Origin of the sequence: Streptomyces sp. NPDC048191, assembly GCF_040652655.1 — a bacterium.
In the GTDB taxonomy this organism is placed as follows: domain Bacteria; phylum Actinomycetota; class Actinomycetes; order Streptomycetales; family Streptomycetaceae; genus Streptomyces.
This window is the reverse complement of the sequence record NZ_JBEZMO010000009.1, coordinates 57,672-114,700: the sequence shown is the minus strand read 5'-3', so window position 1 is coordinate 114,700 and position 57,029 is coordinate 57,672. Positions and strand designations below refer to the sequence as shown.

The 57,029-nt window shown below is 72.0% G+C and carries 46 protein-coding genes (2 of these 46 cut by a window edge); 17 read left to right on the top strand and 29 right to left on the bottom strand.

Annotated elements, in window-relative coordinates; translation table 11 throughout:
• A protein-coding gene (locus AB0D93_RS17450) for a PucR family transcriptional regulator ligand-binding domain-containing protein (protein ID WP_362120072.1) crosses the window boundary here: on the bottom strand, positions 1-1,416 show its 5' portion. It extends 258 nt beyond the left edge of the window; only the first 1,416 of its 1,674 coding nucleotides appear in the window; it begins with the start codon at positions 1,414-1,416; its stop codon lies off the left edge, out of view.
• 341 nt (positions 1,417-1,757) lie between these two features.
• Between AB0D93_RS17450 and AB0D93_RS17445 the strand changes: the two genes are divergently transcribed.
• The 5 genes from AB0D93_RS17445 (at position 1,758) to AB0D93_RS17425 (ending at position 8,530) form a co-directional block, all read left to right on the top strand.
• Positions 1,758-2,651 (top strand): xanthine dehydrogenase family protein subunit M, encoded by an 894-nt coding sequence (locus AB0D93_RS17445; protein ID WP_362120070.1) that lies wholly within the window; start codon positions 1,758-1,760, stop codon positions 2,649-2,651.
• The gene (locus AB0D93_RS17440; protein WP_362120068.1) at positions 2,651-3,268 is read left to right on the top strand and encodes a (2Fe-2S)-binding protein; all 618 of its coding nucleotides are present in this window, start codon (positions 2,651-2,653) and stop codon (positions 3,266-3,268) included. Before AB0D93_RS17445 ends, AB0D93_RS17440 begins: the two co-directional genes overlap by 1 nt.
• A gap of 5 nt (positions 3,269-3,273) precedes the next feature.
• Entirely contained in the window at positions 3,274-5,658 is a 2,385-nt protein-coding gene (locus AB0D93_RS17435) for a molybdopterin cofactor-binding domain-containing protein (protein ID WP_362120066.1), read from the top strand.
• 210 nt (positions 5,659-5,868) lie between these two features.
• On the top strand, positions 5,869-7,335 hold the full coding sequence (locus tag AB0D93_RS17430; protein WP_362120065.1) for an NCS2 family permease: 1,467 nt from the start codon (positions 5,869-5,871) through the stop codon (positions 7,333-7,335).
• Positions 7,336-7,381: 46 nt separating this feature from the next.
• A complete protein-coding gene (locus tag AB0D93_RS17425) occupies positions 7,382-8,530 on the top strand; it encodes an XdhC/CoxI family protein (protein WP_362120064.1) in 1,149 nt (382 codons plus the stop codon).
• A 106-nt stretch (positions 8,531-8,636) separates the two neighbouring features.
• Here the strand turns inward: AB0D93_RS17425 and AB0D93_RS17420 are convergent, their stop codons facing one another.
• Both AB0D93_RS17420 and AB0D93_RS17415 read right to left on the bottom strand, forming a co-directional pair.
• Entirely contained in the window at positions 8,637-9,077 is a 441-nt protein-coding gene (locus tag AB0D93_RS17420) for an SRPBCC family protein (RefSeq protein WP_362120062.1), read from the bottom strand.
• An 82-nt stretch (positions 9,078-9,159) separates the two neighbouring features.
• Positions 9,160-9,927, bottom strand: coding sequence for a polysaccharide deacetylase family protein (locus AB0D93_RS17415; protein ID WP_362120380.1), 768 nt, complete (start codon positions 9,925-9,927; stop codon positions 9,160-9,162).
• 157 nt (positions 9,928-10,084) lie between these two features.
• On the opposite strand from AB0D93_RS17415, the gene AB0D93_RS17410 reads away from it, so the two are divergent.
• Complete coding sequence (locus tag AB0D93_RS17410) at positions 10,085-10,723, top strand: phosphoribosyltransferase family protein (RefSeq protein WP_362120060.1); 639 nt, start codon at positions 10,085-10,087, stop codon at positions 10,721-10,723.
• A 266-nt stretch (positions 10,724-10,989) separates the two neighbouring features.
• On the opposite strand, the gene AB0D93_RS17405 is transcribed toward AB0D93_RS17410, so the two are convergent.
• A complete protein-coding gene (locus tag AB0D93_RS17405; RefSeq protein ID WP_362120058.1) occupies positions 10,990-11,838 on the bottom strand; it encodes a patatin-like phospholipase family protein in 849 nt (282 codons plus the stop codon).
• 181 nt (positions 11,839-12,019) lie between these two features.
• Here AB0D93_RS17405 and AB0D93_RS17400 point away from each other — a divergent pair, with 181 nt between their 5' ends.
• The 3 genes from AB0D93_RS17400 (at position 12,020) to AB0D93_RS17390 (ending at position 15,823) form a co-directional block, all read left to right on the top strand.
• Positions 12,020-13,558: a hypothetical protein gene (locus AB0D93_RS17400; protein ID WP_362120056.1), complete on the top strand. Its 1,539-nt coding sequence runs from the start codon at positions 12,020-12,022 to the stop codon at positions 13,556-13,558.
• A gap of 96 nt (positions 13,559-13,654) precedes the next feature.
• The gene (locus AB0D93_RS17395; RefSeq protein ID WP_153543900.1) at positions 13,655-13,834 is read left to right on the top strand and encodes a hypothetical protein; all 180 of its coding nucleotides are present in this window, start codon (positions 13,655-13,657) and stop codon (positions 13,832-13,834) included.
• Positions 13,835-13,870: 36 nt separating this feature from the next.
• Positions 13,871-15,823, top strand: coding sequence for an HEXXH motif domain-containing protein (locus AB0D93_RS17390; protein WP_362120053.1), 1,953 nt, complete (start codon positions 13,871-13,873; stop codon positions 15,821-15,823).
• A gap of 48 nt (positions 15,824-15,871) precedes the next feature.
• Here the strand turns inward: AB0D93_RS17390 and fxsT are convergent, their stop codons facing one another.
• From fxsT to AB0D93_RS17375, 3 genes are read right to left on the bottom strand one after another with little or no spacing between them, the layout of a single operon-like run.
• On the bottom strand, positions 15,872-20,332 hold the full coding sequence (gene fxsT / locus AB0D93_RS17385) for an FxSxx-COOH system tetratricopeptide repeat protein (RefSeq protein ID WP_362120051.1): 4,461 nt from the start codon (positions 20,330-20,332) through the stop codon (positions 15,872-15,874).
• Positions 20,325-21,449, bottom strand: a complete 1,125-nt coding sequence (locus AB0D93_RS17380) for a MoxR family ATPase (RefSeq protein ID WP_362120049.1) — start codon at positions 21,447-21,449, stop codon at positions 20,325-20,327. The genes fxsT and AB0D93_RS17380 overlap by 8 nt, the downstream gene beginning before the upstream one ends.
• A complete protein-coding gene (locus AB0D93_RS17375; protein WP_362120047.1) occupies positions 21,446-23,062 on the bottom strand; it encodes a hypothetical protein in 1,617 nt (538 codons plus the stop codon). The genes AB0D93_RS17380 and AB0D93_RS17375 overlap by 4 nt, the downstream gene beginning before the upstream one ends.
• 188 nt (positions 23,063-23,250) lie before the next feature.
• Here AB0D93_RS17375 and AB0D93_RS17370 point away from each other — a divergent pair, with 188 nt between their 5' ends.
• The gene (locus AB0D93_RS17370) at positions 23,251-24,159 is read left to right on the top strand and encodes an S-4TM family putative pore-forming effector (RefSeq protein WP_362120045.1); all 909 of its coding nucleotides are present in this window, start codon (positions 23,251-23,253) and stop codon (positions 24,157-24,159) included.
• Positions 24,160-24,188: 29 nt separating this feature from the next.
• Here the strand turns inward: AB0D93_RS17370 and AB0D93_RS17365 are convergent, their stop codons facing one another.
• Positions 24,189-25,331 carry a magnesium and cobalt transport protein CorA gene (locus AB0D93_RS17365; RefSeq protein WP_362120043.1) on the bottom strand — a complete coding sequence of 381 codons (1,143 nt, stop codon included), beginning with the start codon at positions 25,329-25,331 and terminating at the stop codon, positions 24,189-24,191.
• 184 nt (positions 25,332-25,515) lie between these two features.
• Between AB0D93_RS17365 and AB0D93_RS17360 the strand changes: the two genes are divergently transcribed.
• Genes AB0D93_RS17360 through dmpI form a run of 3 tightly spaced genes read left to right on the top strand, consistent with a single transcriptional unit; the run spans position 25,516 to position 27,818 of the window.
• The gene (locus AB0D93_RS17360; RefSeq protein WP_362120041.1) at positions 25,516-26,643 is read left to right on the top strand and encodes a winged helix DNA-binding domain-containing protein; all 1,128 of its coding nucleotides are present in this window, start codon (positions 25,516-25,518) and stop codon (positions 26,641-26,643) included.
• 33 nt (positions 26,644-26,676) lie between these two features.
• A complete protein-coding gene (locus AB0D93_RS17355; RefSeq protein ID WP_362120039.1) occupies positions 26,677-27,543 on the top strand; it encodes a LysR substrate-binding domain-containing protein in 867 nt (288 codons plus the stop codon).
• Between the two features lie 50 nt (positions 27,544-27,593).
• A complete protein-coding gene (gene dmpI / locus AB0D93_RS17350; protein WP_362120377.1) occupies positions 27,594-27,818 on the top strand; it encodes a 4-oxalocrotonate tautomerase DmpI in 225 nt (74 codons plus the stop codon).
• Positions 27,819-27,933: 115 nt separating this feature from the next.
• Here the strand turns inward: dmpI and AB0D93_RS17345 are convergent, their stop codons facing one another.
• From AB0D93_RS17345 to AB0D93_RS17335, 3 genes are all read right to left on the bottom strand, one after another.
• A complete protein-coding gene (locus AB0D93_RS17345) occupies positions 27,934-28,722 on the bottom strand; it encodes a serine protease (protein WP_362120037.1) in 789 nt (262 codons plus the stop codon).
• A gap of 205 nt (positions 28,723-28,927) precedes the next feature.
• Positions 28,928-31,753 (bottom strand): LuxR family transcriptional regulator, encoded by a 2,826-nt coding sequence (locus AB0D93_RS17340; RefSeq protein WP_362120035.1) that lies wholly within the window; start codon positions 31,751-31,753, stop codon positions 28,928-28,930.
• A 163-nt stretch (positions 31,754-31,916) separates the two neighbouring features.
• Complete coding sequence (locus AB0D93_RS17335; protein WP_362120033.1) at positions 31,917-32,747, bottom strand: helix-turn-helix transcriptional regulator; 831 nt, start codon at positions 32,745-32,747, stop codon at positions 31,917-31,919.
• A gap of 114 nt (positions 32,748-32,861) precedes the next feature.
• Between AB0D93_RS17335 and AB0D93_RS17330 the strand changes: the two genes are divergently transcribed.
• Both AB0D93_RS17330 and AB0D93_RS17325 read left to right on the top strand, forming a co-directional pair.
• The gene (locus tag AB0D93_RS17330; RefSeq protein ID WP_362120031.1) at positions 32,862-34,535 is read left to right on the top strand and encodes an AMP-binding protein; all 1,674 of its coding nucleotides are present in this window, start codon (positions 32,862-32,864) and stop codon (positions 34,533-34,535) included.
• Entirely contained in the window at positions 34,532-36,145 is a 1,614-nt protein-coding gene (locus AB0D93_RS17325) for an AMP-binding protein (protein ID WP_362120029.1), read from the top strand. Before AB0D93_RS17330 ends, AB0D93_RS17325 begins: the two co-directional genes overlap by 4 nt.
• Positions 36,146-36,172: 27 nt before the next feature.
• Here AB0D93_RS17325 and AB0D93_RS17320 read toward each other — a convergent pair whose 3' ends face one another.
• The gene (locus AB0D93_RS17320) at positions 36,173-36,931 is read right to left on the bottom strand and encodes a hypothetical protein (RefSeq protein WP_362120027.1); all 759 of its coding nucleotides are present in this window, start codon (positions 36,929-36,931) and stop codon (positions 36,173-36,175) included.
• Positions 36,932-37,195: 264 nt separating this feature from the next.
• Here AB0D93_RS17320 and gcl point away from each other — a divergent pair, with 264 nt between their 5' ends.
• Positions 37,196-38,983, top strand: a complete 1,788-nt coding sequence (gcl, locus tag AB0D93_RS17315; RefSeq protein ID WP_362120025.1) for a glyoxylate carboligase — start codon at positions 37,196-37,198, stop codon at positions 38,981-38,983.
• A gap of 246 nt (positions 38,984-39,229) precedes the next feature.
• On the opposite strand, the gene AB0D93_RS17310 is transcribed toward gcl, so the two are convergent.
• The 17 genes from AB0D93_RS17310 to AB0D93_RS17230 form a co-directional block, all read right to left on the bottom strand.
• The gene (locus tag AB0D93_RS17310) at positions 39,230-39,460 is read right to left on the bottom strand and encodes a hypothetical protein (protein ID WP_208898006.1); all 231 of its coding nucleotides are present in this window, start codon (positions 39,458-39,460) and stop codon (positions 39,230-39,232) included.
• Positions 39,461-39,903: 443 nt separating this feature from the next.
• Positions 39,904-41,361: a catalase gene (locus AB0D93_RS17305; protein WP_362120022.1), complete on the bottom strand. Its 1,458-nt coding sequence runs from the start codon at positions 41,359-41,361 to the stop codon at positions 39,904-39,906.
• A 184-nt stretch (positions 41,362-41,545) separates the two neighbouring features.
• The gene (locus AB0D93_RS17300; RefSeq protein WP_362120020.1) at positions 41,546-42,436 is read right to left on the bottom strand and encodes a 2-hydroxy-3-oxopropionate reductase; all 891 of its coding nucleotides are present in this window, start codon (positions 42,434-42,436) and stop codon (positions 41,546-41,548) included.
• A gap of 42 nt (positions 42,437-42,478) precedes the next feature.
• On the bottom strand, positions 42,479-43,318 hold the full coding sequence (locus tag AB0D93_RS17295) for a TIM barrel protein (protein ID WP_362120018.1): 840 nt from the start codon (positions 43,316-43,318) through the stop codon (positions 42,479-42,481).
• Positions 43,319-43,481: 163 nt separating this feature from the next.
• Positions 43,482-44,231: a hypothetical protein gene (locus AB0D93_RS17290; RefSeq protein ID WP_362120016.1), complete on the bottom strand. Its 750-nt coding sequence runs from the start codon at positions 44,229-44,231 to the stop codon at positions 43,482-43,484.
• Between the two features lie 49 nt (positions 44,232-44,280).
• Entirely contained in the window at positions 44,281-44,793 is a 513-nt protein-coding gene (locus AB0D93_RS17285; protein ID WP_362120014.1) for a hypothetical protein, read from the bottom strand.
• Positions 44,766-46,040, bottom strand: coding sequence for an MlaD family protein (locus tag AB0D93_RS17280; protein ID WP_362120012.1), 1,275 nt, complete (start codon positions 46,038-46,040; stop codon positions 44,766-44,768). The genes AB0D93_RS17285 and AB0D93_RS17280 overlap by 28 nt, the downstream gene beginning before the upstream one ends.
• Positions 46,037-47,311, bottom strand: coding sequence for an MCE family protein (locus tag AB0D93_RS17275; RefSeq protein ID WP_362120010.1), 1,275 nt, complete (start codon positions 47,309-47,311; stop codon positions 46,037-46,039). Before AB0D93_RS17275 ends, AB0D93_RS17280 begins: the two co-directional genes overlap by 4 nt.
• A complete protein-coding gene (locus tag AB0D93_RS17270) occupies positions 47,308-48,417 on the bottom strand; it encodes an MCE family protein (RefSeq protein ID WP_362120008.1) in 1,110 nt (369 codons plus the stop codon). Before AB0D93_RS17270 ends, AB0D93_RS17275 begins: the two co-directional genes overlap by 4 nt.
• Positions 48,414-49,394, bottom strand: a complete 981-nt coding sequence (locus tag AB0D93_RS17265; protein WP_362120375.1) for an MCE family protein — start codon at positions 49,392-49,394, stop codon at positions 48,414-48,416. Before AB0D93_RS17265 ends, AB0D93_RS17270 begins: the two co-directional genes overlap by 4 nt.
• Before the next feature lie 266 nt (positions 49,395-49,660).
• Positions 49,661-50,701, bottom strand: coding sequence for an MCE family protein (locus AB0D93_RS17260; RefSeq protein ID WP_362120006.1), 1,041 nt, complete (start codon positions 50,699-50,701; stop codon positions 49,661-49,663).
• On the bottom strand, positions 50,698-51,945 hold the full coding sequence (locus tag AB0D93_RS17255) for an MCE family protein (protein ID WP_362120004.1): 1,248 nt from the start codon (positions 51,943-51,945) through the stop codon (positions 50,698-50,700). The genes AB0D93_RS17260 and AB0D93_RS17255 overlap by 4 nt, the downstream gene beginning before the upstream one ends.
• Positions 51,946-51,950: 5 nt before the next feature.
• Positions 51,951-52,766, bottom strand: a complete 816-nt coding sequence (locus tag AB0D93_RS17250; RefSeq protein ID WP_362120002.1) for an ABC transporter permease — start codon at positions 52,764-52,766, stop codon at positions 51,951-51,953.
• A 3-nt stretch (positions 52,767-52,769) separates the two neighbouring features.
• Positions 52,770-53,540, bottom strand: coding sequence for an ABC transporter permease (locus tag AB0D93_RS17245; RefSeq protein ID WP_362120000.1), 771 nt, complete (start codon positions 53,538-53,540; stop codon positions 52,770-52,772).
• Positions 53,537-54,466, bottom strand: a complete 930-nt coding sequence (locus AB0D93_RS17240) for an ABC transporter ATP-binding protein (RefSeq protein ID WP_362119998.1) — start codon at positions 54,464-54,466, stop codon at positions 53,537-53,539. Before AB0D93_RS17240 ends, AB0D93_RS17245 begins: the two co-directional genes overlap by 4 nt.
• A 128-nt stretch (positions 54,467-54,594) precedes the next feature.
• On the bottom strand, positions 54,595-55,584 hold the full coding sequence (locus tag AB0D93_RS17235) for a sigma-70 family RNA polymerase sigma factor (RefSeq protein WP_362119996.1): 990 nt from the start codon (positions 55,582-55,584) through the stop codon (positions 54,595-54,597).
• 100 nt (positions 55,585-55,684) lie between these two features.
• Positions 55,685-56,734: a lytic transglycosylase domain-containing protein gene (locus AB0D93_RS17230; RefSeq protein ID WP_362119994.1), complete on the bottom strand. Its 1,050-nt coding sequence runs from the start codon at positions 56,732-56,734 to the stop codon at positions 55,685-55,687.
• Between the two features lie 153 nt (positions 56,735-56,887).
• Between AB0D93_RS17230 and AB0D93_RS17225 the strand changes: the two genes are divergently transcribed.
• A protein-coding gene (locus AB0D93_RS17225) for a hypothetical protein (RefSeq protein ID WP_362119992.1) crosses the window boundary here: on the top strand, positions 56,888-57,029 show its 5' portion. The gene runs 110 nt beyond the window's last position; 142 of the gene's 252 nt are visible here — the first part of the coding sequence; the start codon lies at positions 56,888-56,890; its stop codon lies beyond the right edge, outside the window.

Sequence of the window (57,029 nt, the reverse complement as noted above, 5' to 3'; positions counted from 1 at the left end):
CGGCACGAAGGGCAGGAGCAGGACGTGCGACGCCAGCTCCTGGTGCCCCGCCGCGCAGACCCGGCCCGGGCGGGCGGCCGCCACCCGGCGGGCGTGCCGGGCCTCCTCCAGGGCGCCGCGCAGGCCCTCCGCGGAGTGCACGGCCGCGCTGACGCCGAGGGTGAGCCGCCCGTCGTCGTTCAGGCCCGCCGACAGCGTCTCCCGCACCGACTGGAGCAGGGAGTCGGCCAGCAGCCCGGTCTCCGAGCCCTCGTGCTCGGAGGAGACCGCGGGCAGCGGGACCAGGGCGATGGCCTCGTCGCCGGTGTGCGCGACCGCGATCCGGTCGGACGGCTCCGGGCCGGTCGCCAGCGGGTCGACCAGCACTTCCTCCAAGAGCGACTGGGCGACCGGGCCGCCCTCCACCTCGCCGCCCTCCCACTCCACGCGGGCCACCACGACCTGCCAGTGCGGGGCCGTGCCGAGCCCGGGCAGCAGCACCGGGGCGGCCACCCTGAGACGGGCCGCGATCTCGGCCGGCGCGGCACCCGTCTGGACCAGCTCCAGCACCTCCTGCGCCAGCCGGCGCCGCACCGTGCGCGCCGCGTCCCGGCGGTCCCGCTCGACCGCGATCAGCTGGGTCACGCCCTGCAGCAGGTCCAGGCGTTCCTCGGGCCAGTCACCGGCGTCCGCCTCGACGGCCATCAGCCAGTCCGACAGCACCGTCTCGCGCACGTCGCGGGCGGCCTGCGGGGAGCGGCCGGAGGAGCGGATGGGGAACAGCGAGTACGTCGAACCGCCCAGCAGGATCCGGTACGGGCCGCGCCGGCCGGTGCGGGCGGCGGCCAGATGCTCGGCGGCGAGCTTCGCGCAGGTCTCCGCGGGCAGCGCCGGGCCCGCCTCCTTGGAGCCGGCGATCAGCCGGCCGGTGGGGGAGAGCACCCAGGCGCGCAGGTCCAGGTCGGTGCCGAGCAGGTCCAGGACCACGTCCGGGCCGCCGCCCGCCGGTCCCGAGGTCATCATCCGCCGGTGCCGGTCCACGACGGCCGCCAGGTCCCCGGCGCGCTCGCCGGAGACCTGCCGGACCACGTATTCGGTGATCGTGGCGAAGGCCACCGACTCGTGCACCGCGAACAGCGGCAGCCGGTGCTTGACGCAGGCCAGGACCAGGTCGTCCGGCACGTCGCCGAGCTCCGCCTCACCGGCCGCGAGCGCCGCCACGCCGGCCTGCACCAGGATCCGTACGAACGGCTCGGAGTCGGCGGCGTCCCGGCGCCAGGCCAGCCCGGTCAGCACCAGCTCGCCCCCGGACAGGTAGCGGCTCGGGTCGCGCAGGTCGGTGGTCATGACCCCGCGGACCGACCGGTCCAGCTCCTCCTCGCCGCCGAGCAGCCGCAGGCCCAGCGCATCGGTGTCCAGAAGTGCGCGCAGCCGCATCTCTTTGCCGCCGTTCTTTGTCTCGAAACCTACGATGGATCTTGGAGGGTGACCGGGGAGTCACCCGGAATCGCACGCCTGGGGCGTTCTCCGGCGTCTCCGCGCTGTTCCCTGCGTTTCTCCAGGAAAACGGAGAGGTTACCGATGACCTCCGTTCATACGAATCTACAAGATGCCCGCCGTGGCCAGCCAACTCCTTCATGGTTTCGGTGACTGACCCAGCCGGACGCGGGGCGGTGTACTGAGTCCACTCCGCGTTAACAGGACATGAACGAGCCGGGCCCGCCGCACACGGATTGGCTCAATCTGTACGACTCACGAGACGAAGAAGAGAGCCGGTCATGGACTTCCTTCGCCCCGCCAGCTGGGAGGAGGCGCTCGCCGCGAAGGCCGAGCACCCCACCGCTGTGCCGATTGCGGGTGGCACCGATGTGATGGTCGAGATCAACTTCGACCACCGCCGGCCCGAGTACCTGCTCGACCTCAACCGCATCGGCGACCTCTACGAGTGGGAGGTCGGCGAGGAGAGCGTACGGCTGGGCGCGTCCGTCCCGTACACGAGGATCATGCAGAACCTCCGTGCCGAGCTGCCGGGCCTCGCGCTCGCCTCGCACACGGTCGCCTCCCCGCAGATCCGCAACCGCGGCGGCGTCGGCGGCAACCTCGGCACGGCCTCGCCCGCCGGTGACGCCCACCCCGCCCTGCTCGCCGCCGGCGCCGAGGTCGAGGCGGAGTCCGCGGCCCGCGGCACCCGCCGCATCCCGATCGACGAGTTCTACACGGGCGTCAAGCGCAACGCGCTCCAGCCCGACGAACTGATCCGCGCCGTGCACGTGAAGAAGGCCGACGGCCCGCAGCAGTACTCGAAGGTCGGCACCCGCAACGCCATGGTCATCGCCGTGTGCGCGTTCGGCCTGGCGCTGCACCCCGAGACCCGCACCGTGCGCACCGGCATCGGCTCCGCCGCGCCCACGCCCGTGCGGGCCAAGGCGGCCGAGGAGTTCCTGAACGCGGCGCTCGACGAGGGCGGCTTCTGGGACAACGGAAAGATCATCACCCCTTCGGTCGCCAAGCAGTTCGCGGAGCTGTGCTCCGGCGCCTGCAACCCGATCGACGACGTCCGGGGCACCGCGAGCTACCGCCGCCACGCGGTCGGCGTGATGGCCCGCCGGACGCTCACCTGGACCTGGGAGTCGTACCGCGGCGCCCGCCGCACCACTGAGGGAGCTGCGTAATGCGCGTCAACTTCACCGTCAACGGACGTCCGCAGGAGGCCGACGACGTCTGGGAGGGCGAGTCCCTGCTGTACGTCCTGCGCGAGCGCCTGGGCCTGCCGGGTTCCAAGAACGCCTGCGAGCAGGGCGAGTGCGGCTCCTGCACCGTGCGCCTGGACGGCGTGCCGGTCTGTTCCTGCCTGGTCGCGGCCGGCCAGGTCGAGGGCCGCGAGGTCGTGACCGTCGAGGGCCTGGCGGACTTCGCCAAGCAGCGCGCCGAGGGCGGCTGCGCCACCGGCGCCTGCGGCTCGAACGGCACCGCCCTCGACGAGGCCAAGCTGGGGGTCCCCCCGGGCGAAGCCTGGGGGAGGAAGGCCAAGGGCACCGACTCGCAGACCGGCGAGGGCGGCGAACTCTCCCCGATCCAGCAGGCGTTCATCGACGCCGGCGCCGTCCAGTGCGGCTTCTGCACGCCGGGTCTGCTCGTCGCCTCCGACGAACTGCTGGAGCACAACCCGAACCCGACCGACGCGGACATCCGTGAGGCGCTGTCGGGCAACCTGTGCCGCTGCACGGGCTACGAGAAGATCATGGACGCGGTCCGCCTGGCGGCCGCCCGCCAGTCCGAGGGGGTCTGACACACATGCCGACCAACGGCGCTCCTACGAAGATCACGCAGGGCTCCCAGACCAAGGGCGGCATCGGCGAGTCCACGCTCCGCCCGGACGGCACCCTCAAGGTCACCGGCGAGTTCGCGTACTCGTCCGACATGTGGCACGAGGACATGCTGTGGGGCCAGATCCTGCGCTCCACGGTCGCGCACGCCGAGATCGTCTCGATCGACACGGGTGAGGCCCTGGCCACGCCCGGCGTCTACGCGGTCCTGACCTACGACGACCTGCCCACCGAGGTGAAGAACTACGGCCTGGAGATCCAGGACACCCCGGTCCTCGCCCACGGCAAGGTACGCCACCACGGCGAGCCGGTCGCGATCGTCGCCGCCGACCACCCGGAGACGGCCCGCCGCGCCGCCGCGAAGATCAAGGTCGAGTACAGGGAACTCCCGGTCATCACCGACGAGGCCTCCGCGACCGCGCCGGACGCGGTCCTCGTCCACGAGAACCGCGACGACCACCACTCCGGCCACGTCCCGCACCCCAACATCGTGCACCGGCAGCCGATCGTCCGCGGCGACGCCGACGAGGCCGCGAAGCGCGCCGACGTGATCGTCAGGGGCGAGTACACCTTCGGCATGCAGGACCAGGCCTTCCTCGGCCCCGAGTCCGGCCTCGCCGTGCCGGAGGAGGACGGCGGCGTCCACCTCTACATCGCCACCCAGTGGCTCCACTCCGACCTGCGCCAGATCGCGCCCGTCCTCGGCCTCCCCGAGGACAAGGTGCGCATGACGCTGGCCGGCGTCGGCGGCGCGTTCGGCGGCCGCGAGGACCTGTCGATGCAGATCCACGCCTGCCTGCTGGCGCTGCGCACGGGCAAGCCGGTGAAGATCGTCTACAACCGTTTCGAGTCCTTCTTCGGTCACGTCCACCGGCACCCCGCGAAGCTCTACTACGAGCACGGTGCCACCAGGGACGGCAAGCTCACGCACATGAAGTGCAAGATCGTCCTGGACGGCGGCGCCTACGCCTCCGCCTCCCCGGCGGTCGTAGGAAACGCTTCCTCCCTGTCGGTCGGCCCCTACGTGATCGACGACGTCGACATCGAGGCCATCGCCCTCTACACCAACAACCCGCCCTGCGGCGCGATGCGCGGTTTCGGCGCGGTCCAGGCGTGCTTCGCCTACGAGGCGCAGATGGACAAGCTGGCCGCGCGGCTCGGCATGGACCCGGTGGAGTTCCGGCAGCTCAACGCCATGGAGCAGGGGACCATCATGCCGACCGGGCAGCCGGTCGACTCCCCGGCGCCGGTCGCCGAACTGCTGCGCCGCATCAAGGCGATGCCCCTGCCGCCGGAGCGCCAGTGGGAGTCCAGCGAGGGAGCCGACGTCCGGCAGCTGCCGGGCGGTCTGTCCAACACCACGCACGGCGAGGGCGTCGTCCGCGGAATCGGTTACGCGGTCGGCATCAAGAACGTCGGCTTCTCCGAGGGCTTCGACGACTACTCCACCGCCAGGGTGCGCATGGAGGTCGTGGGCGGCGAGCCGGTCGCGACCGTGCACACCGCGATGGCGGAGGTCGGCCAGGGCGGTGTCACCGTCCACGCGCAGATCGCCCGCACCGAACTCGGGGTCACCCAGGTGACCATCCACCCGGCCGACACCCAGGTCGGCTCGGCGGGTTCGACCTCGGCCTCCCGGCAGACGTACGTCACCGGCGGCGCCGTGAAGAACGCCTGCGAGCTGGTCCGCGAGAAGGTCCTGGAGATCGGCCGGCGCAAGTTCGGCTCCTACCACCCGGCCTGGGCGACCGCCGAACTCCTGCTGGAGGGCGGCAAGGTCGTCACCGACGGCGGCGAGGTCCTCGGCGACCTGGCCGACGTACTGGAGGACGAGGTCGTGGAGGTCGAGGAGGAGTGGCGGCACCGGCCCACCGAGGCCTTCGACCTGCGCACCGGCCAGGGCAACGGACACGTCCAGTACTCCTTCGCCGCCCACCGCGCGGTCGTCGAGGTCGACACCGAACTCGGCCTGGTCAAGGTCATCGAACTGGCCTGCGCCCAGGACGTCGGCAAGGCGCTCAACCCGCTCTCCGTCATCGGTCAGATCCAGGGCGGTACGACCCAGGGCCTGGGCGTGGCGGTGATGGAGGAGATCATCGTCGACCCGAAGACCGCCAAGGTCAGGAACCCCTCCTTCACGGACTACCTGATCCCCACGATTCTCGACACGCCGACCATCCCGGTCGACGTGCTCGAACTCGCCGACGACCACGCCCCGTACGGGCTGCGCGGTATCGGCGAGGCCCCGACCCTGTCGTCCACCCCGGCCGTCCTCGCGGCGATCCGGAACGCGACCGGGCTGGAGCTGAACCGGACGCCGGTGCGGCCGGAACACCTCACGGGCACCGCGTAACCCACAACCCCACAGCTCTCCGGGCGGCGCAGGGAACGTCACACACTCCGCCGTGCCGCCCGGAGGAACCCCCTTCGAGTTCCGCACCGCTCGCGGTCCTCGAAGCCCCCCTTGTTCGTCTCGGGCCGTCCCCCGGGTCGTCCATTCCCAAATCCCGTGACCGTCAGGGCGGTTGTACGGGTGCCCCTTTGAACCTTGGGAGATGGCCCCATGACCCAGCAGTCAGTGGAGCCCACGAACACCGCCGAAGACGCGGGCGCGGGTTCGCGTCCGCCGGCCGGCAGGTCGTGGCTCGACCGGTACTTCCACATATCCGACAGAGGATCCACCATCGCGACCGAGGTCCGCGGTGGCATCACCACCTTCATGGCGATGGCGTACATCCTCCTGCTCAACCCGGTGATCCTCAGCGGCGCGGACAAGTCCGGCGACTCGCTGAGCCAGAAGGCCCTCATCACGGCCACCGCGCTCGGCGCCGCGGCCACCACTCTCCTCATGGGCTGGTTCGGCAAGGTGCCGCTCGCCATGGCCGCCGGACTCTCCGTCTCCGGTGTGCTGGCCGGTCTGGTCATGGGGACCAAGGACCTGACGTGGGCTCAGGGCCTGGGCATGTGCGTCGCCTACGGCGTCGTGATCATGCTCCTGGTGGTCACCGGCCTCCGTGAGATGATCATGAACGCGATCCCGCTGCCGCTCAAGCACGGCATCACGATCGGCATCGGTCTGTTCATCGCGTTCATCGGTCTGGTCAAGGCCGGGTTCGTACACGCCGGTACGGCGACCCCGGTCACGCTGGGCAACGCGGGTGAGCTCGCGGGCTGGCCCGTCCTGCTCTTCGCCGTCACGCTGCTGCTCATCTTCGCGCTGCAGTCCCGCAACGTGCCGGGCGCCATCCTCATCGGCATCGTCACCGGAACCGTTCTCGCGGTCGTCGTCAACGCGGCCGGCCTCGTCGACGACAAGGGCTGGGCCAACGGCGAGGGTCCCGCACTGCACGGCAGCGCCGTGTCCATGCCGGACTTCTCGCTCATCGGCAAGGTGTCCTTCGGCGGCCTGGGCGACGTCGGCTACATGACGGTCACCTTCATCGTCTTCACGCTGGTGCTCGCCGGCTTCTTCGACGCCATGGCCACCATTATCGGCATCGGCACCGAGGCCAACCTCGCCGACTCCCAGGGGCGGATGCCGGGCCTGTCCAAGGCGCTGTTCATCGACGGTGCCGGCGGCGCGCTCGGCGGTGTCGTGGGCGGTTCCGGGCAGACCGTGTTCGTGGAGTCCGCGACCGGTGTCGGTGAGGGCGCCCGTACCGGCCTGGCCTCGGTGGTCACCGGTGGCTTCTTCGCCCTCTGCCTCTTCTTCACGCCGATCACGGCGATCGTGCCGCGCGAGGTGGCCTCGGCCGCCCTCGTCACCATCGGCGCGATGATGATGATGAACGCCCGCCATGTGGACTGGGGCGACCGCGCCGTCGCGATCCCGGTCTTCCTGACCGTCGTGATCATGCCGTTCACGTACTCGATCACCCCCGGTGTCGCCGCCGGTGTGATCTCCTACGTCGTCATCAAGCTCGCCCAGGGCAAGTGGCGGGAGATCGGCCCCTTCATGTGGGGTCTGACCGTGCTCTTCCTCGTCTACTTCTCACTGCATCCGATCCGGGCGGCGCTGGGCGTGCACTGACGCCCGGACCCGCCACGCATCCCATGACCCGATCAGGAGGCCGAACATGCTGGACATCGCCGACGAGCTGAACCGGTGGGTCGAGCAGGGACGTGACTTCGCCGTCGCCACCGTGGTGGCCGTCGGCGGGAGCGCGCCCCGGCAACCCGGTGCCGCGCTCGCCGTCGACAGCGAGGGCACGGCCATCGGTTCGGTCTCCGGAGGATGCGTGGAAGGGGCCGTGTACGAGCTGTGCCGGCAGGCACTCGAGGACGGCGAGACCGTCCTGGAGCGCTTCGGGTACAGCGACGAGGATGCCTTCGCCGTCGGCCTGACCTGTGGCGGCGTCATCGACATCCTCGTCACGCCGGTCCGGGCGGACGGTCCCGCCCGGCCGGTGGTCGCCTCCGCGGTGGCCGCCGCCGCCCGTGGGGAGGCGGCAGCGGTCGCGCGGATCGTGGAGGGACCGGCAGCGCTGCGGGGCCGGGCCCTCCTCGTCCGCCCGGGCGGTTCCTACGACGGCGGTTTCGGGGGTCACCCCGAGCTGGATCGCACCGCGGCCGAGGAGGCCCTCGCGATGCTGGACGCCGGCCGGACCGGCACCGTGGGGATCGGTGAGACCGGCGCGCGCTGCGGCGAACCCCTCACCCTCCTCGTCGAGTCCTCCGTCCCCGCCCCCCGCATGATCGTCTTCGGCGCCATCGACTTCGCGTCCGCGCTGGTCCGCATGGGCAAGTTCCTCAACTACCACGTGACCGTGTGCGACGCGCGCCCCGTCTTCGCCACGAAGACCCGTTTCCCCGAGGCCGACGAGATCGTCGTCGAGTGGCCCCACAAGTACCTGGAGCGCACCGGCGTCGACGGACGCACCGTGCTGTGCGTCCTCACCCACGACGCCAAGTTCGACGTCCCCCTGCTCCAGCTGGCGCTTCGCCTCCCGGTCGCCTACGTCGGCGCGATGGGCTCCCGCCGTACCCACCTCGACCGCAACGAGCGGCTGCGCCAGGTCGGCGTCACCGAGCTCGAACTGGCCCGTCTGCGTTCCCCGATCGGCCTCGACCTCGGCGCCCGTACGCCGGAGGAGACGGCGCTGTCCATCGCCTCGGAGATCGTGGCCGACCGGCGGGGAGGCTCGGGTGTGTCGCTGACCGGGGCGCACACGCCGATCCACCGTGAGGCGGCGGCACCGGTCGGCCGCATCGGCTCGGTGGCCTGAATCCCCCGGACCGCTCCCGGCCCGGCACCTCACGGCACCTCACGGCACCTCACAGCGCCAGCCGACGCGGGCGCGCCGCCCGTCCGTACGGCGGCACGCGCCGGGCTCACGCGCGCCTGAGCAACCGGTTCACCGCGCGTCCGAACGTCGCGCGGGCCGTGCGCACCAGTACGCCGTCGAAGGCGCGGGGCAGGAACCGCACCCGCAACTCCTCCCGCCACACCACCCGGCTACGGCCGCCGGGCCCCGGGCGCACCTCGATCTCCGCCCAGCCGAGGACCACCCGGCCGCGCTTCTCCAGGCGGCACAGGCCGCCCTCGCCGTCGGCGGGCGGACGCCAGACCGTCACCTCCATGACGTCGTCGAAGGTCAGGGGGCCGAGGCCGGAGCGGGCCACGAGGCGCGTCCCCACACCGGTCGGCTCCGGCGTGAGCACCTCGATCCGGGTGAGCGGTACCGCGTCGGCGTGGCGGGGCCACTCGGTGAGCCGGCGCCACGCCTCGTCGAGGGGGAGCGGGGCCGTGCGGGCGAAGGAGAAGGTCGGCACGGCACGATCGTAGGCAATGGGCGCGGGCCGGCCGTCCGTTCGGCCCCCGCTCCACCCGGCTGCGACCGCGGTGTTGACGGTGTCAGGGCCGGTACACCTTGCCCGGTTCCGCCTTGCCGGGTGCCAGCAGCTGAGGCACCGTCACGAAAGCGTATCCGCGTGCTTTCAGCGCGTCGATGATGCCGGGCACGGCGGGCACCGTGCCCGGGTAGAGGTCGTGCAGCAGGATGATCCCGTCCCGGGACGCCTGGTCGAGGACGCGCTTGGTGATGAGGTCGGAGTCGCTGGTGGCGTAGTCCTTGGCGGTCACGCTCCACAGCACCTCCGCCAGGCCCTGCTCCTTGGCGATGCGGTGCACGTCGGTGTCCGTACGGCCCTGGGGCGGGCGCATCAGCGTGGGCCTGCGTCCGGTGAGCCGCTCGATCGCGTCGTCCGGCCGTTTCAGCTCCTCGCGTATCGCGGCGTCCGATATCCGCGTGAGGATCTTGTGGTCCCACGTGTGGCTCGCGACCTCGTGGCCCTCGGCGGCCATCCGCTTGACCAGCTGCGGGTACTTCTCGATGTGGTTCTTGCCGAGCAGGAAGAAGGTGGCCGGGACCTTCTTCTGCTTCAGGATGTCCAGCAGCCGCGCCGAGTGCTCGCTGGGCCCCGCGTCGAAGGTGAGCGCGATGCACTTGGCCTCGCGGCAGTCGACGGTGCCGAACCTCGCCGGTGCCCCGTGCGCCGCGGCGGCCCGCACGGTGCTCGGTGCGGTCGTGTCGACCTGGGCACAGCCGGACAGCGTGAGCGCCAGGCCGAGGGCGGCCGAGGCGAGCGCGGCCGGACGCAACCTTCGGGCGGTTCCGCGCATCTCTCTTGTCGCGTGCTTCGGCGTCGGGATCTTGTCGGTCGAAAGAGGCATGCGGAGACTATACACTCAGTGTATAGTTCACAAGTTCGAATTCCTCGCGCGGTGGGTGCCGACCGGGAGCACCATGGAAGGAGAGGCTCCGCGGAGGAGGACGGCCATGCGCTTCCGGGACCGTGCCGAAGCCGGGCGGGAACTCGCCGGGCTGCTGAGCGACCTGCGCGATCAGGGCATCCTCGCCGATCCCCTCGTGCTCGCCCTGCCGCGCGGCGGCATCGCGGTGGCCGAGCCCGTCGCCCGCGCCCTCGGCGCCCCGCTCGACGTACTGATCGTCCGCAAGATCGGCGCCCCCCACCACCAGGAGTTCGCGGTCGGCGCGCTCGTCGGTGACGACCCGCCCCTGTTCAACGCCGGGACCCTGGACCGGCTCGGCCTCACCGAGGAGGCCCTCGCACCGGTGGTCGAACGCGAACGGCAGGAACTGCGGCGCCGCGAGCAGCGCTACCGCGGCGAACGACCGGCGCCGGATCCCGCGGGCCGTACGGTGATCGTCGTCGACGACGGGCTGGCCACCGGCGCCACCGCCCGCGCGGCCCTGCGCCACGTACGGCGCCACCGGCCGGCCCGTCTCGTCCTGGCGGTCCCCGTCGGCGCCCCGGACTCCGTGAGCCGGCTCGCCGCCGAGGCCGACACCATCGTGTGCCCGCACCAGCCGGCCGGCTTCACCGCGGTGGGCCAGTGGTACGACGACTTCGAGCAGTTGACGGACGCGGAGGTACTGGAGGCCCTGGGGCGTTGACGGGCTGTGCGGCCGGGTGTCCCGTTGTTGGCCGGTCCGGGTCGGCCGTGGTTCTGGAACCGGTGGGTCGGTTCGGCCGGGGCGCTGAACGGGGCGTTGGGAGCGTTCAGTGCGTGGGGGCGGCCCCGTGGCAGCTTCACTGTCCGGCCCTGGGGCGTTGACGGGCTGTGCGGCCGGGTGTCCGGTTGTTGCCGGTCCGGGTCGGCCGTGGTTCTCGAACCGGTGGGTCGGTTCGGCCGGGGCGCTGAACGGGGCGTTGGGAGCGTTCAGTTCGTGGGGCGGCTCCACGGCAGCTTCACCGTGCGGCCCTGGGCGCGGCCCGCCTCGGCGGCCGGGACGCGGGTGGCGGGGTCCAGCGGGTTGTCGCCGATCGCGGACGCCGACGCCTCGTCGGGAGCGAGGACCACCACCTCGGCGCCCCGCGCGCGCAGCTCCTCCACCGACCGCTCCAGCGGCTGCTCGCTGGGGAACGGCTCGGTGGCGCCGAGCGGCACGATCACCAGCACCCGGTCCGCGCCGGCGGCGAGGTCGACGTTGGCGATGGAGCGTACCCCGCCGTCCACGTACCGGCGTTCGCCGATCGTCACCGGCGGCCACACGCCCGGCACGGCGCAGCTCGCCGCGACCGCGTCCACCAGCGGGACGCCCGAGCCGCGTTCGAAGACGACCGGCTCACCGCTCCGCGCGTCCACCGCGACGACCTTCAGCGCGCGCTCCGGCCAGCCGTGCGACGGCAGCCGTGACTCGATCACCGCGCGCCTGGCCTCCTCGGACACGGTCCGCGACCCGAGCGCGACCTCACCGACCTTGCGCCGCAACTCCGGTACGGAGGCGGCCGAGCCCGTCGCCGCGCCGATCTGCGCCGCGAACGTCTCCAGATCCATCTCGGCCATGATCTCGGCGGCCTGCAACGCCGGGTCCACCTGCCGGGCGTACAGCTCCCGCAGGCCCAGTCCGCTGCCCAGCTGGGCGGCCACGGTCGACCCGGCGGAGGTCCCCACCAGCAGATCGGCCCCGCTGACGTCCTGCCCGGCGTCCGCGAGCCCCACGAGCAGCCCGGTGATCCAGGCGATCCCGCCCACGCCACCGCCACCCAGTACCAGTGCCTCGGTCATCTCCACTCCTCCACAGTCGGTGATCGACGGTAAGGACACCGCTCGCCGCGCGGCCATTCCCGCAGCCGGCCGGCCCCTCGGGGACTCTGGCCGGTCCGCGGGGGGCCGTGGAACACTGACTGTGCGTACGCCGCGAGCCGTGCGGCACCGTGCGCCCACCCGGCGGCCCAAGGAGGCGTACGTGTCCCCGGTCCCCGATCCCGCGGAACTCGCCGACCGGTTGGGTCACGACACGGCTCAAGCCCTGCTCGACTGGGCCGAGTTGAACGCCCAGACCGTGCACCTGATCCAGCCGTCCTGGCTGCCGCCGGGCAAGGGGCACACCGGAGCCGTGCTGGCGGCGCTGGCGTTGGCCCCACCGCCCAGGATCGCCGTCCTGAAAGTGCTGCCCGAAGGGCCGCACCGGACGGAACCCGCGCGGCACGCCCGGGCCTTGCGGGCCTCACCCCGCGCCTTCGCGGCGGACCACCTCGTGGAGCAGGTCTTCGGGCCCTTCCCCCTCAAGAGCGGGGGAGCCCTGATGTTCCAGTCCGTCGCCGGCGACGGACTGCGCGACGCCCTGCCGCTCGGCGCCCTGGAGGGCGAGACGTTCACCCGCACCTGCGCGCACGTCGTGCGGGGCCTGCTCACCGAGTGGAACACGACCGAGGTGACGCCGCGTCGGATGCCGGCCTCCGCCTTCGTACGCGGGGAGGCCGATCCCGAGGGAGGCGCACTGCGCTCGCTCAGGGCAGCGCGGCGCGACGCCGGGCCGGCGGGCTCCGCCGAGCCCTGGTTCGACGCCGGCGGCCGCCGGCTGCCCAACCCCTTCCTGCTGGTCTTCGGAGGGCACCCGGAGCTGCCCGACCCCGAGGTGCCGGTCCTCACCGGGCTCACCCACGGGGACCTGCACGTGGACAACGTCATCGTCCCGGTGCGGCGCGGTGCCCCCCTGGAGCAGGCGTACCGGCTGATCGACCTCGGGAGCTTCCGGGCCGACGGGGCACTCACGTGCGACATCGTCATGCTGCTGCTGTCGGCGCTCGCGCCGTTCGTCGCGGGGGCGTTGCCGGCCCGGCAGGAACAGGCGCTGCTCGACTACGTCGTCGCACCGCGCCACGAGCACGCCGACCGCCTTCCCGCCGAGGTGGTACGGCGCGTCGACTGCGTACGGGACACCGCCGACGAGGTGATGGCCCGGTGGCGGGAGCCGTGGACCGACCAGTACCTGCTGTCCGTCGTCGCCGGCGCCCTCACCTGCACGACGTTCTCCGGCCTCGGCGCCCGCGCCCGGAACTGGTACCTGCTGCTGGCCGCTCACGCCTACGAGGCCGTCCTGGAGCCCCGCCCGGCCACCCCGGCCACCCCGGCCGCGCCCGCCCGGCCGCCTGCCGCACCGGCGCGGTACGGCCGCCCGGACGAGGAGCGGACGGACCGGCGGGAGGCGCTGGTGGACGCCCTCGAGGCGCTGCCCGTGATGGCCGACAAGGACTCCCGCGAGGCCGTCCTGCGTGAGCTGCCCAGGAAACTGACGGTGAGCATCCCGAGATCCAACATCCTGCGGGTGGAAGTCCTGGGCCTGGTCGACACCTGCGCCGGGTTCCCGAACGGCCTGCGCCAACTCCGCGACGCCATACGGAAAGTGGACGCCGGAAGCACGCAACGCGGCGTGGTTTTCGGCCTGTTGGAGGCGATGCCGGAGTTCGGTCCCCCGGCGCACGACGGACCGGGCGGGGGCTGATTTTCCGGCTCGGGGTTTCCGGGCAGGGGTCGCGGGGACATCATGAAATGACAGAGGATAGGGCCGAACGCCGGGGGACGGGGAGGGCCACAGAGGATGGACCAGGCTGGGGCGATCATCGAGTCGGAGCTGCCCGATCTCTCACAGCTCGCGTTGGAGGACGTACCGGCGTACCGGAACGGCCGCGAGTGGCAGACGGCGGAGCGACGGCTTCTGACGGAGTTCGGCAACCCTTCCGTCTTCGCCGGCGATCCCAAGAGCAGTTTCACGGTCTGATGTCGAGGCCCCGACGGCGACCACGGAGGCTCATCGGTGGGTGGCTCCTCTCTGTCCCCGGGGTGGTCGGCACCAGGACTCCCGCGGCACGGGCTCCCTCCCAGGCACTTCGACCTCCTGGCCGGCGGCGGGGGCGGGCACGCGGTCATCGCCCACCTGTGGGACTCCGAACGCAGCCACCGGCTGGTGCTGCTGGGGATGCTGACCGGCACCGCGAGCGGGCGAGCCGACGCGACGGGGCCGCTGTCCGGCATCGAGGAGGCCTGGGAGCTCCTCATCGCCTCCGAACGGCAGAGCGCCGCGATAGCCGACGACATCCTGCTGCTGCCCGAGACCGGGCGCTGGCTGCGCCACTGTCTGCAGCGATTACAAAGCCCCGGCCACGGGCGTGAGCCGGGCGAACCTCCGCTCTGGGCGGACGTGGGCCATCTGCACCTGCTCGCCGCCGTGGCTGCGGTGCGCACCGGGCTCCCGTTCCGGCTGAGGGTGCCCGTCCGGGCCGGACGGGTCTGGTTCCCCACCCTCGGATGCGCGGTCCTCCCGGGCCCGTCCCCGGCATGGCAAGCGGCCGAGGCCACGTTCACGTCCCACACGCTCACCGTGGCGCGGAGCGGCCCGGAGGCCGGCGACCGGGACGCCGTGCGGATCGAGCGGCCCTTCTCGCAGCCGTCCGCCCACTGGCAGGTCCCCCGTCTGCTCTCCCTGGACCTGCCCGACGGCCCCCGGCAGGTCCTGCTGCACGAGCTGGGTCCCTACCGGATGCGGGGAAAGGCCTGGGACAGCCCGGAGGGGGCCACCGGCCCGGCCGCGACGGAGGCCGTGCTGCGCTGGACCGACCTGCTGCAGCGGGCCTGGCCGCTGCTGGCCCGGGTGGACCCCAGCGGCGCCGAGGACGTCAGCGCCTGCCTGCGGTCCATCGAGCCGCTGCCCGCCGCACTGCCGTTCCGCTGGCACAGCGCCACCATGGAGGACGGCATGGGCGGCATGGCGGCGTCCGAACCGGCCGGCACCGAACCCGCCGCCGCGGCCCAGTTCGCCGCCGTGCTCACCCACGAGGCGCAGCACAGCAAGCTCAGCGCCCTGCTGCACATGTACTCGCTGCACACGCCCGACGTCACGCGGCGCTTCCACGTCCCGTGGCGGGACGACCCTCGCCCGTTGCGGGGAGTACTGCACGGGGTCTACGCCTTCACGGGCGTGGCGCGTTTCTGGCGCGGCCACCTCCTCAACGGATGCCCCGCCGAGGAGGAACCGCTGGCGGCGTTCGAGTTCGCGTTGCGCCGCCGCCAGCTCCTGCGGGTGCTGCCCGCGCTGGAGCCGGAGCCCGAACTGACCGCCCTGGGGCGCAGACTGGTCGGCCGGCTGCTGGAGACCGTGCGGGAGTGGCAGGAGGAACCGGTGCTGCCGAAGCCGCTCGCCTGGGCGGAGCTGGCCGTCGACGACCACGCCCTGAGCTGGCGCGCCCACCACCTGGTGCCCGATCCGGACCTGGTGGCCGACCTGGTGCAGGAGTGGGGCGACGGCCGGGCCGGTGCCGCGGCGCCCGAGCGGGCCTGGCACTGTCCGGACCCGCGCCTCGTACCGGACCCGGCGGCGCGTCACCTGGACGCCCGCGCCGTACTCATGCGGATGCGGCTGATCCCGGCCACGGCAGACCGGGTACGGGTCACGGACGCCCTCGGCGACGTCGTGCTGGGTGCGCGGCCGGCGGACGTCCACCTGCTCGACGGCCGGCTGACGGCCGCGGAGCAGCTGTACGCCGCCGAGATCAGGTCCCACAGCGACGCCGGCCCGGCCCCGGGCACCGCGTGGGCCGGACTGGCGTGGACGCTGCGGGGGCGGCGGGAGAGCACCCGGGCGGCCCACGCCCTCACCGTCTGTCCGGAACTGGTCCGGCACGTCTACGCGTCCGTCAAGCTCAAGAGCGCGTCCGCGCCGGACCCCGTCGCCGTGGCCGAGTGGCTCGGCCGCACGGTGGCCCTGCCCTGACCGCGTCCCGCGGTGCCGCCGAGGTGCTGTGCCGTGTGCCCCGGGGGCTCAGGGCATGGGGTCGGCGTCGCAGTTGGAGCGGCGCCAGGCCTCGGCGTCCGTGCAGGCCGGGTGGGTGGCCCCGAGCTTGCCGCTCAGGCCCTCCACGGCGGCCGCGTGCATGGCCTCGGCCTCCTCCGTACGGCGCAGCGCCCGCAGATCACTGGAGATGTTGTTCATCAGGGCGTACGCGGTGGGGTGCTGTTCGCCCAGGGTGGCCTTCACCCGCTCCAGGGTCCGCTGGTCCAGCTCCAGGGCGCCGGCGGCGTCTCCCTGCGCGTACCTGTCGCTGGCCAGGTTGGCCGCGCACACGAGTACGGTCGGGTGATCCTCGCCCAGGGCCCGCACCGCGCGTTCCAGGGCGTTCTCGTTGAGGGCGCGGGCGTCCTCCACCTGGTTGACCAGACGGAGGGTGATGGCGAGGTCGATGTCCGCCGCGACCGTGTCGGGGTGCTGCGAGCCGAAGACCTCGGCGTACAGATCACGGGTCCGCTCACCGAGTTTGAGCGCGTCGTCGAGGTTGTTGAGCTGCCTGAGGTCGATCGACAGACTGAGCGAGGCCACCAGGGAGTCCGGGCTGCGTTCGCCGTAGCGGTCGGTGAGCGCCTTGCTGGCCTGCAGACTGAGGTCGTAGGCCGCCTGGTGGTCGCCGGCCTTGCGCCGCGAGACGGCCAGCCGGGCCAGCGCACGCAGTGAGTGCGGGTTCATCTCGCCGAACACGCTGCGGTACTTCTCGACGATCTCCTCGAACATCCGGGCGCCGAGCGCGTAGTCGCCCGCCTCCCGGCGGTCCAGCGCCAGACCCATCTCGGACAGGAGGGTGTCGTACGCCTCCTCGCCGTAGATGAGGACGTTCCGGCGCCAGGTCTCCTCGTCCAGTTCGAGCGCCTCGCGGTAGTGACCGCAGGCGCGCAGGGCCACGGCGAGGTTGTGCGTGTGGTCGAGGGTGAGGGGGTCCTCCTCGCCATAGGCGCGTACGGCCCTCTCGTGCACCTCACGGGCCATGTCCAGGGCGCCGAGGAAGTCGCCGTGCGAGCGGCGGTCGACCGCGACCTGGCCCATCGTGGACAGCAGCTCCTCCTCCGCGTCGGAGCCCAGGGCCTGTACGGCGGTCAGCATGCGCCGGCTCAGTTCGGCGGCCTCCCCGTACCGGCCCATCCGCCACAGGACGTACCAGAGGCTGCGGCCCAGCAGCAGGGTCTGCTGGTCGCCCTCCCCGTACTTCTCCCGCCACCGCTCGTACGCCTTCTGGCCGAACTCGCGGGCGCTCTCGTGGTCGCCCCAGTAGTAGAGGTAGTCGGCCGTGTTGATGACGAGCTGCCGGACGTTGCCGACCTCCGACTCGATCGCGCCGGACTCCACCACGTGCGGGTACAGGTCGCCGAAGCGGCCCCAGTGGTCCGGGTCCCGGGGATCGCGGGGCGCGTTGGCCGCGAGGAGCAGATGGGCGCCGTGCCGCATGCGCTGCTGCTGTTCCTCCGTCATCCGGGCGATGAGCACCGCCTGCACCAGACGGTGCATCTGGATGCTGTTGTTGCGGTGGTCGATCTTGGCGAGCGAGTACCGGTTGATCTCCCGGATGGCCCGCGCCAGGCGCAGCGGGTCGGTCAGCGCCCGGTCCAGGTCGGGGGCGATCGGCTGGACCGGTGCCCCGGAGAACAGCGACCGCGCGATGGGCTCGGGAGCGAAGTACGCACAGATCTGGAGCAGTTGCAGGGCGGCCGGGTTCTTGCTCGCCAGATGGTCCAGCGAGACGTTCCAGGCCGTCGCGACGGTCTGCTCGTAGTGCGTGGGACGGGAAACTGTCATGAGTTCTGCACGTTTCTCTGCGAAAAGACGCAGGTACTCGGCGGCGGGCATACCGGTTTCGGCTCGCCAGGCCGACGCCTGCTCGACCGCGAGCGGCAGATCGCCCAGGACATGGGCGAGCTGGTCGGCCTCGTCGTCGGACAGGTCGGGATTACGACGCTGGAGCAGCTGAATGCTCTCCACGCGTTCGAAGACGTCGACTTCCAGCGGACGGGCCAGGGTGTTCCACTGCGGATTGCGTGACGTAATGATGATGGAGCCGCCGGAACTGTTCTCCGAACTGCTCGGGAAGAATTCCTGGACCGCTTCCGGGCTTTCGGCATTGTCGAAGACCAGAAGCCACTTGCTGTAGGGGTTTCCGGTACGCAGGGCCTCCAGCACGGCCGGCACCGCGGTGATCGCCTCGCTGCTGACCGGCAGATGCAGCCGGTGGGCCAGTTCGACCAGCGCCTGGGCGATCTGCGTGGGACGTTCGGCCGGAATCCACCAGACAATGTCGTACTGGCTCGCCTGGCGGTACACGTATTCCTGGGCGAGTTGGGATTTCCCGACTCCGCCGAGGCCGTGCAGGGCATGCGGAAGCACGGCGGTGGGGCCGCCCTGCAATTCCCTTTCCAGCCTCAGCAGCAGGTCTTCCCGTCCGGTGAAGACGAGATTGCGGGGTGGCATGTTTCCCCACACCTGAGGGCGCACTGCGGCAAGAGGCGCGGGGCGGTTCAGTGTGATTCCCTGCCGCGACCCAGTGTCGGGGTAAGCCGTGACCATGGTGGCGTCTCCTGGGGAGGTGCCAGTATCAGCGTGGCCGAGCTGCTCGGCCAGCACCGGTGCCTCGGAGGTGTTCGGTTCAGTCACTATGTCATAGCTTTCCGTGTGTGGCGCGATGGGTCGCTCGCCGCGTGTCGATTCGCTCATCTGCTGTGTTGATTCCTCGTGCGCCCGAATGAGTTGCCCGATTACTCGGGCCCGGCGCGCGTGCGCACCGGAGAGCGATCGGAGAACCGCGCACTCGATCTCGCGAAGACGCCGGTTTTCTTCGGTGACCTTCGGTTTGGAGGCGGTTGCTCCATCCAGGTAAGCCAGCATCTCCCGCGCGGCGGCACTGTGCGGGGCGAGTAACTCCGCCACCACTTTCGTGGCCGTCTCGGTGGCGTGCCGGTTGCTCGCCGCCAGCACTTCCTCGCGGACACCCGGGTGAAAGGAGAAGAACCCGTCGTCGGCCGGGTCCGACGTGACCAGATCGCTCATCAGGAACTCGGCCAGGTGTTCCGGCCCGGTGCGCGGCAGGGTGCGCCGTTGCAGGGCCGTCATGAGCGGCAGGTCCAGGGGAGCGGTGGCGAGGCGGGTGGCCAGCTGGAAGGCGTCCGGAGAGGCCCAGACACGGAACAGGGCGACGCGTTCCGCCGCGGACTTCTCATGGGGTCGGCGCACGGCCGGGGACGCGGGGGGCCGGCGTGCCGTCCGGGGCAGGACCAGGGCCGCCACCTCGGTCCAGCGCGGCCCCACCCCGGTCAGGAACGTGGTCCAGGGCAGCAGCCACTCCTCGGCCAGCTCCAGGACGGGGACGACGGTGTCCGTGCGGTGTGCGGGCTTTCGTACCGACGGCTCGGCGTGCTCCCAGGACCCGGGGCCCGGCCGGTCGCCGGACGTGTGCAGCCGTACGCGTTCCAGCCGGTGCAGCGCGGTGCGGTACCACAGGTGCTGGGGCAGCACGTTCAGCACGGCGGTCGGCTGCCCGCGGCCCCAGGACGCCAGCTGTGCCTGGACGGCACCGGACTGCCAGGCCGGGGCCAGACCGTCGGTGAGGACGAGGACGAGCGTGCGTCCGGTCGGGTCGACCAGCCGTCCGGGCGAGAGGGCGTGGGTCGTGCCCGGCCAGTGGACGGACACCGTCTCGGGCCGGCTGGTGTCGAGGTGGAGCACCCGGAAGTCGCCGAAGCCGCCGTACTGCCGGAACAGGCGTGCGGTGTGTTCGGTGAGGTCGCGCCACACGGCCATGCGCGGCGCGACGTCCAGGAGCAGCACCGCGTGCCAGCGGGGCCCGGGTCCCGGGCGCATGGCGGGAGGCAGTCCCGGGTCCACCGCCAGGCGTTCGGCCGTGGCGTCCGTGTCGACCTGCGGCGCCCGGGGCGTCGGGGCGGGCCGGCGCAGCGGCCGCAGGGCGCACGCGAGATGGGGGAGCGGGGGGTCGGGGGGCGGCCGCAGGGGGCGCACCGGCTGGACGGTGCCCGGGGCGCCGGGCGCGCAGAGGTCGTCCGTGAGGGCGAGGAGCGAGAGCGGATCCGCCTCGGCGTGCCGGCGGTCGCCGTTGGCGCGGCCGTGCAGGAGGTCCTCCGCGCGCGTCTTCCGGTCCCCGGGCGGGGCGAGGGCCTCCCGGTCCGCGGGCCACGGCGGGAACCGGCGGGGGGCCGCTTGCTCCTCGGCAGGGTCCGCGGGGGGCGTCTGCGGCGGCCGTCCGGCCGGGGGCGCGTGCGCGGGCAGGTCGGCGTGGCCGTCCCCTTCGGCCGCGATCTCCGGGTGGTACGCCGCGAGCCACACGGCGTCCGCGATCTCCCGTGGGTGCAGTTCACCGATGGGCACAGCGGAGGCAGCCGCGGCGGCGGACGCTCGACTCGGTCCGCCGGCCGCCGCGCGACCGTTGATCTTCGGCGGTTGGTCAGACACCCCAGTCCGCTCCGTCTCCGTTCAGCGGGTGCCAGATTGCTTCGAGGACGGCCTGCCACTCGGCGTGGTCTCCCTCACCGTAGGAGTAGGCGCCTGAAGTGACCAGGTGTGCTGCGTTGAGCAATTGGTCGGACGCCAGTCCGTCGACCTGAGCGCTGCGTGTCATGAACTCCTGGACGAGCCTTTCTTGCACGTCTCCCAACCCGCCCCCGAAGTGTGCGGCTACCAACTCGCCCAGCGTCTCCGGTGTGGGGTCCGGTATATCAAGTCGCAGGCATCGGCGCATAAACGCCTCAGGAAACTCTCGTTCACCGTTGGACGTCATGATGACGATCGGGAATGATCGAGTTTTGACAATCCCGTCGTTAATTGTTGCCGTCCTGCCCGGGTCTGCTGTGTAAACGGTGACACTGCCCATCTGACGCTTCACCCGAACGAGAGGCTGAACCGGGAACCAGCCGTCCTCGAACAGGGACAGAAGGTCATTGGGAAGGTCGGCGTCCCCCTTGTCCAGTTCGTCGATCAACAGGACGCGCGGGAGACGGTGGGGCAGGAGGGCGGTGCCCAGTGGACCGAGTTGGATGAAGTCGCCGATGTCCAGCGCGGACGCCGCTGAACCGTCGTCGGCGGCCTCCTGCCCGGACCCCCGCTCCTGGGCGGCGAACCACGCCTGTCCCGCCTGGGCCCGCCCCAGGACGTCGTACTCGAAGAGCCCCGAGGCCAGCGTCGTCCGGCTCGTGACCGGCCACTGGAGCACTCGTCCCAGGCCCAGTTCACGGGCGATGCGGAAGGCGAGCGCGGACTTGCCGACGCCGGGCCGGCCCGTCACCAGCAGCGGACGCCTGAGCAGGATGGCGGCGTTGACCAGCCGCACCTCGTCCGCCGGCGGGCGCCGGGTCGCCGCGGCCGGTCCGAGGCGCCGGTCCGCCTCGCCGTCCGTGGGGGGCGCGGGCTGCAGCGGCCCTCCGTCGAACGTGCGCCAGCGCGGGCCCGGCGGCCACGCACGCTCCTCGTACGGAGTCTCGTCCGTGAACGCGGCACCGGTTCCCGTGTACGGCAGCCGGCCCGGCGGCCGGCTGTCCGGTGCCGGTAAGCCCGCCTGAGGTGATGCACTCATTCAATCCCCCCTATGAACGCGGCAGGCGCGCCGGCACCACCGTCCAGCAACTGCTCGGGGTCGTCCCAGACGACGCAGAGGTGCTGGGCCGAGGCCTGTGTCCGGCCGTCCGTACGCGTTGCGGAATCGCTCTTCCACTGTCGGGCATGGAGCGGAAGGCCTGCCAGACCGCCTTCGGTCAGGCCGTCCCGCACCATGCCATGGAACTGCTCGGACGTCGCTTCACGGTGGTGTATGAAAACAGGGATGCCCAGATCGATGGCCACGCGAACTTCTCCGAGGCCGACCGCCCGGCCGGCGGCCGGCGGCTCGCTGAGCACCATGGCGACGACGTCCTTCTTGGCACCGATCGCGGTGTCCAGGCGCCCGAGATACTCCTTCACCGGATGGCCGGTCTGCTCGCACCAGTGGACGGACTCCTCGTTCTCCGGCGCGTCCTTCCACCGTGCCCAGCGCAGCCGCCAGACCTGGTGGGCGTCCCGCCGGTGAAGGCGCTCCAGGCTGTGCAGAATGATCTCGGGATACTTGCTGAACAGCGGGTTGGGATAGCCGAGTGAGGGATCCCGGTCCCACCATTCGACCGGCTCGTTCAGCAGCTCGGTGGGCAGGAAGAACTCCAGTACCACCTCCTGGGCCCGGGTGTGCCACAGGGAGGCCATGCGGGTCAGCAGACGCGCCACCGTGGCCGGCACCTGCGCGCGGGAGACCGCCTGCTGGGCCTCGCCCTCCTTCGCGTGGTGCAACTGCGGTGACTCCGCGTACTTCACGCGGGCGGACACCCAGTAGCGGCGCCCCCTGCGCGCCTGCCGCCGGCCCGCGCCGGGCAGCGGCGTGAGATCCGGTACGAGCTTGATGTACAGCCTGATCACCGGCCGTTCCGGCAGGGCGGCCGGGTCCGCCGGAACGGTGGCCGGGGCATCGGGCTCCACGACGGCCTGGTCCACCGGGGGCGAGGGCCCGTCGAGGAGGCGGGCCCGCAGCGCCGCGAGGCCGTCCTCGCCGTCGGCCAGCTTCCACGACGCGGCGAAGTGGTCGTTCCAGCCGTGCAACTCGCCGACGTGCGAGGCGAGATCGGTGTGGAGCGCCAGGTGTTCCAGCAGCACCATCCCGGGCGGCAGCACCGTGTCCGGCGTGGTCGCGAGGCCGGAGAGATGCAGGAACGCCTCCCAGGCCGTCGTGCAGTACGCGGGCAGACGCACCCGGCCGCCGGTGATCCGCGCGACCGTCGCGTCGAGTTCCGGCAGGTCGACGTCCAGGGCCTCGCGCAGCGCCGTCCAGTCCCTGTCCTCGTAGAACCGCAGTGCCTGGAACTCCTCCATGAGCGGCCGCAGGCGGTGCTCCAGCGCGGGGGCGACGAGACAGGTCGCGTCCACCAGCACCGCCAGGCCGTCCGGCAGTGCCTCGCACACCCGCACCGCCTCGACGAACTCCTGCTGCGCGGTGGGGTATTCCGCCAGCGCCTGACCGTGACCGCCCAGGAGCCGGGTCAGTTCACGGCGCCACTGGTGCCGGCCGCGCGTGTCCGTCAGAGCCGGCGAATCCGCCAGAACGGCCACGACCCCGTGAATGATCCGGCGGTGCTGTTCGGTCTGGGCAGCCAGTCCCCACGGCATGAGCGTCTCTCCCCCGTACGCAGCCCTACCTGGCGCCTCGGCCTCAACACCCGATCAGGGTAGGGGGATTGGGCGCCCAGCTAAACACGTTCGACGAGATTCACGGTAGGAACATGGTTTGGGGCGCCTCGCCGCGGTGTACGCCCGCATAGGGTGCTGCCCGTCCAGGGGTGAGCAGGGGGGATCACGTGAGTCAACCAGTGCCGGCTCCGATCGTGCGGCGGCAGAACGACGAGGACATGCTGGCCGTCCTGCGGGCGGGGGAGTCCTCGCACGCCCGCGCCCGCAGGCTCGCCTCCGCCCACGTCGTGGTGTCCGTGGTCCTGGCCGCCGGAGCGGTTCTCGCGGTCGTGGTTCCGGCCCTGCAGACGGTGCTCACGACAGCCGGCTTCCTGTGGGCGCTCGTGTACGCCGTCGGGGCCGGTTCGTGGACGCAGAGCGAGTTCCGTACGGCCGCGCTGCTGCAGGAGACGTTCGACACCCGGCTGTACGCCATCCCGTGGAACGAGACGCTGGCCGGCGACGCCCCGTCCGCCGACGAGATAAGCCGCCTGGCACGGCGCTACAAGGGGTCGGTGGAGCGGCTGCGGGACTACTACGAGATCCGCGAACTGCCGCGCCCCCTGGACGTACTGTCCTGCATCCTGCAGAACCTCGCCTGGGGCGCGCGCATTCGCCGGCGCTACGCCACCGCGGTCCAGGCCGGTGTCGTCGGGTGGGTCGCCATCGGGGTGGCCGTGGGCGTGGTCACCCGGATGACCCTCGCCTCCCTGCTCACGACGTGGTTCATTCCCTCGCTCGGGCTGCTGCTGCTCGGTGTCGACATCGTGCGCGCCCAGCGCGACACCGCCGCGGCACGCGAACACGCCCGGCAGGTGGTCCTGCGGGAGATGAGGGAACACGCCCGCTCGGGGATGCCCGCGGACCGCGTCCCGGACCTGCTGGTGCTGGCCCGGCAGGCCCAGGACGTGCTGCTGCGCACCCGCCTGGCGCACGCCCGGGTGCCCAACTGGTTCTTCAGGCGGTTCCTGGACAGCGACCGGGCGGACTTCGCCGCCGCCATGGACGAGGTCGGCAGCTGGCTGCCGCAGACCTGAGGGCGGCCGCCGGGCAGGGGTCTCAGATCTCAGAGCCAGTCCCGGCGCTTGAACACCACGTACAGCGTCAGACACACCACACCCATCAGCCCGATCGCGAACGGGTAGCCGAACAGCCAGTGCAGCTCCGGCATGTGGTCGAAGTTCATGCCGTAGATCGTGCCGACGAGGGTGGGCGCGAAGAGGATCGCCGCCCACGACGAGATCTTCTTGACCTCCTCGTTCTGCTCGAACCCCGCCTCCGCCAGCGCCCGCATCTCCGCGTTCTGCTGCTGGGTGACCAAGGTGGCGTTCACCGTGAGGATCTCGGCGAGGGCCTGGCGGAAGCCGTCGACGCGTTCGCTGATGTGGGTCACGTGGTCGGCGACGTCCCGCAGGTAGCGCTGGAGTTCGTCGTCGGTCTCGTACTTGGCGAAGCCGGCCATCAGCCCGTGCAGCATGCCGACGAGCGGACGGGTGGCCCGCTGGAACTCCACCGTCTCGCGGGAGAGTTCGTAGATGCGGCGGGAGACCTCGGGGTCGCCGCGGAAGACCTCGGTCTCGATCTCGTCGATGTCGTTCTGCACCCCCGAGACCACCGGGGCGTAGCCGTCGACGACCGCGTCGAGTATCGCGTACAGCACCGCTTCCGGGCCGAGTTTGAGCAGTTCGGGGCTGTCCTCCATACGGCGGCGGACCGCCGACAGGTCCGGTGCCGCGCCGTGCCGGACCGTGATGACGAAGTCCGGGCCGACGAACACGTGCAGCTCGCCGAAGTCGACCTGCTCCGGCGCGTCCAGATAGCGGGCGGCGCGCAGCACGACGAACAGGGTCTCGCCGTACCGCTCCAGCTTGGGCCGCTGGTGCGCCTCCATCGCGTCCTCGACCGCGAGCGGGTGCAGGCCGAACTCGGCGGCCAGCGAGTGCAGATCGGCGCCGGTGGGCCGGGCCAGCCCGATCCAGGCCATGCCCGAGGGCTGCTCGCGCAGCTCGCGGTAGGTCTCGGCCAGCGTGGCCGGGGAGGAGACACGCACGCCGTCGCGGTACAGCGCCGCCTGGACGATGCTCACCGGCTCGGCGTCCTGTGCCCGCAGGGGCGCGGACGCCTCGGCGACGGGCTGCTGGGGCGGGGGGAGGGCGCGGCGCCAGACGGACCTGCGCCCGCCGTTCCTGCCGTTCTCTCGCTCGGACATCGGCCGCCTCTCCGTCGACTCCGCGTGCGCCCGGCCACTCGCCGGCGACAGGGGACGGGAGAACCCCAGGGGTACGGGAGAAGAAGGATATCCGCGGGGTGCCGGGACGGGCTCGGGCGAGGGTGCAGGGGTTGGGTGAGAGTCGCGGACAGAAGGTGTCCGCGACTCCGGTTAGCGTGCGGGCATGACGAAGACCAGTGCGCAGCGCGGCGCGGCCGAGGCCCCGCTCCTGGACGTCCGCGCCCTCAACCGCGCCACCCTGGAGCGGCAGCTGCTGCTGCGCCGCTCGGCGCTGTCCCCGCTCGACGCCGTGTCGCACCTGCTCGGTCTCCAGGCACAGAACGTCACGCCGCCGTACTACGCCCTCGCCGCACGCCTCGACGGCTTCGCTCCGCAGCGGCTGGCCGCGCTCATGGCCGGCCGCGAGGTCGCCCGGATCGTCACCCTGCGCTCCACCCTCCACACCCACACCGCCGACGACTGCCTCACCCTGCGGCCCCTCGTGCAGCCGGCCCGGGACCGCGAGCTGGGCGCCTTCCGCGGCGGGCTGACCGGCGTCGACCTCGGCCTCCTGGCCGGCCTCGCGCGCGAGCTGGTGGAGGCCGAGCCGCGGACCATGGCCGAGCTGCGGCAGGCCCTGAGCGGCCGGTGGCCGGACGCCGACCCGCGGGCCCTCGCCGTCGCCGCCCGCTGCACGCTGCCGCTGGTCCAGGTCACCCCGCGCGGACTGTGGGGCCGCAGCGGTCAGGTCGCCCTCACCACCGCCGAACACTGGCTCGGCCGCCCGGCCGGGCCGGCTCCGGCACCGGAGAGCCTGGTCCTGCGCTATCTCGCCGCCTTCGGACCGGCGTCCGTGAAGGACATGCAGACCTGGGCCGGACTCACCCGGCTCCGGGGCGCCTTCGAACGGCTGCGCCCCCGGCTGCTCACCTTCCGCGACCCGAGCGGAACCGAGCTCTTCGACCTCCCCGACGCCCCGCGCCCCGACCCGGCCACCCCGGCTCCGCCCCGCTTCCTGCCCGAGTTCGACAACCTGCTGCTCTCCCACGCCGACCGCAGCCGCGTGGTACCGCCCGCATACCGGGGCCGGCACTGGCGGGGAAACCAGGCGTTCCGCACCCTGCTGGTCGACGGCTTCCTGGCCGGCCTGTGGAAGCTGGAGGCCGGCACCCTCGTCATCGAGCCGTTCGCCGAGCTGACCTGCACCCAGCGGGAGGAGGTCACCGCGGAGGGGGAGCGGATGCTCGCGGTCCTGCATCCGCAGTCGTCGTACGACATCCGCTTCGGGACGGTCGTACAGCGGGACGCCTGACCCCTGTGCGATCACCCCCTCTACAGTCACTCCATGGAACTCCGCCAGCTCAGCTATTTCGTCGCCGTCGCCGAGGAGTTGCACTTCGGGCGGGCGGCCGAACGGCTGCACATCGTGCAGTCGGCGGTCAGCCAGCAGATACAGCGGCTGGAACGGGAGCTCGGGGCGGAGCTGTTCGACCGGTCGCCGCGCCGGGTGCGGCTGACCGGGGCGGGGGAGCGGCTGCTGCCCGAGGCGCGGGCGGTGCTCACCGCCGCGGAGAAGGCGCGGGCCGTGGTGGCGGCACCCGCCGGGCTGCGCCTGGGCACCAGTACCGGGCTCGGCGCGCATCTGGACCGGGTGCTGGCCGCGTTCGCCGAGCGGGCGCCCGAGGTGGCGGTGGAGCTGTTCTCCCTGCCGGCCGGCGAGCGGCTCGACCGGGTGGCGGCGGGCCGGCTGGACGCCGCGTTCGTCAGGGCGGTCGAACCCCGGCCCGGCGTACGGGTGCTGCCCCTTTGGGCGGATCCGCTGGTCGCCGCCCTGCCGGCCGCGCATCCGCTCGCGGCGCGGGACGAGGTCGACCTCGCCGACCTCGCCGGGCTGCCCCTCGCCCTCACCCCGCGCCGCAACAACCCGGCGCTCGTGGACCTGGTGCTCGGCGCCTGCCGGGGCGCGGGGTTCGAGCCGGTGCCCGGACCGGCCGGCGGCACCCTGCACGACACCCTCGCCACCATCGGCGCCCGGCCTTTGTGGACGGTCGTCTACGCCTCCCACGCGCGCGTGCTGGCCACGCCCCGGGTGGCGTACGTGCCCTTCCGCGCACCCGGCCTGGCCCTGGCCACCGGTCTCGCGGTGCCCGCCGCCGACCCCTCCCCGCACCTGGAGAAACTGCTCCTGGCCTGCGGTGATCACCAAAGCTGATCGCTGCGGTCGCGGACTGCCCCTTGGTCACGGACGTGCGCCGCGATGGACTGGTCCCACCGAACAGGGACACCGTCCAAGGGAGTTCAGCCATGCCGATCGTCACCATCCAGCAGGGCCCGCGCGATGTCGAGCTCAAGCGGGAGCTGGTCAAGCGGGTCACCGACGCCTTCGTCGACGCGTACCGGATCCCGGCGGAGAGCGTCCAGGTGTGGATCCACGAGGTCCCGGCGGACAGCTGGGGCGCGGCCGGCAAGCTCACGGCCGACAAGTAGCCCCCGCGTTCCACGGGGGTGAACGTGGAAAGGGGGGCGCTGCGGGCCGCTCGTGGTGGCTCGCAACGCCCCCCTGGCATCTGCCTGAGGGGTGCTCAGGTCTCCCGCTTCCGGGCTAGGCGCCGATCTGCGCGGTCACCAGGTCCGAGAAGGTGGTCAGCCGGGTGTAGACACCCGGGTAACCGGCCTCCGCGCACCCCTCGCCCCAGGAAGTGATCCCTGCCAGGACGCCCCCGATGAGCAGGGGACCGCCGCTGTCGCCCTGGCAGGTGTCTACGCCGCCGGACGTGTATCCGGCGCAAACCATGTCGGTCTGGACGAAGTCCGAACCGTAGGAGCTCTTGCAGCTGGAGTCGGACACGATCGGGACGGTCGCGGTCCGCAGCTGGTTGGAGGAGCTGCCGTTCTCCGAGGTGGTCCCCCAGCCGAGGATCCGGGCCGTGGTGCCGGCCGCGTACACGCCCGTCCGGGAGGAGGAGACGTACGACACCGGGGTGTACGGCATCGACGTCGACAGGGTCAGGACCGCCACGTCGTCGCCGTTGGTGGCGTCGGTGTAGTCCGGGTGCACCCAGATCCTGCTGACCTTGCCGACCGTGCCGTCGGTGCCGTTCAGATAGGTCCGGCCGCCGACCACGCGGATGCTGCCGGTGGACTCGCCGGCCATGCAGTGCGCGGCCGTCACGACCTTCTTGGCGGACACCAGGGTGCCGCCGCAGAACTGGTTGCCGGACGCGTCGGTGATCTGCACGACGAACGGGTAGGCCGCCGTCGTGGTGGTCGTACCGCCGACGATGGGCTGGGGGGCGGCGCTCGCCGTGGGGGAGGCGAGCAGCGCCGTCGTCGCGGCGGCGGTGGCCACCAGGCTCGCGACGGTCTGTCTTGCACGTCTGGGCCCGAACATGAGTCTCCTCAGTGGGGGTTGCACCGGTGGGGGGTCGCACGGGCGTGGGTTGTGCACGGGGGTCGCGGGACCGACCCCCGTATGCCCGGGCGAGCGGCACGCCCCTTACGCTAGGACCCGGATCCCTCGGCTCCCAATGAGGGAACCCCCTAGGGGGTTGGGTGAGGGAAAACCCTCGGTCCGGCTCAGTTAACCGGCCGCGTTCTCACTTCGCGCGGCGAGCGGCCGCCAATCGGACGATGTCCACCCGCGACCGGATCCCCAGCTTGCGGTATACCCGGGTCAGGGTCGCCTCCACCGTCTTGACGCTGATGAAGAGCCGCGCGGCGATCTCCCGGTTGGTGGCGCCCTCCATGACGAGCGCGGCGACCTGACGCTCCATCGCCGCCAGCGCGTCCAGCGCGTCCAGCGCCTGCGGCACGGCCAGCGCCGGTTCCGGCTCGGGCGTGGTGAGGGATTCGTCCACCTGGCGCAGCCACGGCAGCGCCCGGCAGCGGCGGAACAACCGGGTGGCCTCGTCGAACCCGCCGGGCCCCGGGCGCCTGGGGCGCAGCCGGGCCAGCGCGAGCGCGGCCCGCGCCTCCTCCAGCCCGTAACCGAGCTTGCCCAGCCGGTCCCGGGCGGAGGTCAGCTGGGCCACGGCCGCCTCCAGCTCGCCCCGGGCGGCCCGCGCCAGGGCCTCGGAGCGGTCCAGCACGGCGATGACGCTCTCCCGGCCGAGCCGCAGGGCGTGCTCGCGGCTCACGTCGATGACGTCCTGCGCCTCGGCCGGTTCACCGATCCGGACCAGCGCCTCGGCGAGGTCGCCCTGCCAGCGGCCGCGCGCCGGGTCGGTGATGCCGAGCCCCAGCTCCAGCCGGCGCACCCGGCGCAGCGAGCGGACCGTGCCCGCCGGGTCCCCGGCCACCAACTGGGCGTACCCGAGCGCGCCCAGGGCCCGGGAGAGGTACATCTGGTCGCCGTCCTCCTCGGCGTGCTCGACCGCCTCCCGGGCGAGGGAGAGGGCCCGGTCCACATCGCCGCCGGAGGCCTCCGCGAGTGAGGTGAGCATCGCCGAGGCGGTCTCACCGATCCCGGAGTCCCGGGCGAGGCGCAGGCTCTCGCGGGACAGCTCCAGGGCGCGCCCGCAGTGCCCGGCGCGCAGTTCGGTCTCGGCGAGGCCGCGCAGGAAGTGCACCTCGCTCTCCACCGAGCCGCGCCGGCGCACCTCCCGCAGCAGCGCGGTGACCGTGGCCCGGGCCTCGGCCAGCTGGTCGCCCATGACCAGCCAGCGGAACCGGGCGCTGCCCGCCCCGTTGTGGTGCCAGGCCACCCTGGGGTCCTGAGGCTCCTTCAGGGCGCGTTTGATGGTCCGGGGCGCCTCCGGATGGCCCATCAGGGTCTCGGTCTGCGCCTGGAAGGCGAGGGAGAGCAGTTCGGTGCGCCGGTCCTTGCCGCGCGCGGCCAGTTCGGCGGCGTGCGCGGCGGCTTCGCGGGCCTCGGTGAAGTCACCCTCCACGATCAGCGCCCGCCAGGCCAGCTGGTAGTGCACGAGGGCCAGCAGCCGGGGGTCGTCGCCGGCGTCGGCGAGGGCCTGCGGGAAGACCGCGTCGACTTCGGCCATGGTGTGACCGGCGCTGTCGATGACGATCATCCAGGCCCGCACCCGGTCGGCGGGCACGCCCGCCCGGGCCAGCACCTCGCGGGCGATGTCCCGGGCCAGGTCGATCTCGCCCGCGGTGATGGCGTCCTCGGCGGCCTGCAGCCGGCGCTCCTCCTGGCTCGGCACGCCCTCGGCGGGGGTGTGCCGGGCGGCCAGCAGCCCCAGGTTCGCGGCGACCGACGGGGCACCGCGGTCCCGCGCGAGGGCGGCGGCCTCCGCGAGCCGGGCGGCCACCTCCGGGTCGGGGCCGGTGCCGGTGCTGGCGAGGGCCAGGTGCCGGGCGCGTTCGATCGGGTCGGAGGCGGCCGTGGACAGCGCCGCGTGCGCCGCGCGCCGCTCGTGCACGGGCGTCTCCGCGTACAGCGCGGCGGATATCAGCGGGTGCGCGAACCGTACGGCAGGGGCGTCGGGCCCGGTGGCCAGCAGCCCCAGTTCGGCGGCCTGCGCGCACTCGGCCTCGGCGTTGGTCCGGCCGGCCGCGTGCAGCAGGGCCGGAGTGGGACGGGCGCCGGCGCTGGCCACCAGCAGGGTGCGGCGCGCCTCGACCGACAGCATGTCCAGCCGGCTGAGCACCAGGGCCCGCAGCGAGGTCGGCACCGGCAGCGGCTCGCCCGGCCGGGGCGGGGTGGGGCTCTCGGCCAGGGCACGGCCGAGTTCCAGCGCGAACAGCGGGTTGCCGCCGCTGGTGCGGTGGATCTCGCGGACGGTGGAGCGCGTCAGGCAGCCGTGGCCGCGGTGATCGAGCAGCTGGGCGACCTGGGCGCGGGAGAGCGGGCCGAGCCGGACCGCGAGGGTGCCCGGCGGGCAGGCGCGCAGATGACGGTCGTACTCCTGGCTCTCCTGGCCCTCGGTGCGGACCGCGCACAGCAGCTGCACCGGGGTGCCCTCCAGGCGGCGGGCGGCGAAGCCGAGCAGTTCGGCGCTGGCCGGGTCCAGCCACTGCAGGTCGTCGGCGACGACGAGGACGCCGCCCCGCGCGGCCAGCGCGCGCAGCGCGGAGAGCACCGCGAGGCGCAGGGCGAGGCCGTCGCGCTGGAGGCTGGACTCGCCGCGGCCGGTGAGCGCCGACTCCAGGGCGGTGCGCTGGGCGACGGGCAGCCGGGGGGAGACGTCGTCGAGGACCAGGCCGAGGAGGTCGGCGAGGGCCAGGAAGGGGAGATGGGATTCGGACTCGGTGGCGGAGCAGCGCAGCACGGTGCGCGCGGTGGCGCCGTATTCCTCGGCCAATGCCCGCAGGACGGTGGATTTCCCTATTCCGGCGGGACCGTGGAGCAGCACGCTGCCGCCCGAGGCGAGTTGGTCACGGGCGCCGGCGAGCAGGTCCTCGCGGCCGATGACCAGGTCGGGGTGGCACCTGGCAGGCTCCTGGAAGTCCCGTCGCACGGTCACCGCTCCCCTCGTGTGTCGTGTCCGGGCCAAATTCTAGGCAACGATCCTTGAAATTCGGACGGAAGCCGTGGTGAGGGAAATAACAAATGGTCAAGCATGAGGAAATTCAAGGCGTCTCCGCTTGAATGGCAGGTTTCCCCGGGCCTGTCTCCGCTGCCCGTGTTCACGGCAGCAGCCCCGCCGCGCGAGCCGCGGTCACCGCCTCCCCTCGGGTGTGCGCGCCCAGCTTCCGCATCGCCGAGCGCAGATAGCCCTTGACCGTCTCCGCGCCGAGGCCCAGCCGCTCGGCCACGGCCGCGTTGGTCGCCCCCGCCGCCACCCAGGACAACACGTCGAGTTCCCGTGGCGCCAGGGTCACACCACCGGATCGTGGTGGTGCCGTCAGCAGACCGCAGGCCGCCAGCAGTTCGGCCCGCAGCCCCGGATCGGTGATCCGGGGCGCCAGGGCCCGCAGCGCCGCGTGCGCCTCGCGCACCTGCTCCCAGGCCGCACCCCGGTCCGTGCCGGCCGGCTCCGGCCGGGCCGCCGCCAGCAGCCCCCGCGCCTCGTCCCGCACCACCAGCACCTGCTCCACGTCCCGCGCGACGGCCATGGCCGCGCCCAGCGTGCGGTCGCCGAGCGGCCGGGGCGAGCGCAGCGCGCCGTAGAGCACACCGCGCACCCTGCGGCGCACCACCACCGGCACCGCGAGCACCGAGCGGATGCCCTCCGCGGCCACCGGCACGTCGTACTCGTGACTGATCTGCCGGGAGCTGGAGTAGTCCGTCACCGCGCACGGCCGGGCGAGCGCCACCGCCTTGCCACCCAGCCCGTTGCCGGAGGTCACCGCGAGCGAGCGCAGGGCGGCCGTGGTCGTGCCGCTCAGCTCGCTGATCCGGATCCGCGGCCGGCCGGACTCGACCAGGCCGCCGAAGGCGACGGGAAGCCCCGTCGCCCGCCGCAGCCGGGCCAGCGCACCGCCGATCTCCACCGTCCCCGCCGCGTCTGCCGTCACCAGTTCGCTCCTTCTGCCGTCCCCACCCCCGTTCGGGGGTAGTGAGAGCTGCATCACGGATTAGACGATGCCAGAGAGCCGCCCGGCAATGGTCCGGTAACGAGGAGGAACCAGATGACGACGGCGACGGAGCTGTTCCGTGGGGCGCGGGACTTTCTGCTGGCGCACCGGGAGGACTACGCCACCGCCTACGAGGGCTTCGCCTGGCCCCGGCCCGCGCACTTCAACTGGGCACTGGACTGGTTCGACGTGATCGCCGCCGGCAACGACCGGACCGCGCTGCACATCGTCGAGGAGGACGGCGGCGAGCGGAGGCTGTCCTTCGCCGAGCTGGCCGAGCGGTCCAACCGGGTCGCGAACCATCTGCGCGCCCGGGGGGTCGCCGCCGAGGACCGGATCCTCGTCATGCTCGGCAACCAGACCGAGCTGTGGGAGACCGCGCTGGCCGCGATGAAGCTGCGCGCGGTGGTCATCCCGGCCACCCCGCTGCTCGGTCCCGCCGATCTGCGCGACCGGGTGGAGCGGGGCCGGGTGAAGCACGTGATCGTGCGGGCCGAGGACACCGCGAAGTTCGCCGACGTGCCCGGCGGCTACACCCGGATCTCGGTCGGCGGCCTGCCGGAGGAGGGCTGGGAGCCGTACGAGGACGCCCACACCGCCTCCGCGGACTTCGTGCCCGACGGCCCCACCCTGGCCGACGACCCGCTGATGCTGTACTTCACCTCCGGTACGACCGCCCGCCCCAAGCTGGTCGAGCACACCCACACCTCGTACCCGATCGGGCACCTGGCGACCATGTACTGGATCGGCCTCAGGCCCGGTGACGTGCACCTGAACATCTCCTCGCCGGGCTGGGCCAAGCACGCCTGGTCCAATCTGTTCGCACCGTGGAACGCCGAGGCGACCGTCTTCCTCTTCAACTACACCCGCTTCGACGCGGCCCGGCTGATGGCCGAGATGGACCGGGCCGGCGTGACCACCTTCTGCGCGCCGCCGACCGTGTGGCGCATGCTCATCCAGGCCGACCTCGGTCAGCTCGCCACCCCGCCCCGCGAGGTGGTGGCCGCCGGTGAGCCGCTCAACCCCGAGGTCATCGAGCAGGTCCGGCGGGCCTGGGGCGTCACCATCCGGGACGGCTTCGGGCAGACCGAGACCGCCGTGCAGGTCTCCAACAGCCCGGGCCAGCGGCTGCTGACCGGATCCATGGGCCGCCCGAGCCCCGGCTACCGCGTCGAACTCCTCGACCCGGTCTCCGGCGCGCCCGGCGCCACCGAGGGCGAGATCGCCCTCGACCTGTCGGAGCGGCCGGTCGGCCTGATGACCGGCTACCACGGAGACCCCGACCGCACGGCACAGGCCATGGCGGGCGGCTACTACCGCACCGGGGACATCGCCTCCCGCGACGAAGACGGTTACCTGACCTACGTCGGCCGCGCGGACGACGTCTTCAAAGCATCCGACTACAAGATCAGCCCGTTCGAGCTGGAGAGCGCGCTGCTGGAGCACGAGGCGGTGGCCGAGGCGGCCGTCGTGCCCGCGCCGGACGAACTGCGGCTCGCGGTGCCGAAGGCGTACGTCGTCCTCGCCGAGGGCTTCGAGCCCGGACCGGACACAGCGAAGGTCGTCTTCGAGCACTCCCGTCAGGTGCTCGCCCCCTACAAGCGCATCCGCCGGCTGGAGTTCGGCGCGCTGCCCAAGACCGTCTCCGGCAAGATCCGCCGGATCGAGCTGCGCGAGGCGACGGCCCAGGGTTCCGAGAACGAGTACCGCGAGGAGGACTTCCGGTGACCGCATCCCTGTCGTACACCCATGGAACCGGTTCCACCGCCCTGCTCGGCGACACCATCGGCGCCAACCTCGACCGGGCGGTGGCCGCCTGGCCGGACCGCGAGGCCCTGGTCGACGTGCCCTCGGGCCGGCGCTGGACGTACGCCGAATTCGCCGCCGACGTCGAGCGGCTGGCGTACGCCCTGCTGGCGAGCGGGGTGGCCAAGGGCGACCGGGTCGGGATCTGGGCGGTCAACTGCGCGGAGTGGGTGCTCGTGCAGTACGCCACCGCCCGCGTCGGCGCCGTCATGGTCAACATCAACCCGGCGTACCGCACCCACGAGGTGGAGTTCGTGCTGGGCCAGGCCGGCATCTCGTTGCTGTTCGCCTCGGTCAGCCACAAGACAAGCGACTACCGGGCGATGGTCGAGGAAGTGCGCGGCCGGTGCCCGGAGTTGCGGGAGACCGTGTACATCGGCGATCCGAGCTGGGAAGCGTTTGCCGCGCGTGGTGCGGACGGCGGCCGCCGTGACGAGCTGCGGGCGCGAGAGGCGTCACTGTCCTGCGACGACCCGATCAACATCCAGTACACCTCGGGTACCACCGGTTTCCCGAAGGGTGCCACGCTGTCCCACCACAACATCCTCAACAACGGTTACTTCGTGGGGGAGCTGGTCGCCTACTCCGAGCAGGACAGGATCTGCATTCCGGTGCCCTTCTACCACTGCTTCGGCATGGTGATGGGCAACCTGGCGGCGACCTCGCACGGCGCCTGCATGGTCGTCCCGGCCCCGTCCTTCGACCCGAAGGCGACCCTGGAGGCGGTGCAGCAGGAGCGCTGTACGTCCCTGTACGGCGTCCCGACGATGTTCATCGCCGAGCTGAACCTCCCCGGCTTCCGGTCGTACGACCTCTCGAGCCTGCGCACCGGCATCATGGCGGGCTCGCCCTGCCCGGTGGAGGTGATGAAACGGGTCGTCGCCGAGATGCACATGGCGGAGGTCTCCATCTGCTACGGCATGACCGAGACGTCCCCGGTGTCGCTGCAGACCCGCCGGGACGACGACCTGGAGCACCGCACCGGCACCGTCGGGCGGGTCCTGCCGCACCTGGAGGTCAAGATCGTCGACCCGGCCACCGGGGTCACCCAACCTCGCGGCACCGCGGGGGAGTTGTGCACCCGCGGCTACAGCGTGATGCTCGGTTACTGGAACGAGCCCGAGAAGACCGCCGAGGCCGTCGACGCGGGCCGCTGGATGCACACCGGGGATCTGGCGGTGATGCGCGAAGACGGTTACGTCGAGATCGTCGGCCGGATCAAGGACATGATCATCCGGGGCGGCGAGAACATCTACCCGCGCGAGATCGAGGAGTTCCTCTACGGCCACCCGAAGATCAGGGACGTACAGGTCGTCGGGGTGCCGCACGAGACGTACGGCGAGGAGGTCCTCGCCTGTGTGATCCCGCACGACGCGGCCGACCCGCTCACCCTGGAGGAACTGCGCGCCTTCTGCCAGGGCCGGCTCGCCCACTACAAGATCCCCAGCCGGCTGCGGATACTCGAGACCTTCCCGATGACGGTGTCCGGAAAGGTGCGCAAGGTCGAGCTGCGGGAGACGTACGGGGCGTGAGCCCGTCCCCGTACGGGTCGTGGCCCGCTACCTGCCGGTCCCGGCCGGCGCGCCCACCGTGTTCAGGGTGTCGGCCGCGTCGTTGACCGGCTGCGGGACGCCCGCGAGGTCCAGGACGAACAGCGGGATGTCCAGGGCGTCCGCGCGGGCCCGGGCCTCGTCGGTGTAGCCGGCGAGGGAGAAGTACACACAGTCCGCGGACTCCGTCATCGCCGTCAGCCACAGGCACTCGACGTCCCGTGGCGCCGCCGGTCGCACGGTCGGGTCCACCTGGGCGAGGAGCCCGTGGGCGGCGAGCCCGATGCCGTTCGGCGGCCGCTGGTCGGCGCGGCGGATGTCCCGGTAGCCGAGCCAGCGCAGATAGAGCGCGGCGACGGTGACGGCGTCACGGGCGGTGCGGATGGCGCGCGGGTGGAAGGCGGGGCGGTGGGCGAGGGCCCCCGGCCCGGCCGCCGTCGCAGTGCCGGAGTCCGAGGGGGGCGTCCCGGCCGCCGTCGGCGCCGTGTCCGGGTCCGCCGCAGGCGCCGCCGCCACCACCGGGATGCGCAGCACCGTGCCGCAGGAGCAGCCCAGCTCCGGCTGCGGCCACTGGCCCAGGCGCCCGCAGGCGGCGCACGGCACACGGACCCATTCGTCGTCCCAGGCCCGGTGGGCCGTCACGACCGGTGCCGCGGCAGGATCCAGCCGCGGGGCGGTGGGCGCGCCGCAGGCGCACGGATACGCCGGCGCGGTGTAGACGTGCTCGCGGCGGCAGACCGGGCAGCGCACCGGCACGCTCTCGGGCATGCTCCACCCCTCAGGTGTCGCTTCGGACAGTCGCGTCTGGACAGCGGCTCCCATCGTCCTCCTCCTCCACCCCGGTTGTCCGGCGCTTGCCGCGGCTCCGTCTCTCTTGACGATCCTCGGCGCGCACTTCTACATTGATTCCAGATAGTAGAAGTTAAATTCCGCGATACGGAAAAGGTCGCGGAGTGTCGACCATCTGGAGACTGTGCTCACCGCGGGGCGCGACGGGAGTACGCATCCGAGAAGCCGAAGCAGGAGTACTCGATGGCTCGTATGACCGCTGCCCGCGCGGCAGTTGAGATCCTCAAGCGCGAGGGCGTCACCGACGCCTTCGGTGTGCCGGGCGCGGCGATCAACCCCTTCTACAAGGCCCTCAAGGAGGGTGGCGGCATCCACCACACCCTCGCCCGCCACGTCGAGGGCGCCTCGCACATGGCCGAGGGGTACACCCGCACCAAGCCGGGCAACATCGGCGTCTGCATCGGCACGTCCGGCCCGGCCGGCACCGACATGATCACCGGCCTGTACTCGGCCATCGGTGACTCCATCCCGATCCTGTGCATCACGGGCCAGGCGCCCACCAACGTGATCCACAAGGAGGACTTCCAGGCCGTCGACATCGCCTCGATCGCCAAGCCGGTCACCAAGATGGCGGTCACCGTCCTGGAGGCCGCGCAGGTCCCCGGCGTCTTCCAGCAGGCCTTCCACCTGATGCGCTCCGGCCGTCCCGGCCCGGTCCTGATCGACCTGCCGATCGACGTCCAGCTCACCGAGATCGAGTTCGACCCGGAGACGTACGAGCCGCTGCCGGTCTACAGGCCGGCCGCCACCCGCGCCCAGATCGAGAAGGCGATCGGCTTCCTTCTGGAGTCGGAGCGCCCGGTCCTCGTGGCCGGCGGCGGCATCCTCGGCGCCGACGCCGCCGACCTGCTGGTGGAGTTCGCCGAGCTGACCCAGACCCCCGTCATCCCGACCCTGATGGGCTGGGGTGCGCTGCCCGACGACCACGAGCTGAACGCCGGCATGGTCGGTGTCCAGACCTCGCACCGGTACGGCAACGCCAACTTCCTGGAGTCGGACTTCGTCCTCGGCATCGGCAACCGCTGGGCCAATCGCCACACCGGTTACAAGCTCGACGTCTACCGGGGCGAGCGCAAGTTCGTCCACGTCGACATCGAGCCCACCCAGATCGGCAAGATCTTCCCGCCGGACTACGGGGTCGTCTCCGACGCCAAGGCCGCGCTGGAACTGTTCGTCGAGGTGGCGAAGGAGCTCGAGGCGGCGGGCAGGCTGCCCGACCGCTCCGCGTGGGTCGCCTCCACCCAGGAGCGCAAGGCCACGCTGCTGCGCCGTACGCACTTCGACAACGTGCCGATGAAACCGCAGCGGGTGTACGAGGAGATGAACAAGGCCTTCGGCCCCGACACCCGGTACGTCACCACCATCGGCCTCTCCCAGATCGCCGGCGCGCAGATGCTGCACGTCTACAAGCCGCGCCACTGGATCAACTGCGGCCAGGCCGGCCCGCTCGGCTGGACCATCCCGGCCGCGATCGGCGTCGCCAAGGCCGACCCGGAGTCCCCGGTCGTCGCCCTGTCCGGCGACTACGACTTCCAGTTCCTGATCGAGGAGCTGGCGGTCGCCGCCCAGCACCGGATCCCCTACGTCCACGTGCTGGTGAACAACGCCTACCTGGGACTGATCCGCCAGGCACAGATCGGCCTGGACATCAACTTCCAGGTCAACCTGGAGTTCGAGAACATCAACACGCCCGAGCTCGGCGTCTACGGCGTGGACCACGTCAAGGTCGCCGAGGGCCTCGGCTGCAAGGCGATCCGGGTCACCGAGCCGGACCAGCTGGGCGCGGCGTTCGAGCAGGCGAAGAAGCTGGCCGCCGAGTACCAGGTGCCGGTCGTCGTCGAGGCGATCCTGGAGCGGATCACCAACATCTCGATGAGCCGCACCATGGACATCAGCGATATCTCCGAGTTCGAGGAACTCGCCACCGAGCCCGGCCACGCGCCGACCTCGATCAAGCCGCTGAAGGTCTGACACCCGCCAGGCACACCGCCGCGCACACCAAGGGCGGCCCGTCCACAAGGACGGGCCGCCCTTTCGCGTCCCCCGTGACGTCCCCCGTCGTGCTCCCCCGTGCGGGGCCCGCCGCCCCCGTGCCGGCGGGCCCCTGGTGCACGTAATCTGCCCTACCGCGGGGGCGGTTGAAGCCTCCGGTCCTGTCTTCAGAGCTTCATTTGAGGATGGCGTAGCCCGCCTACGACCGTCGCCGTACGCCGGCCCTCACAGCTCGTGCTCCGACAGCCCGGGCCAGTCGTCCGGCCCGCCGCCCTGCCACTCGATGAGATCGCTCTCCTCCACCTCGATCCGGTCCAGATCGGCCAGCCGGAGGATCTCCACGACATCGTCCAGATGCGAGGCGATCCCCAGCGTCACGTCCCCCTCGGTGACCCGCCGCGATCCGTCCAGGGCGGGGGAGTGGACCACGATGTGCGGGAACTGCGTATTGCCCATGGCTTCAGCGTCCTGCGGATACGCCGCGACCGCACGCCGGAACACGGCTCCGGACCCGGACAGCGACACGGCTCCGGGCCCGGACAGCACGAAGCGCTCCCCCGGGACCGGGGGAGCGCTTCGTGTCCATGTGGTGACCGTCCGGCGGCGCGAGGCTGGGCGCGACAGGTCGTTCGCGCCGCCGGACGGGGTGGGTGGCCCCCGAGAGGGGGCTGGGTGGGACCGTGGTGGGTGCGACGGAGCCGGGGCCCCTTCCCTCTGGTCGAGAAGGGGACTCGGTCCTTCACCACCGCACTGGCTCACACGCCGCCACGGTCCTCGCCCTGCCCGCGCCCACCGCCGTACGACCACCCCTCATCCGGGTCGTCAGGCGTGCCGCGCGGGCCGCGTACGGAGTGCCGACCTCCCGTCGGATCCCGTACGCCGCTTGCGGGTTACCGGTCTCAGTCCTCGCGCAGGGCGCGGACCGCCTCCTCCACGCGCTTGCCGTACTCCGGGTCGGCGGCGTGGAAGTGGGCCAGGTTCTTCTCGATCACGTCGTCGCGGCTGACCTGCGAGAGGCCGCCGGCGATGTTGGCGACGAGGCGGGCCCTCTCCTCCTGCGACATCAGGCGGTACAGCTCGCCCGCCTGGTAGAAGTCGTCGTCCTTGGTGTGCAGCGGGGCGGAGTGGTTGCCGGTGTAGCCGGACACCGCGAGGGGGGCCGACAGCGGGCGGCCGGTCTCCACCGGGCCGTCGTAGGAGTTCGGCTCGTAGTTCTTGGCGCCGCGGCCCTGGCCGTTGACCGCCATGAAGCCGTCCCGGCCGTAGTTCTGCGCGGTCGTCGCCTTCGGGGCGTTGACCGCCAGCAGGGTGTGGTTGACGCCCAGCCGGTAGCGGTGCGCGTCCGCGTAGGCGAACAGGCGGCCCTGGAGCATCTTGTCGGGGGAGGGCCCGATGCCCGGAACGAAGTTGTTCGGGGAGAACGCGGCCTGCTCGACCTCGGCGAACACGTTGTCCGGGTTGCGGTCGAGCACCAGGCGGCCCACGCGCTGCAGCGGGTAGTCCTTGTGCGGCCACACCTTGGTCAGGTCGAACGGGTTGAAGCGGTAGTCCGCCGCCTCGGCCGCCGGCATGAGCTGGACGTAGAGGGTCCAGGACGGGTGCACGCCCCGCTCGATGGCCTGGAGCAGGTCCGTCTGGTGGGAGTTGGGGTCCTTGCCCGCGAGTTCCGCGGCCTGCTCGCTGCTCAGGGAGCGGATGCCCTGGTTCGTCTTGAAGTGGTACTTGACGAAGAAGGCCTCGCCTGCGGCGTTCGTCCACTGGTAGGTGTGCGAGCCGTAGCCGTTCATGTGCCGGTACGACGCCGGGATGCCGCGGTCACCCATCAGCCAGGTCACCTGGTGCGTGGCCTCGGGGGCGTGGGCCCAGAAGTCCCACACGTTGTCCGGCTCCTGACGGCCCGTGAACGGGTCGCGCTTCTGGGAGTGGATGAAGTCGGGGAACTTGATCGGGTCCTTGATGAAGAACACCGGGGTGTTGTTGCCGACGAGGTCGTAGTTGCCCTCCGCGGTGTAGAACTTCACCGCGAAGCCGCGCGGGTCACGGACGGCGTCCGCGCCGCCGAGGGAGTCGGCGACCGTGGAGAAGCGCAGGAACACCTCGGTGCGCTTGCCGATCTCGCTGAGGAAGTCGGCGTGGGTGTAGCCGGTGACGTCGTCGGTCACCTCGAAGTGTCCGTACGCGCCCGAGCCGCGGGCGTGCACCACGCGCTCCGGGATCCGCTCGCGGTTGAAGCGCGCGAGCTTCTCCAGGAGGTGCTGGTCCTGGAGAAGGAGCGGGCCGCCGGCGCCGGCGGAGGCGGAGTTCTGGTTGTCGGCGACCGGTGCGCCGGACTCTGTCGTGAGCACGCGCTTCGACATCGTGGACCTTCCGTACGAGAGGCAGCGGAAGACTGTTTCCGCTTTGTGGAGCCTAAGTTCGGGCCTTCCGGGCGTCAACAGTTTGTTGAAACTCGGGGCTGAGGGATGTGTTCCGGGCCGCGGCGGCGCCTGGGCGCGACAGGACAGGTGTCGGCGTCGCCGCGGCCCGGAAGTCTCAGAGGTGTCAGACCTGGGCGCCGGACAGGCGCTCCACGGCCCGCAGCAGGGCCGAGTGGTCCAGGCCGCCGTCGCCCTGGGCGCGCAGGGAGGCGACCAGCTGGGCGACCACGGCACCGACCGGCAGGGCGGCGCCGACGTTGCGGGCTGCGTCGGTCACGATGCCCATGTCCTTGTGGTGCAGGTCGATGCGGAAGCCCGGCTTGAAGTCACGGGCCAGGAAGTTGTCCTTCTTCCGCGTCAGCACGGTCGAGCCGGCCAGTCCGCCGTTGAGGACGTCCAGCGCGGCCGCGAGGTCCACGCCCGACTTCTCCAGGAAGACCACGGCCTCGGCGCACGCCTGGATGTTCACGGCGACGATCAGCTGGTTGGCGGCCTTCACGGTCTGGCCCGAGCCGTGCGGACCGCACAGCACGATGGTCTTGCCGAGGGCCTCGAGGATCGGCTTGGCCTGGTCGAAGTCGGCCTGCTCGCCGCCGACCATGATCGACAGTACGGCCTCGATGGCGCCGGCCTCACCGCCGGACACCGGGGCGTCCAGCACCCGGATGCCCTTGTCCTTGGCGGCGGCGGCCAGGTCGACGGAGGTCTGCGGGGTGATCGAGGACATGTCGATCAGCAGGGCGCCCTGCTTCGCGTTCTCCAGGATGCCCTCGGGGCCGTAGGAGATGGCCTCGACCTGCGGGGACGCGGGCACCATGGTGATCACCACGTCGGCGTCGCGCACGGCCTCGGCGATCGAGGACGCGGCCGTGCCGCCGGCGGCGGCCAGGCGGTCCAGCTTGTCCTGCTCCAGGGTGAAGCCGGTGACGTCGTAACCCGCCTTGATCAGGTTCTCGGACATGGGGGAGCCCATGATGCCGAGGCCGATCCACGCGATCTTGGGAAGAGTGCTCATGTTCGGGGGTGCCTCTCTAACTGCTCTGCAAGGTCGGGGGGTTCAGCGCGCCGCACGCGCCTCGCGCGGGAGCCAGCCGAAGGCCTCGGCGCTCGGGCGGTCGCCCGGCTTGTACTCCAGGCCCACCCAGCCGTCGTAACCGGCCTTCGTCAGCTGGTCGAGCAGCTCCTCCAGCGGGAGCGAGCCCGTGCCGGGGGCGCCGCGGCCGGGGTTGTCGGCGATCTGGACGTGGCCGGTCTTCGCCGCGTAGCTCTCGATGACCGAGGGCAGGTCCTCACCGTTCATGGACAGGTGGTACAGGTCCATCAGGAACTTCGCGTTCCCGAGCCCCGTCGCCTCGTTGACCTTGTCCACGATCTCGATCGCCTTGGGCGCGCTCACGATCGGGCACTTCGGCGACTCGGGCTGGTTGAGGGCCTCGATCAGGACGGTCCCGCCGACCCGGCCGACGGCCCGCGCCGCGAGCACCAGGTTCTCCAGGGCGAGGGCGTCCTGCTCGGCCGGGTCCACGCCGTCGACACGGTTGCCGTACAGGGCGTTGAACGTTGTGCAGCCGAGGGACCGGGCGAAGGTGATGGCCACGTCGATGTTGGCGCGGAACCTGTCCGACTCCTCGCCGGGGACCGACAGGGCGCCGCGGTCCGGGCCCGGCAGCTGTCCGGCGTAGAAGTTCAGGCCCGTCAGCTGGACGCCCGCGTCCTCGATCGCCTTCTTCAGGGCGTCGAGCTCGGACTGCCCGGGGGTGGGGGAGTCGATCCACGGCCACCACAGCTCGACCGCCGTGAAGCCCGCCGCGGCGGCGGCCGCGGGACGCTCCAGGAGCGGGAGTTCCGTGAAGAGGATCGACAGGTTGACGTTGAAGCGCTGGTCTGCGAATCCCACGGGGCCGCGCTCCCTTCCTGTTATTCCACATTGCGGTTATTCCACATTGCGGAAGTTGGTTTCTGCTTAATGGAAGACTGCCTGCGAGGGGGCGCGGCTGTCAAGAGAGCCCACGAAAAAGTGCCCCCGCGCCTGGGGCGCGAGGGCACTGAGGAAGGCCTGATCAGAGGGCGTCGACGCCGCTCACCTTCCAGCCGCCGGAGGTGCGGGTGAGCGTCATCCGCACCCGGTTGAGGTCGAGGCGGGGCTCGGGGACCTGGGTGCTGTCGGTGACCTGGTTGACGAAGAGCAGGACGACGGCCTTGTCCGGCGTGGCCGACACGACGGAGACGGCCGGGGCGCCGCCGTCGGCGGGTGTGGCCACGGTCGCCTTCACCACGCCGTGGTACTTCGTCGCGGTGGGCGCGACCACCGTCTTCGTCGTCCTGCCGTACTGGTCGCGGAAGTGCCCGGTCAGCAGGGCGCGGGCCCGGGCGAAGTCCCGGCCGAGGTGCCGGTAGTCGTACGACAGCACGACCGGCGCCGCCGTCCGCGCGGCCGCGAGGGCCTCACCGCGGGCCTCCTCCGCCTGCCGCCCCTCCCGGTACTGCCACCCGAGGACGGCGGCCACGGTCAGGGCCGCCACCAGGACGACGCCCAGGATCGTGGTGAGCGCGTTCCGCCGGGGCCTGCGAGAGGGTGGGCCCTCCTCCGGCTCGTCCTCGGCGGGCTCGGGCTCCGGCGGGTCCTGCCGGCCCTTGGCCGGGGGCTCGACGAGCAGTGTGTGCCCGGGGGAGGGCTCCGTTTCCTGGAGGGCGGCGCGTTCGGGGCGCACCGGACGCCCGGCGCGCTTGGCCGCCGCACGGGCGGCCGCGGTCATGGTGCGGCGGGCCGGGGAGCCGTTGCCGCGGGTGCGGGAGGTCGGGTTCGCCACGGTGTCTCTCCTTACGGGTGGGGCAGCACGGGTGGGGCAGCCCGGTGGGTCAGCCCACGAACGCGACGTCGGAGGTCAGCCAGTGGCCGGCCACGCGCACGAGGTCGAGCTGGATCCGGTAGGTGCGCGCCCGGCCCTCGGGCGCGGCGGTGTTGGTCACCTTGCTGTCGGCCACGACCAGGACCCGGGCCGAGCGCTCGTCGGAGCGCACGATGCCCGCTTCCAGGACCTGCCCCTCGGACACCGACTTGTTCTGCGTGACGAGCTTCGTCAACTGCGCGGTCTGCGCGGCGAACTGCTTCTTGAAGTCGCCGGTGGCGCCCTTCAGCACGGTGCGGCTGTCCCGGCCGTAGTGCCGGTAGTCGAGCGAGGTGAAGTTCAGCGCCGACTGGCGGGCCGCCGCCAGGACGTCCTGACGGCGCTGCTCCGCCCCGTGCTGGTCGGCCAGCTGCACGCCCAGCCAGGCACACAGGGCGGCCGTCAGCACGGTCGCGGCGACGAGCCCCGCCCACAGCACCCGCACGCGTCTCCTCGTCACGCCATCGGTCCCACGAGCAGCCATTGCCACGACTCCTTTCCGAACACGGTCTGTTCGCCGCCCGTCGAGCCGATCTCGACGGGTGTTCCGTCCGGGCCGGCCACGGTGCCGGTCTCCGGGTCGTACGGGGCCACGAACGCGGCCTGGTTCGCGCCGGCCGGACCGGTCGTCGCGCCGGGTGCGTTCTGCGCGCCGCGCACCGAGGTCGTGCTGCCGCGCGGTGCCGTGCAGTGCGCGGCGGTGTTCGCCGGGCGGCTGCTGGTGTCGGCGGGGTCGCGCCGCCGGGTGCCGTAGCCCCGGGTGCAGGCGGGCGGGTCGTCGGCGTTCACGGTCAGTCCGAAGTGGGTGGTGCCGTCGCCGGGGATCACCGTGTAGCTGCCCGCGACAGTGAGCGGGAGCGTGACCAGTGCCTGTTCGACGCCGGGCAGCCGGGCCACGGTGATCTGGCCGCCGCTGATCAGGTTGGCCAGCAGTACCGGCACCTGCGGTCGGGTGGACCTCAGCAGGGAGTCGAGCTGCTGGGTGGCCGGCACCGTGTTGCCGATCAGCCGGCGCAGATCGCCGTCGCTCGATTTCAGCTGCCGGGTGAGATCGGCCAGGTCGCGGGAGAAGGACTTGATGGCCGAGCCCTGGTCGGCCTGGGTCCTGAGCACCTTCCGCGAGTCCTCGATCAGCGAGGTCGTCTCCGGGAGCGACCGGGACGCCGACTCCACCAGCGCGTTGCCGGAGTCCACCAGACGGCTCAGGTTCGGTCCGGTGCCGGCGAAGGCCTGGCCCAGCTCGTCGACGGTGACCCGCAGATCGTCCTTGCCGACCGAGTTGACCAGCCGGTCGAGGCTGAGGACCAGGTCGGTGACCGGCAGCGGGGTCCGGGTGCGGCTGCGCGGGATCGGGCTGCCGTCCATCAGGTACGGCCCGCCCGACCTGCGCGGCTGGAGGTCGACGTACTGCTCGCCCACCGCCGAACGGTCGGCGACCACCGCGAGCGTGTCGGCCGGGATCCTCGGGGCGCCGTCTTCGATCTTCAGCGCCACCGAGATCCCGGAGCCGGTCAGCCGCAGGTCGCCCACGCGGCCCACGGGAACACCCCGGTAGGTGACCTCGGCGCCGGGGAAGACGCCCCCGGACTCGGCGAAGTCGGCGCGCACGGTGTAGCCGCGGTGCAGGACGTCGTCCACCAGGCCCGTGTACCGGGCGCCGACGTACGACACCCCGAGGGCGGTGACGGCCGCGAAGGCGAGCAGCTGGGCCCTGACCGTACGTGTGATCACGGCAGTATCCCCTTCAGCATCAGCTCGGCGAGGCCGAGGTCGACCCCGGGCGGGAGGCGACGCGTGTCGTCTCCGGTGCCGTAGGCCGCGGTGCACACCGGTGGGCACAGCAGGGTGCTGCCGCCGGACGGCTTCGAGGGCACGGGGGGCACGGACGGGGTGGGGGGCAGGGACGGAGTGCCCGGCAGGGACGGGAGCGGGGTGGGAGTGGGGACACCGGGCAGCCCCGGCGGCCTGGGCGCCGGGGACTTCCTGCCCTTGCCCGGCTTTCCGGTGACGTTGCCGTAGAGGCCGGCCAGGTCGAGGTCCGCGGTGATCTTCAGGTTGACGTAGTCGCCCTTGATCGCGTCCGTGGCGTTGCGCGGGAAGGGGTAAGTGGTGAGGATCTCCAGGGAGTTGGGGAGGTCGTCGCCCGCCCTGTTCAGCTCCTGCAGGATGGGCCGCAGCTTCGTCAGGTCGGCGACGGTGTCGTCCCGGGAGGCGTTCACCACGCGGGTGCCGGTGGTGCCGAGCCTGGACAGCGCGGTGAGCATCTTCGTCAGGTCCTTGCGCTGGTCGGCGAGGGCCTTCAGGGCGGGCGGCATGGTGTCGACGGCCCGGGCGATCGTCTTCCTCTCCTTCCCCAGCCGCCCGGCCAGCCGGTCGACGCCCTTGAGCGCGCGCACGATCTCCGCCCGCTGGTCGTCGAGGCCGCCGAGGAACGTGTCGAGCTGCCTCAGCAGCGACCTCACCCGGTCCTCACGGCCGTTCAGGGCCTGGTTCAGCTCGACCGTGATCGTCTTCAGCTGGGCCACCCCGCCGCCGTTCAACAGCGCGGACAGGGCCGACAGCACCTCCTCGACCTCCGGGTTGCGGCCGCTGCGGGAGAGCGGGATGCGGTCGCCGTCGCGGAGCCGTCCGACGGGCGCCGTGCCGGTGGGCGCGGACAGGGCCACGTACTTCTCGCCGAGCATGCTGGTCTGCCGCAGATCGGCGACCGCGTTGCCGGGCAGCTTCACCGAGTCGGCGATCCGCAGCCGCACCCGCGCGTGCCAGCCGTCCAGTTCGACCTTCTCGACCGCGCCCACCGTGACGTCGTCGACCTTCACCGCCGACTGCGGCACCAGGTCCAGTACGTCCCGGAAATCGACGGTGACGTGGTACGCGTGGCCGTCCGAGGCGGCGCCGCCGGGGAGCGGGACGTCGTACCAGCCGTCGAACTCGCAGCCGGTCAGCAGCAGCGAGCCGACCGCCGTCCAGGCGGCCACCCGCACCGAGCGCTGCACTCTCATGCCGGTGCCCCCAGGATTCCGCCGAGGGTCCTGTCGACCGTGCCCGTCGTGGCCGGGGCCGACGGCACCTTCGGCAGCGAGTCGAAGAGTTTCCTCAGGTCAGTGCAGCTGCCGTGGTCGTCCCCGGTCGTCCTCAGGACCGAGCAGAGCAGGGACGCCGGGTCCTGCGGGACCTGCGCGTTGTCGCGGGTGTCGAGGGTGCCGGCGGCCGGGTTGTAGGCGTTCTGCAGGTTCGACAGACCCGTGGGGGCGACGGTCAACAGCTCCTCCAGGGCGGCGCGTTGGGTGACGAGGACCCGGGTGACCTTGGCCAGGCCCCTGACGTCGGAGGTCAGCGCCTTCTTGTTGCCCTTCACGAAGCCGGACACGTCACCGAGGGCGGCGGCCAGGTACTTCAGCGCGGCCGCGAGATCCTTGCGCTCCCCGGCGAGCTGCCCGGCCACGTCGGCGAGGTCGGTGTCGAACGACCGCACGCTCTGGTCGTCCGCCGCCAGCGCGGCCGTGAACACCTGGAGGTGCCGCACCGTCCCGAACAGGTCACCGCGGCCGTCGGACAGCGTGGTGACCGCCTGGGAGAGGTCCTCGACCGTCTGGTTCAGGTTCCTGCCCTGCCCCCGGAGGTTGTCCGCGCTCACCCCGAGCAGCCGGGACAGCGAGCCCTCCTTGTTGGCGCCGTTCGGGCCGAGCGCCTCGGCGGTGCCGTGCAGGCTGTCGAAGATCCGGTCCAGCTCGACGGGGACGGCCGTACGGGACTCGGGGATGACGTCGCCGTCCCGCATGACCGCTCCCTCGCGGTACACCGGCAGAAGTTGCACGTAACGGTCGCTGACCACCGAGGAGTTGATGATGGCGGCCTGCGCGTCCGCGGGGACCTTGTGGCCCCGGTCGTACTCCAGCTCCACCCGCACCCGGCCGCCCTCCGGCGTGATCTTGTCGACCTCGCCGATGCGGACACCCAGGACACGGACGTCCGAACCGGGGTAGATGCCGACGGTGCGCGGGAAGTACGCCGTGACCTTGACGGGGTCGGAGTGCGGCCACAGGACCACGCCGAGCGCCACGGCGACGGCGAGCGCGGTGAACAGGGCCAGGAGTCTGCGGGTCATCGGGTGCCTCCCGTCCGTGGCGTGACCGGGGCGGCGACCAGGTTCTGGACGTAGGAGTCGAACCAGCGGCCGTTGCCGAGGGTGTTGGTGAAGAGCCGCACGTACGGGGCGAGGAGCTCGACGCTGCGGTCGAGGCTCGCCTGGTTGCGTTCGAGCATCTTCACGAAGGCGTTGAGGTTCTTCAGGGCGGGCCCGATCGCGTCGCGGTTGTCGTCGACCAGGCCGGACAGCTCGATGCCCAGCAGCGCCGAACTCTTGAGCAACTGGTGGATCGCGGCACGCCGTCTGCCGATCTCCTTGAACAGCGCGTCGCCGTCCTTCACCAGCGCGGAGAAGTCCTTCGTGTGGCCGGCCAGCACCTTGGTGACCCCGTTCGCACGGTCGAGGAGCCCGCGCAGCGCCTTGTCACGGGAGGCGACGGTCCGGGAGATCCGCGACAGCCCCTTGATCGACGCCCGTACCTCCTCGGGGGAGTCCTGGAAGGTGACGGAGATCGTGTCCAGCGCCTTCGCGAGCCGGCCCGTGTCGACCTTCTCCGTGGTGGTGGTCAGGTCGCTGAAGGCCTGGACGACGTCGTACGCCGACACCGTCCGCCCGAGCGGGATCTCGCTGCCCGGCTTCAACCGGCCGGGCCCCTTGGGGTACAGGGCCAGGTACTTCGCGCCGAGGATCGTCTTGACGCGGATCGCCGCACCGGTGTCGGTACCGAACGCCGGCCGGCCCTTCACCTTGAAGGTGACCTTGACGTGGTCGCCGTCCAGGTCGACGCCGTCGACCTTGCCGACCTTCACGCCGGCGATGCGCACCTCGTCACCCGGCTTGAGCCCGCCCGCCTCCGAGAAGGCAGCGCTGTACGTGTCGCCGCCACCGATCAGCGGCAGGCTGTCGGCGTTGAACGCGGCGACCGTGAGCAGCGCGAGGACGGTGAGACCGACGGCGCCCACGACGACCGGGTTCCGCTCGCGGAACGGCTTCAGACGCGGCCGCCGCAGCCGGATCGTGGGCAGTTTCGGCGGCAGGACGCGTACCTTCACGAGGGGTTCGGGGCGGGTCTCGCGCTTCGGCAACCGCGGCAGCCGGATCGTGGGCAGTTTCGGCGGCAGGACGCGCACCTTGACGAGGGGTTCGGGGCGGGTCTCGCGCTTCGGCGACCGTGGCAGCCGGATCGTGGGCAGTTTCGGCGGCAGGACGCGCACCTTCACCAGGGGCTCGGGGCGGCGCCGCCGCCTTGGGACACGCAGTCTCATCCGCCGCACCTCGCCCGCGCCACGTGCAGCTCCGGGGTGAGCACCTGTTTCGTCCTCGGCAGCACGATCCGGCCGTCGAAGTCGCAGAGGTAGAAGTTGAACCAGGAGCCGTAGGACGCCGTTCCGGTCAGCTTGTCGAGCTTGTTCGGCAGCCGTTTCAGGACGCCCTCCACGGTGTTCTCGTTCTTGTCCAGCGTTCCGGTGAGTTCGCCGAGCCCGGCGATGTCGTCCTTCAGTGGCGGACGCGCGTCCTTCAGCAGACCCGACGTGACGTCCGTGAGGTCGGCGATGCTCACCAGGGACTTCCCGATGGGCTCGCGGTCGGCGGAGAGCCCCGAGACGAGCCGGCGCAGCTGCGTGAGCAGGTCGGAGAAGCGGGAGCCGCGCTTGTCGAGGGTCTCCAGGACGGTGTTGAGGTTGTCGATCACCGAGCCGATCAGCCGGTCGCGGTCGGCGAGTGTCGTGGTGAGCGAGGCGGTGTGCGCGAGCAGGCTGTTCACCGTGCCGCCCTCGCCCTGGAGCGTCTTGACGATCTCGGTGGCGAGCTGGTTGACGTCGCTCGGGCTGAGCGCGGCGAACAGCGGCTTGAAGCCGTTCAGCAGGGCGTTGAGGTCAAGCGCCGGCCGGGTCCGGGACAGCGGGATCGTGCCGCCCGGCCGCAGCCGCCGGGTGCCGTCGCCGGTGCCCTCGGTGAGCGCGATGTACCGCTGCCCGACCAGGTTGCGGTAGCGGACCACCGCGTGGGTGCCGGCGAGCAGCGGCCGGTCGGTGGTGACGGTGAACGTGACGTCGGCCAGGGTCCGGTCCTTGATCCGGATGTCCTCGACCTGACCGACCCGCACCCCGGCCACCCTGATGTCGTCACCGGTCTCCAGCCCGGTCACGTCGGTGAACACCGCGTGGTAGGTGTCCTTCGGGGTGAAGGAGAGGTTGACGATGGTGGCGGCGAGCAGTGCCGTCGCCGTGATCGTGACCAGCGCGAAGAGGCTGAACTTGATCAGCGGGGCGGCCGTCTGCCGGGCTCCTGGCCTGCTCATGCGACGCTCACCGCCGTTCCGCGCGCGAGCGGCCCGAACAGCAGGGTCGCGACGGGCGGCACCTGGTCCTCGGGGACGCCCAGGACGGGGGCCACGAGCGAGCCGACGGCCCGCTGCTCGGCCCGGGTGGCGGACACGTCGGCACCTCCGGGGAGTGCGCCGCCGGAACCTCCGGCGGACGTACCGTCGTCGAGACGGGGCTTCGGCCCGGGCACCTGCGGATGCGGCAGGCCCCGGCAGTCCGGGCCCGACCGTTCGCCGTAGACCGGCTCCTCACCGGGCCGGTACGCCCCCTGGGGCCGGACGACTTCGAGGGTGATCCGCATCTCGCCGCCCCGGAACGCGTCCTCGGACGCCTTCTCCTGCCGGACCAGACCCTGGAACAAGCAGGGGTACTCGGGGGAGTAGCGGGCGAACAGCTCCAGCGTGGGCCGGGAGACCCGGCCGAGGGTGATCAGCCGGTCGCCGTTCTCGGACAGGAAGTCGTCGGCGGTGCCCGCCACGGCGGCGGTCGAGCGGAGCCCTGCGGCCAGCTGGTCCTGCTTCTCGACGATCGTGCGGCTGGTGGTGACCGTGTTGCGCAGGATCCGCATCAGGTCGGGTGCGGCGTCGCCGTACACCTGGGCGACGTCGGCGAACCGGGAGATGTCCTCCTTGATCGACGGCAGGTGCGGGTTCAGCCGGCGCAGATAGCCCTCGACCCGGGTGAGGTTGTCGCCGATCCGGTCGCCGCGGCCCTCCAGGGCGGTGGCGAACGCCGAGAGCGTGGCGCTCAGTTCACCCGGCCGGACGGTCCGCAGCAGCGGCAGCAGGTCGTTCATCAGCTGCTGCACCTCGATGCCGGACTTCGTACGGTCCTGGGTGATGACGTCCCCGGCGCGGATCGGCCGGGCCGCGGAGCGCGCGGGCGGGACCAGGTCCACGTACTTCTCGCCGAACAACGTCTTGGGCAGCAGCCGCGCGTGCACGTCCGCGGGGATGTACGGGACGTACTGCGGCTTGAGCGCGATGCCGAGGGTCGCCTTCGCACCGTCGGCGTGCACCTCGCGCACCTCACCGACCAGCAGTCCGCGCAGCTTGACGTCGGCGCGCGGATCGAGCTGGTTGCCGAGGGTGTCGGCCCGCAGGGTGATCGGCACGACGGACGTGAACGCCTGCCGGTAGACGGCCACCGACAGCGACAGCAGCAGCGCGAGCACGGCGAGGAACACGATGCCGTACAGCCTGAGTCTCCATGTGCGCACTGCTCTCACCCCGCGATCCGTACGGTCGTGCTGGCGCCCCAGATGGCGAGGCTCAGGAAGAAGTCGAGGACGTTGACGGCGACGATGGACGTCCGCACCGCCCGGCCCACCGCGACGCCGACGCCCGCCGGGCCGCCGCTCGCGTGGTAGCCGTAGTAGCAGTGCACCAGGATGATCAGCACCGCGAAGACGATCACCTTGCCGAAGGACCAGAACACGTCGACCGGCGGCAGGTACTGGTGGAAGTAGTGGTCGTAGGTGCCCGTCGACTGGCCGTAGTAGCCGGTGGTGATGGTGCGGGCGGCCAGGTAGGAGGAGAGCAGGCCGATCACGTACAGCGGGATCACCGCGACGAAGCCGGCGATCATCCGCGTCGTCACCAGGAACGGCAGCGACGGGACGCCCATCACCTCCAGCGCGTCGGTCTCCTCGCTGATCCGCATGGCACCGAGCTGCGCCGTGAACCCGGCGCCGACCGTCGCGGAGAGGGCGAGTCCGGCCACCAGCGGGGCGATCTCCCGGGTGTTGAAGTACGCCGACAGGAACGCCACGAAGTTGGAGGTGCCGAGCTGGTTCAGGGCCGCGTAGCCCTGGAGGCCGACCTCGGTGCCGGTGAAGAAGGACAGGAAGGCGATCACGCCGACCGTGCCGCCGACGACGGCGAGCGCACCGCGCCCGAAGCTCACCTCGGCGAGCAGACGCAGGACCTCCTTCTTGTACCGGCGCAGGGTCCGGCCCGTCCAGGCCAGCGAACGGCCGTAGAAGGACAGTTGGGTGCCCAGCTCCTCCAGTGAGCGCAAGGGGCGGTCGAGGAGTCTCATCGGCTACCCCCTCTGCGGGACGACCTGGAAGTACACGGCCGTCATCACGAAGTTGGTCACGAACAGCAACATGAAGGTGATCACCACGGACTGGTTGACGGCATCGCCCACGCCCTTCGGGCCGCCCTTCGCGGTCAGCCCCTTGTACGAGGCGACGATCGCCGCGATCGCCCCGAACACCAGCGCCTTGGCCTCCGCCGCCCACAGGTCGGAGAGCTGGGCGAGGGTCGTGAAGGACGCCAGGTAGGCGCCGGGCGTGCCGTGCTGGAGGATGACGTTGAAGAAATATCCGCCCGCGACGCCGACCACCGAGACGAGGCCGTTGAGGAGGACGGCCACCACCATCGACGCCAGTACGCGCGGCACGACGAGCCGGTGGATCGGGTCGATGCCGAGCACCTGCATCGCGTCGATCTCGTCCCGGATCCTGCGCGCCCCGAGGTCCGCGCAGATCGCCGTACCGCCCGCGCCCGCGATCAGCAGGGCGGTGACGATCGGCGAGGCCTCGCGCAGCACGGCGAGCACGGACGCGGCACCGGAGAAGGACTGGGCGCCGAGCTGCCGGGTCAGGCTGCCGATCTGGAGCGCGATGACCGCCCCGAAGGGGATCGAGACCAGGGCGGTGGGCAGGATCGTGACGCTCGCGACGAACCACGCCTGCTGGATGAACTCCCGTGCCTGGAAGGGCCGTCGGGGCAGGGCCCGGACGACGTCCAGCGCCATCGCGAACAGGTTGCCCGAGTGTCTGAGCGCACCCGTCGGGGAGAGCCTCATGGGCCCGTCACCCCCGTCCCGTGCAGCTCGGCCTCCCGTCTCGCGATCGCCTCCCAGCGGGGCGGGCGGGCGATGCCGGGGCTCGGCAGCAGGCGGGGCGTGAGGCCCTGGACCGAGCCGCCCTCGTCGATCTGGGCCAGTTCCTGCTCGACCTGGGCGGCGTCCTTCTCCTCCGCCATGCCGATCGGCCCCTGCATCCGGCCGTTCAGGAACTGCCGTACGACCGGCTCGTCGCTGGTCAGCAGTTCCTCGCGGGGCCCGAACAGCACCAGCTCGCGCCGGAACAGCAGCCCGATGTTGTCGGGCACCTGGCGGGCCGAGGCGATGTCGTGGGTGACGATCAGGAAGGTCGCGTCGATCTGTGCGTTGAGGTCGACGATGAGCTGGTTGAGGTAGGCCACGCGGACCGGGTCCAGGCCCGAGTCCGGCTCGTCGAACAGGATGATCTCCGGGTCGAGGACCAGGGCGCGGGCGAGCCCGGCCCGCTTGCGCATACCGCCGGAGATCTCGCCGGGCAGCTTCCCCTCGGCGCCGATCAGCCCGACCATGTCCATCTTCTCCAGGACGATGCGCCGGATCTCGGTCTCGGACCGACGGGTGTGCTCGCGCAGGGGGAAGGCGATGTTGTCGTACAGGTCCATCGAGCCGAACAGCGCGCCGTCCTGGAACAGCACCCCGAACAACTTCCGCACCTCGTACAGGTCGTGCTCCCGCAGGCGGGTGATGTCCCGGCCCGCGACCTTCACCGAGCCGTGCTCCGGCTTGAGCAGCCCGACGAGCGTCTTGAGGAACACCGACTTGCCCGTGCCCGAGGGGCCGAGCATCACCGACACCTCTCCGGCGGGCAGCGTCAGCGAGACGTCCTGCCAGATGACCTGGTGGCCGAAGGACTTGGTCAGTCCCTCCACACAGATCTCGACACCCATCCGGTCCCACCCTTCGCCCGTGGAGCAGCTCCGACATCTGCTCTACGGGGAGGGGCGGGGCGTCCGTCGCGGCGATCTGGAGATTTTTTCCGGACGCGTTTACGGCGTGTTTCGGCGCCCTGACCCGCTTACGGCAGCTTGGTGTGCACCGGCAGCTTCGGGGACAGCACGCTCGGCGTGGGAACGGGAAGGGAAACGGACGGCAGGGGCGGCGCCGAGGGGAGCGGCGGCACCGACGGCACCGCGGACCGGGTCGGCAGCTCCGGGAGCCTGGGCGAGGGGACCTTCGGCAGGGTCGGCACGGAGAGCGGTACGGCGGACGCGCCGGCGGACGGCCGAGCCGCCGCCCGGGCCGGTGCCGGTGCCGAGGGGCGGCGCGTCCCAGGTGCGGGCGGCTGCCCGGTGCTGTCGTTCCGGACCACCTTCGTCCCGCTGGACACCGCCGGCCGCGGCGCCGGAGCGGCCGTTCCGCCGCCCCCGCCGAGCGCGTACGGCAGCACGAACCCCGCCACCACCAGGGTCGCCGCCGTCGAGGTGACCGCCACGGCCTGTACCTTTCCGCCCCCGCGCGGCCGCCCGCGCCCGATGACGAACAGCACGAGCCCGAGCGTCCCGGCCAGCGAGGCGCGCAGCGTCCGCCGGGCCCGGGCGAGCAAAGACTCGACGGTCCGGTAGCTGAGCCCCATCCGCACGGCGACCTGGCTCACGTCCAGGTCCTCGGACTTCAGGCGGAGCGCCTCCGCCTGCCGGGCGGGCAGCTCCCCGCTGCGGACGGCGAGCCAGCGCGCCTCGGCCCGGTCGCACACCGCCTCCTCGACGGGCACCGGGCCCGGCGCGACGAGCGTGGGGCGGCGGCCCACCTCGGCCTCGCGGTTGACCTGCCGGTACCGGTCGACGCACAGCCGCATCGTCACCGTCGTCAGCCAGGCGCCGAGCCGCTCGTCGTCGAGGTCCGGGCGCTCCGCGGCCCGCAGCATGGCCTCGTGCACGGCGTCCTCGGCGTCCTCCTGGCTCATCGAGCGGCGCCGGGCCACCTTGAGCAACTGCTCGCGGTGGCTCCACATGAGCTGCCAGCGCTCGTCGGCGGCTTCTGCGTCCGCAGGCATGTCCGTCGCCATGAGGGCCCCTTCGCACTCACCCGCCGGCCCGTGCTTCCGGCGGGTGGCGACATTACCGCCGGGTAGCCGCGGTTGTGGAGGGGGCGGCTCCCATCGTGTTCTACCCGTTGCCGGTGGTCAGTGGCCCCGGGTCGGGCAGCACGCCGCCGCCGGGCAGGGTGACGGCCGGTTCGGGGACGGGGACCAGCGGTGTCCCGGACGCCTTCGGGACGTCCGCCGTGGGGGAGGGACCGGGGGAGGGCGAGGCGGGTGGCGTCGACGGCGTGCGCGAGGGCGCGGGGCCCGGCTTCCGGTCGTCCGACGGCTTCGGCGAGGGCTTCGGGGCCTTGGGGCGCGACGGTTTCGGCCGGTCCCGGGACTCGGCGGGAGTCCCGGCGGGGGCGTCCGGCACCACCCGGTGTCCGGTCAGGTAGTACGCGTACCAGGCCTTCACCGTGCTCAGATAGGCGTCCGAGTGGTTGTAGCCGAGGATCGCCCGGTCCAGGTCGGCGGGGTTCGACAGATCCCGCCCGCCGGCGCACAGGTAGCGGCCGGCGGCGAGAGCGGCGTCGTAGACGTTGTCCGGGTCCGCGTGCCCGTCGCCGTTGCCGTCCGCGCCCCAGCGCGCCCAGGTCGACGGGATGAACTGCATCGGACCCACCGCGCGGTCGTACACCGGGTCCCCGTCGTACGCGCCGCCGTCGGTGTCCGGGACGACGGCGAAGGCGCCGCCGGTCAGCCGGGGTCCGAGGACGGGCGTCACGGTCGTACCGTCCGGGGTCACCCGGCCGCCGCGCGCCTGTCCGGACTCCACCTGGCCGATCGCGGCCAGCAGTTGCCAGCGCAGCCGGCAGCCGGGCGCGGTGCGCGCCAGTTCCTCCTCGGCACGCCGGTATGCGGCGAACACGGTCGCGGGCAGGGCACCGCCGTCGGTCACACCCCGTGCCGAGCTCTTCCTCCGGGTCCGGAGCGGGGGGAGGTCGGTGCGGTACGGGGCGTCGCCGGACACGCTGGCGCCGTGCCCGGCGGGTGCCGTCTTCGGCGCGGGCTCCGAGGCTCCGGCCGGGAGCGCCCCCGGTGCCTGTGACGCGGTCAGCGCGGCCAACGCCGCCGCCGCGATCGCCGTACCCCTGGCACCCCTCGGTGCCCCCTTGCGTGCACGCACTGCCACTGTGCAGCTCCCCTGCCTGGATGGATCCGTCAACAGCTCTACGCGGCCGGACGGCGGGTCCGTCGCGCGGAGTGCTGAGTGCTGAGTGCGGAGTGCTGAGTGCGGGGCCCGGAGGGCTGCCGGAACAGCGCTGCCGCGCGTTAGGTTGGGCGCGTGCGATTGAGAGTGGAGTTCACGACCGAACCCTTCGACCTGGACGAGGCGCCCGCGCATGCCCTGGCCGCGCGGGAGGTCATCGAGACGGCGGCCCTGGACGCCGTCGACGTCGGCCCGTTCGGCAACACGGTCGAAGGGG

What these genes read in the sequence shown, in the direction of transcription:
- AB0D93_RS17430 (WP_362120065.1), top strand. Translation starts at nt 5,869, where the DNA reads ATGACCCAGCAGTCAGTGGAGCCCACGAACACCGCCGAAGACGCGGGC.
- AB0D93_RS17285 (WP_362120014.1), bottom strand. Translation starts at nt 44,793, where the DNA reads ATGGCTGCTCGTGGGACCGATGGCGTGACGAGGAGACGCGTGCGGGTG.
- AB0D93_RS17365 (WP_362120043.1), bottom strand. Translation starts at nt 25,331, where the DNA reads ATGTCCGAGCGAGAGAACGGCAGGAACGGCGGGCGCAGGTCCGTCTGG.
- AB0D93_RS17310 (WP_208898006.1), bottom strand. Translation starts at nt 39,460, where the DNA reads ATGGGCAATACGCAGTTCCCGCACATCGTGGTCCACTCCCCCGCCCTG.
- AB0D93_RS17415 (WP_362120380.1), bottom strand. Translation starts at nt 9,927, where the DNA reads ATGCGCGGAACCGCCCGAAGGTTGCGTCCGGCCGCGCTCGCCTCGGCC.
- AB0D93_RS17330 (WP_362120031.1), top strand. Translation starts at nt 32,862, where the DNA reads ATGACGACGGCGACGGAGCTGTTCCGTGGGGCGCGGGACTTTCTGCTG.
- AB0D93_RS17300 (WP_362120020.1), bottom strand. Translation starts at nt 42,436, where the DNA reads ATGAGCACTCTTCCCAAGATCGCGTGGATCGGCCTCGGCATCATGGGC.
- AB0D93_RS17320 (WP_362120027.1), bottom strand. Translation starts at nt 36,931, where the DNA reads ATGCCCGAGAGCGTGCCGGTGCGCTGCCCGGTCTGCCGCCGCGAGCAC.
- AB0D93_RS17260 (WP_362120006.1), bottom strand. Translation starts at nt 50,701, where the DNA reads ATGAGCAGGCCAGGAGCCCGGCAGACGGCCGCCCCGCTGATCAAGTTC.
- AB0D93_RS17240 (WP_362119998.1), bottom strand. Translation starts at nt 54,466, where the DNA reads ATGGGTGTCGAGATCTGTGTGGAGGGACTGACCAAGTCCTTCGGCCAC.
- AB0D93_RS17375 (WP_362120047.1), bottom strand. Translation starts at nt 23,062, where the DNA reads ATGCCGTGGGGACTGGCTGCCCAGACCGAACAGCACCGCCGGATCATT.
- AB0D93_RS17410 (WP_362120060.1), top strand. Translation starts at nt 10,085, where the DNA reads ATGCGCTTCCGGGACCGTGCCGAAGCCGGGCGGGAACTCGCCGGGCTG.
- AB0D93_RS17245 (WP_362120000.1), bottom strand. Translation starts at nt 53,540, where the DNA reads ATGAGGCTCTCCCCGACGGGTGCGCTCAGACACTCGGGCAACCTGTTC.
- AB0D93_RS17440 (WP_362120068.1), top strand. Translation starts at nt 2,651, where the DNA reads ATGCGCGTCAACTTCACCGTCAACGGACGTCCGCAGGAGGCCGACGAC.
- AB0D93_RS17345 (WP_362120037.1), bottom strand. Translation starts at nt 28,722, where the DNA reads ATGTTCGGGCCCAGACGTGCAAGACAGACCGTCGCGAGCCTGGTGGCC.
- AB0D93_RS17305 (WP_362120022.1), bottom strand. Translation starts at nt 41,361, where the DNA reads ATGTCGAAGCGCGTGCTCACGACAGAGTCCGGCGCACCGGTCGCCGAC.
- AB0D93_RS17395 (WP_153543900.1), top strand. Translation starts at nt 13,655, where the DNA reads ATGGACCAGGCTGGGGCGATCATCGAGTCGGAGCTGCCCGATCTCTCA.
- AB0D93_RS17445 (WP_362120070.1), top strand. Translation starts at nt 1,758, where the DNA reads ATGGACTTCCTTCGCCCCGCCAGCTGGGAGGAGGCGCTCGCCGCGAAG.
- AB0D93_RS17250 (WP_362120002.1), bottom strand. Translation starts at nt 52,766, where the DNA reads ATGAGACTCCTCGACCGCCCCTTGCGCTCACTGGAGGAGCTGGGCACC.
- AB0D93_RS17235 (WP_362119996.1), bottom strand. Translation starts at nt 55,584, where the DNA reads ATGGCGACGGACATGCCTGCGGACGCAGAAGCCGCCGACGAGCGCTGG.
- AB0D93_RS17380 (WP_362120049.1), bottom strand. Translation starts at nt 21,449, where the DNA reads ATGAGTGCATCACCTCAGGCGGGCTTACCGGCACCGGACAGCCGGCCG.
- AB0D93_RS17360 (WP_362120041.1), top strand. Translation starts at nt 25,516, where the DNA reads ATGACGAAGACCAGTGCGCAGCGCGGCGCGGCCGAGGCCCCGCTCCTG.
- AB0D93_RS17435 (WP_362120066.1), top strand. Translation starts at nt 3,274, where the DNA reads ATGCCGACCAACGGCGCTCCTACGAAGATCACGCAGGGCTCCCAGACC.
- AB0D93_RS17275 (WP_362120010.1), bottom strand. Translation starts at nt 47,311, where the DNA reads ATGAGAGTGCAGCGCTCGGTGCGGGTGGCCGCCTGGACGGCGGTCGGC.
- AB0D93_RS17270 (WP_362120008.1), bottom strand. Translation starts at nt 48,417, where the DNA reads ATGACCCGCAGACTCCTGGCCCTGTTCACCGCGCTCGCCGTCGCCGTG.
- AB0D93_RS17425 (WP_362120064.1), top strand. Translation starts at nt 7,382, where the DNA reads ATGCTGGACATCGCCGACGAGCTGAACCGGTGGGTCGAGCAGGGACGT.
- AB0D93_RS17405 (WP_362120058.1), bottom strand. Translation starts at nt 11,838, where the DNA reads ATGACCGAGGCACTGGTACTGGGTGGCGGTGGCGTGGGCGGGATCGCC.
- AB0D93_RS17355 (WP_362120039.1), top strand. Translation starts at nt 26,677, where the DNA reads ATGGAACTCCGCCAGCTCAGCTATTTCGTCGCCGTCGCCGAGGAGTTG.
- gcl (WP_362120025.1), top strand. Translation starts at nt 37,196, where the DNA reads ATGGCTCGTATGACCGCTGCCCGCGCGGCAGTTGAGATCCTCAAGCGC.